Source organism: Archangium violaceum, assembly GCF_016859125.1.
In the GTDB taxonomy this organism is placed as follows: domain Bacteria; phylum Myxococcota; class Myxococcia; order Myxococcales; family Myxococcaceae; genus Archangium; species Archangium violaceum_A.
Genome location: NZ_CP069338.1, coordinates 8,590,678 through 8,648,348, shown reverse-complemented (window position 1 = coordinate 8,648,348; position 57,671 = coordinate 8,590,678). Strand labels below are relative to the sequence as shown.

At 68.6% G+C, this 57,671-nt stretch carries 43 protein-coding genes (2 of these 43 only partly in view); 21 read left to right on the top strand and 22 right to left on the bottom strand.

The features are described 5' to 3' along the window. Window positions 1-490, bottom strand: partial view of a M14 family metallopeptidase gene (locus tag JQX13_RS36755; protein ID WP_203404095.1) — the beginning only. It extends 1,559 nt beyond the left edge of the window; the window shows 490 of its 2,049 coding nt (coding positions 1-490); its start codon is at window positions 488-490; its stop codon lies off the left edge, out of view. Beyond that, window positions 487-2,352 carry an SUMF1/EgtB/PvdO family nonheme iron enzyme gene (locus JQX13_RS36750; protein ID WP_203404094.1) on the bottom strand — a complete coding sequence of 622 codons (1,866 nt, stop codon included), beginning with the start codon at window positions 2,350-2,352 and terminating at the stop codon, window positions 487-489. Before JQX13_RS36750 ends, JQX13_RS36755 begins: the two co-directional genes overlap by 4 nt. Before the next feature lie 190 nt (window positions 2,353-2,542). On the opposite strand from JQX13_RS36750, the gene JQX13_RS36745 reads away from it, so the two are divergent. Genes JQX13_RS36745 through JQX13_RS36735 form a run of 3 tightly spaced genes read left to right on the top strand, consistent with a single transcriptional unit; the run spans window position 2,543 to window position 6,249 of the window. Further along, complete coding sequence (locus tag JQX13_RS36745; protein ID WP_203404093.1) at window positions 2,543-4,678, top strand: hypothetical protein; 2,136 nt, start codon at window positions 2,543-2,545, stop codon at window positions 4,676-4,678. A gap of 50 nt (window positions 4,679-4,728) precedes the next feature. Further along, a complete protein-coding gene (locus JQX13_RS36740; RefSeq protein WP_203404092.1) occupies window positions 4,729-5,997 on the top strand; it encodes a TCR/Tet family MFS transporter in 1,269 nt (422 codons plus the stop codon). Between the two features lie 18 nt (window positions 5,998-6,015). Then, the gene (locus JQX13_RS36735) at window positions 6,016-6,249 is read left to right on the top strand and encodes a hypothetical protein (protein WP_203404091.1); all 234 of its coding nucleotides are present in this window, start codon (window positions 6,016-6,018) and stop codon (window positions 6,247-6,249) included. Between the two features lie 4 nt (window positions 6,250-6,253). Here the strand turns inward: JQX13_RS36735 and JQX13_RS36730 are convergent, their stop codons facing one another. The 9 genes from JQX13_RS36730 to JQX13_RS36690 all read right to left on the bottom strand — a co-directional run bounded on the left by JQX13_RS36730 (window position 6,254) and on the right by JQX13_RS36690 (window position 14,379). After that, window positions 6,254-7,030: an SDR family NAD(P)-dependent oxidoreductase gene (locus tag JQX13_RS36730; RefSeq protein ID WP_203404090.1), complete on the bottom strand. Its 777-nt coding sequence runs from the start codon at window positions 7,028-7,030 to the stop codon at window positions 6,254-6,256. Window positions 7,031-7,124: 94 nt separating this feature from the next. Further along, window positions 7,125-7,958 (bottom strand): 3-keto-5-aminohexanoate cleavage protein, encoded by an 834-nt coding sequence (locus JQX13_RS36725; RefSeq protein WP_203404089.1) that lies wholly within the window; start codon window positions 7,956-7,958, stop codon window positions 7,125-7,127. After that, a complete protein-coding gene (locus JQX13_RS36720; RefSeq protein WP_203412380.1) occupies window positions 7,955-8,317 on the bottom strand; it encodes a hotdog domain-containing protein in 363 nt (120 codons plus the stop codon). Before JQX13_RS36720 ends, JQX13_RS36725 begins: the two co-directional genes overlap by 4 nt. 29 nt (window positions 8,318-8,346) lie before the next feature. Beyond that, window positions 8,347-9,135, bottom strand: coding sequence for an OAM dimerization domain-containing protein (locus tag JQX13_RS36715; protein WP_203404088.1), 789 nt, complete (start codon window positions 9,133-9,135; stop codon window positions 8,347-8,349). Window positions 9,136-9,140: 5 nt separating this feature from the next. Further along, complete coding sequence (locus tag JQX13_RS36710) at window positions 9,141-9,629, bottom strand: hypothetical protein (protein WP_203404087.1); 489 nt, start codon at window positions 9,627-9,629, stop codon at window positions 9,141-9,143. Beyond that, window positions 9,629-11,179, bottom strand: a complete 1,551-nt coding sequence (locus JQX13_RS36705) for a lysine 5,6-aminomutase subunit alpha (protein WP_203404086.1) — start codon at window positions 11,177-11,179, stop codon at window positions 9,629-9,631. Before JQX13_RS36705 ends, JQX13_RS36710 begins: the two co-directional genes overlap by 1 nt. 12 nt (window positions 11,180-11,191) lie before the next feature. After that, window positions 11,192-12,223, bottom strand: coding sequence for an L-erythro-3,5-diaminohexanoate dehydrogenase (locus JQX13_RS36700; protein ID WP_203404085.1), 1,032 nt, complete (start codon window positions 12,221-12,223; stop codon window positions 11,192-11,194). 166 nt (window positions 12,224-12,389) lie between these two features. Beyond that, the gene (locus tag JQX13_RS36695; RefSeq protein ID WP_203404084.1) at window positions 12,390-13,397 is read right to left on the bottom strand and encodes an alpha/beta hydrolase; all 1,008 of its coding nucleotides are present in this window, start codon (window positions 13,395-13,397) and stop codon (window positions 12,390-12,392) included. Between the two features lie 28 nt (window positions 13,398-13,425). Then, complete coding sequence (locus JQX13_RS36690; RefSeq protein ID WP_239014074.1) at window positions 13,426-14,379, bottom strand: uracil-DNA glycosylase; 954 nt, start codon at window positions 14,377-14,379, stop codon at window positions 13,426-13,428. 306 nt (window positions 14,380-14,685) lie between these two features. On the opposite strand from JQX13_RS36690, the gene JQX13_RS36685 reads away from it, so the two are divergent. Genes JQX13_RS36685 through JQX13_RS36670 form a run of 4 tightly spaced genes read left to right on the top strand, consistent with a single transcriptional unit; the run spans window position 14,686 to window position 18,966 of the window. Then, window positions 14,686-15,750: an NAD-dependent epimerase/dehydratase family protein gene (locus JQX13_RS36685; protein ID WP_203404083.1), complete on the top strand. Its 1,065-nt coding sequence runs from the start codon at window positions 14,686-14,688 to the stop codon at window positions 15,748-15,750. Between the two features lie 18 nt (window positions 15,751-15,768). After that, on the top strand, window positions 15,769-16,842 hold the full coding sequence (locus JQX13_RS36680; protein ID WP_203404082.1) for an NAD-dependent epimerase/dehydratase family protein: 1,074 nt from the start codon (window positions 15,769-15,771) through the stop codon (window positions 16,840-16,842). Further along, window positions 16,839-17,645: a glycosyltransferase family 2 protein gene (locus JQX13_RS36675; RefSeq protein ID WP_203404081.1), complete on the top strand. Its 807-nt coding sequence runs from the start codon at window positions 16,839-16,841 to the stop codon at window positions 17,643-17,645. The genes JQX13_RS36680 and JQX13_RS36675 overlap by 4 nt, the downstream gene beginning before the upstream one ends. Then, on the top strand, window positions 17,629-18,966 hold the full coding sequence (locus JQX13_RS36670; RefSeq protein ID WP_203404080.1) for a hypothetical protein: 1,338 nt from the start codon (window positions 17,629-17,631) through the stop codon (window positions 18,964-18,966). The genes JQX13_RS36675 and JQX13_RS36670 overlap by 17 nt, the downstream gene beginning before the upstream one ends. Here JQX13_RS36670 and coaBC read toward each other — a convergent pair. The 3 genes from coaBC to JQX13_RS36655 form a co-directional block, all read right to left on the bottom strand. Beyond that, complete coding sequence (coaBC, locus tag JQX13_RS36665) at window positions 18,957-20,177, bottom strand: bifunctional phosphopantothenoylcysteine decarboxylase/phosphopantothenate--cysteine ligase CoaBC (RefSeq protein ID WP_203404079.1); 1,221 nt, start codon at window positions 20,175-20,177, stop codon at window positions 18,957-18,959. The two genes, JQX13_RS36670 and coaBC, sit on opposite strands and share 10 nt — an antisense overlap. A 45-nt stretch (window positions 20,178-20,222) precedes the next feature. Further along, window positions 20,223-20,957 (bottom strand): hypothetical protein, encoded by a 735-nt coding sequence (locus tag JQX13_RS36660; RefSeq protein ID WP_203404078.1) that lies wholly within the window; start codon window positions 20,955-20,957, stop codon window positions 20,223-20,225. Window positions 20,958-21,237: 280 nt separating this feature from the next. Next, the gene (locus JQX13_RS36655; protein ID WP_203404077.1) at window positions 21,238-22,383 is read right to left on the bottom strand and encodes an acyltransferase family protein; all 1,146 of its coding nucleotides are present in this window, start codon (window positions 22,381-22,383) and stop codon (window positions 21,238-21,240) included. A 619-nt stretch (window positions 22,384-23,002) separates the two neighbouring features. Between JQX13_RS36655 and JQX13_RS54690 the strand changes: the two genes are divergently transcribed. Continuing rightward, window positions 23,003-23,302, top strand: coding sequence for a transposase (locus JQX13_RS54690; RefSeq protein WP_239014073.1), 300 nt, complete (start codon window positions 23,003-23,005; stop codon window positions 23,300-23,302). Between the two features lie 156 nt (window positions 23,303-23,458). Beyond that, complete coding sequence (locus tag JQX13_RS36645; RefSeq protein ID WP_203412378.1) at window positions 23,459-24,352, top strand: IS1380 family transposase; 894 nt, start codon at window positions 23,459-23,461, stop codon at window positions 24,350-24,352. A 234-nt stretch (window positions 24,353-24,586) separates the two neighbouring features. Here JQX13_RS36645 and JQX13_RS36640 read toward each other — a convergent pair whose 3' ends face one another. From JQX13_RS36640 to JQX13_RS36630, 3 genes are read right to left on the bottom strand one after another with little or no spacing between them, the layout of a single operon-like run. Further along, the gene (locus JQX13_RS36640) at window positions 24,587-26,296 is read right to left on the bottom strand and encodes a sodium:solute symporter (protein WP_203404075.1); all 1,710 of its coding nucleotides are present in this window, start codon (window positions 26,294-26,296) and stop codon (window positions 24,587-24,589) included. Beyond that, window positions 26,293-26,463, bottom strand: a complete 171-nt coding sequence (locus tag JQX13_RS36635; RefSeq protein ID WP_203404074.1) for a hypothetical protein — start codon at window positions 26,461-26,463, stop codon at window positions 26,293-26,295. The genes JQX13_RS36640 and JQX13_RS36635 overlap by 4 nt, the downstream gene beginning before the upstream one ends. Further along, window positions 26,460-28,946, bottom strand: coding sequence for a PIG-L family deacetylase (locus JQX13_RS36630; RefSeq protein ID WP_203404073.1), 2,487 nt, complete (start codon window positions 28,944-28,946; stop codon window positions 26,460-26,462). The genes JQX13_RS36635 and JQX13_RS36630 overlap by 4 nt, the downstream gene beginning before the upstream one ends. A gap of 61 nt (window positions 28,947-29,007) precedes the next feature. Between JQX13_RS36630 and bshC the strand changes: the two genes are divergently transcribed. From bshC to bshA, 3 genes are read left to right on the top strand one after another with little or no spacing between them, the layout of a single operon-like run. Beyond that, on the top strand, window positions 29,008-30,681 hold the full coding sequence (gene bshC, locus JQX13_RS36625; protein ID WP_239015428.1) for a bacillithiol biosynthesis cysteine-adding enzyme BshC: 1,674 nt from the start codon (window positions 29,008-29,010) through the stop codon (window positions 30,679-30,681). Beyond that, the gene (gene bshB1 / locus JQX13_RS36620) at window positions 30,678-31,484 is read left to right on the top strand and encodes a bacillithiol biosynthesis deacetylase BshB1 (RefSeq protein ID WP_203404071.1); all 807 of its coding nucleotides are present in this window, start codon (window positions 30,678-30,680) and stop codon (window positions 31,482-31,484) included. The genes bshC and bshB1 overlap by 4 nt, the downstream gene beginning before the upstream one ends. Then, window positions 31,481-32,671 carry an N-acetyl-alpha-D-glucosaminyl L-malate synthase BshA gene (bshA, locus tag JQX13_RS36615; protein ID WP_203404070.1) on the top strand — a complete coding sequence of 397 codons (1,191 nt, stop codon included), beginning with the start codon at window positions 31,481-31,483 and terminating at the stop codon, window positions 32,669-32,671. The genes bshB1 and bshA overlap by 4 nt, the downstream gene beginning before the upstream one ends. Before the next feature lie 3 nt (window positions 32,672-32,674). Here bshA and JQX13_RS36610 read toward each other — a convergent pair whose 3' ends face one another. Continuing rightward, complete coding sequence (locus tag JQX13_RS36610) at window positions 32,675-33,535, bottom strand: DUF2911 domain-containing protein (RefSeq protein ID WP_203404069.1); 861 nt, start codon at window positions 33,533-33,535, stop codon at window positions 32,675-32,677. A 150-nt stretch (window positions 33,536-33,685) separates the two neighbouring features. Between JQX13_RS36610 and JQX13_RS36605 the strand changes: the two genes are divergently transcribed. Beyond that, window positions 33,686-34,849 (top strand): DUF6051 family protein, encoded by a 1,164-nt coding sequence (locus JQX13_RS36605; protein WP_203404068.1) that lies wholly within the window; start codon window positions 33,686-33,688, stop codon window positions 34,847-34,849. 2 nt (window positions 34,850-34,851) lie between these two features. Here the strand turns inward: JQX13_RS36605 and JQX13_RS36600 are convergent, their stop codons facing one another. From JQX13_RS36600 to JQX13_RS36585, 4 genes are all read right to left on the bottom strand, one after another. Beyond that, a complete protein-coding gene (locus tag JQX13_RS36600) occupies window positions 34,852-37,815 on the bottom strand; it encodes a carboxypeptidase regulatory-like domain-containing protein (protein WP_203404067.1) in 2,964 nt (987 codons plus the stop codon). Between the two features lie 105 nt (window positions 37,816-37,920). Next, entirely contained in the window at window positions 37,921-39,183 is a 1,263-nt protein-coding gene (locus tag JQX13_RS36595) for a Stp1/IreP family PP2C-type Ser/Thr phosphatase (RefSeq protein ID WP_203412377.1), read from the bottom strand. Window positions 39,184-39,259: 76 nt separating this feature from the next. Beyond that, a complete protein-coding gene (locus JQX13_RS36590) occupies window positions 39,260-39,775 on the bottom strand; it encodes an FHA domain-containing protein (RefSeq protein ID WP_203404066.1) in 516 nt (171 codons plus the stop codon). A gap of 47 nt (window positions 39,776-39,822) precedes the next feature. Then, window positions 39,823-40,443 (bottom strand): hypothetical protein, encoded by a 621-nt coding sequence (locus JQX13_RS36585; RefSeq protein WP_203404065.1) that lies wholly within the window; start codon window positions 40,441-40,443, stop codon window positions 39,823-39,825. A gap of 119 nt (window positions 40,444-40,562) precedes the next feature. Between JQX13_RS36585 and JQX13_RS36580 the strand changes: the two genes are divergently transcribed. From JQX13_RS36580 to JQX13_RS36545, 8 genes are all read left to right on the top strand, one after another. Beyond that, entirely contained in the window at window positions 40,563-40,775 is a 213-nt protein-coding gene (locus JQX13_RS36580) for a hypothetical protein (protein ID WP_203404064.1), read from the top strand. 441 nt (window positions 40,776-41,216) lie between these two features. Next, window positions 41,217-41,732, top strand: a complete 516-nt coding sequence (gene cysC, locus JQX13_RS36575; protein WP_239015426.1) for an adenylyl-sulfate kinase — start codon at window positions 41,217-41,219, stop codon at window positions 41,730-41,732. Between the two features lie 146 nt (window positions 41,733-41,878). Further along, window positions 41,879-42,430, top strand: a complete 552-nt coding sequence (locus tag JQX13_RS36570) for a hypothetical protein (RefSeq protein WP_203404062.1) — start codon at window positions 41,879-41,881, stop codon at window positions 42,428-42,430. After that, window positions 42,427-43,464, top strand: a complete 1,038-nt coding sequence (locus JQX13_RS36565) for a M28 family peptidase (protein WP_203404061.1) — start codon at window positions 42,427-42,429, stop codon at window positions 43,462-43,464. Before JQX13_RS36570 ends, JQX13_RS36565 begins: the two co-directional genes overlap by 4 nt. Next, window positions 43,461-44,018 carry a hypothetical protein gene (locus JQX13_RS36560; RefSeq protein ID WP_203404060.1) on the top strand — a complete coding sequence of 186 codons (558 nt, stop codon included), beginning with the start codon at window positions 43,461-43,463 and terminating at the stop codon, window positions 44,016-44,018. Before JQX13_RS36565 ends, JQX13_RS36560 begins: the two co-directional genes overlap by 4 nt. A 97-nt stretch (window positions 44,019-44,115) precedes the next feature. Then, on the top strand, window positions 44,116-49,548 hold the full coding sequence (locus JQX13_RS36555; protein WP_203404059.1) for a non-ribosomal peptide synthetase: 5,433 nt from the start codon (window positions 44,116-44,118) through the stop codon (window positions 49,546-49,548). 54 nt (window positions 49,549-49,602) lie between these two features. Then, the gene (locus JQX13_RS36550; RefSeq protein WP_203404058.1) at window positions 49,603-54,264 is read left to right on the top strand and encodes a type I polyketide synthase; all 4,662 of its coding nucleotides are present in this window, start codon (window positions 49,603-49,605) and stop codon (window positions 54,262-54,264) included. A 33-nt stretch (window positions 54,265-54,297) separates the two neighbouring features. Then, window positions 54,298-57,671, top strand: the 5' portion of a protein-coding gene (locus JQX13_RS36545; protein WP_203404057.1) for a type I polyketide synthase. Its footprint extends 2,542 nt past the window's final position; 3,374 of the gene's 5,916 nt are visible here — the first part of the coding sequence; the start codon lies at window positions 54,298-54,300; its stop codon lies off the right edge, out of view.

Here is a 57,671-nt window from a genome sequence, read left to right as displayed (position 1 = left end):
CGTCGTACACATGGGCGGCGAAGGCGGGCCCGGCGAGGAAGAGCACGATCTCGAGCTCCCCCACCTTCGCGAGCCCGCGCACCTTGGAACGCACGCCGCTGTCGTCGGGGCGCGTCCCGTCGTAGCGCACGAACCCGAGCGTCTCGCTGCGCGCATCCAGGTAGAAGCCATAACCCGTGAGCGAGAACAGGGGCTCGGTCGCGCGAACCTTCGCGCGGAACAGGATCGCCAGATCGGCGCGAGCGGAGTTCTGGATCCGCGCGCGCACGAAGGGCACCGGGGACGCGACCGCCTGCTCCTGGACGAAGAAGTTGCGGGTCGCGCGCGGCTTGCCGAGTGCGAGCGCCTCCTCCTCGATCCGCCACTCTCCGACGGACCCTTCCTCCTTCCACGCGACCGGGTGCTCTCCGCGAGGAATGGGATAGCCCTCCCCCCGCGCGCTGCCCGCGACGAGCAGGAGGGCGAGGATGAGCGCTCCCGGGAATCTCACCGCGTGGGCTCCGTATGCCCCGAGGGCATGCCGATGTAGCTCAGGAAGTCGAGGTAGCGATCCTTCTTGGGAGGAGCCCCGTCCGTGCCCGAGGCAACGATGGTGGAAGAGAGGAACGCCCCCACCTGCTGGCGATCCTCCATGAAGCTCCAGACGTTCGTGTACCCCGGGAGCGCCAGGTGCTCCTGGGCATGCAGTCCACCGTGGATGATGTAGTGCCAACGGGAGTCCGACTTGTGGAACCGGTGGGTAATCAAGGTTCGCAAGATCACGCTGCGCTCGTCGAACGGCAGTTGTCGCACGTTCTCCCGGTACTGAGGAGGCAGCAGCTTCCACTGCTCCTCGGCATTCGACGGGTAGTAGACACGGATTGGCACGCCCAGGGAGCGCGCGGCGCGAGCGATGGACGGCAGCGCCTTGTCCGTGAGCATGTTGCCCTTGAGGGCGATGATGCGCCCCTGTTCGAAGAGCAGACGAACGTAGCGGTAGTTCTCGTCGGTCTGGAGCCAACCGAACCCCTCCGTCCAGCGAGCGGGCCGCAACTGGCGCGTATAGTTGGCCCACAGCGAACGCCGCGCGCGCTCGAACACCCCCTGGATGGCGGCACGCTCTTCCTTCGGCAGCGTTGACCACTCCTCCTCGATGGCGGCACGCGTCGCCGCCGCGCGCTTGTCGCTGAAGGCCGCGACGAAGTCCTCGCGGGTCGCCGCGCGCTTCACCACGGCCCGTAGCACGTGGTGGAGCCGGACCACCGTCGGGTCGTAGTCGAAGAGCCACGCCCACTGACTCCGGGCGTGCGCGATGAACGAGTAGCCCTGATCGGCACCGAGCCCGACGTAGCCACCCCCCACGTTCTTGATGGCGTCACCGAAGAGGTATTGGAGCGCCTCGTTCGACTTGATGTAGCTCATCGGGTCGCGGCAATCGACGCGCGCCCTGCCCGTGCGTCCGCACAGGGGAATCTGGAAGATGTCGGTGTCCTCGACGACCGCGAGCGCCTTCGCACGCTCCTCCTCGCTCGGTGGAGCGGGATCCGCGGGCCGGGCCGGGGGCTCGGTGAGGAACCGGGGCGGCCAGGCGGACAGCCGGGTCGTCGACGACGCGCAGCGGAAGCTCAGCCGGTGGAGCCCGCTCGTGGGGTTCTGACCGCGCCGCCAGGAGCCGCGCAGCATGTCCTCGGGCCAGTACCACGAGCCCCCCTTGAGCACACGCTGGGTGTAACCCTTGCACGGGCGAGCCCCGTCGCACGGCCCACGCGGGTTCGCGCGAAGGCAGGCCTCTCCACACGCCTTGTCACAGCCCAGGTAGCAGGGGGTCCACCAGTCCTTCACCCACTCGTAGCCGTTCCCCGCGAGGTCGTAGATGCCATGGGGGCCGGGCGGGAAACTGCCGGGCGGCAGCGTCGTGTTTCCCGGGCAGCCCTTGTAGTTGGCCTTCTCGCACGACGGAGGCTCCTCGCCCCACGGGAAGGTCCGTCCCTCGGGTCCCCGCGCGGCCTTCTCCCACTCGGCCTCGGTGGGCAATCGCTTGCCGGCGAACGCGCAGTACTGCTGCGCCATGTCCCAGGTGATCGGAACGGCCGGAAGCTCGGGGCGTTGGAAGCGCGCGTAGTACGACGGGCGCGGCAACCGGGGGCACGCGCCCGCGCGCTCGCAGCGGCTGTAGTCGCGGACCGTGACCTCCTTCGCGTCCAGGTAGAACGTCTCGACGAACACCTCGTGCCGCGGTCGCTCGGCGGGAGTGCGCTCGTCGGCGCCCACGATGGCGTCTCCGCCCTCGATGCACACCATCCCGGGGGGCGGCGTGTTCTCACACGGCACCGCCGTCACCAGCCACAGCAGAAGCAGCTTTGCGAATCCCATCGCGGAGGATGCTACCCCGGGCCTCCTCGGGCCATGAGGAACATCGCCTGGAGTCCGCGCTGACAGGGAAGCGCTCACCCTGCGGCCTGCTTTTCAGCCGTGGTGCGAGGCGTGAATATTTCGCCCCAAAGCAATGTCGACAATCCAACAAATCCCCATTTCCCTCGTCTCCCGCCTCGCGGTGGGACTCATGTTGGTCCTCACGGGTTGCCTCGGGGCCCCCGAAGAATCGGAGTGGACGGAAATCCCGCCCGAGCAGGTGCTGGGCGACTCCCGAGAGGACGCGGGGCAGGAGCTCGCCTCGCCCATTCGTCTGCCCATCGAGGTCATCGGCCGCGAGGGATTGACGCAAACCGTGACCTTCGACCTGACCGCGCAGGACGCCCAGAAGCCGCTGCGGCTCTGGATGCAGGCCCACAACCTGAGCTACGCGGACAAGGCCAGCATCCGTTTCAACAACGGCGCCTGGGTGAACCTGAACAACACCACGGTGACGGTGGAGGGGTCTGGCAAGAATTACGGAGGCATTGGCGGAGCCTTCGCGACGCTGAAGCTGAACCTGAGCGTGCCCACCGGAGCGCTCGTCGCGGGCTCGAACCAGCTCACCTTCCGGTTCAACACCACGGACGGGCGCACCATCGGCTATCGGGTGCTGAAGCTCAACCTGCTACGGGCCGATGGGACCCGCGTTCTGCCTGACTCCTCCTTCCAGGAAGACAATCCGGCCAACTGGAAGGCACCGCTCACCGATGCCGCCTCCATCGCCGAGGGCGAGAAGCTCTGGCGCACACGGCAGCTGGTGCGCTCCTACAAGGATTCCACGCCCCTGCGCGCCCGGTGCATGGACTGCCATACCCAGGACGGGCGGGACCTGAAGTATTTCAATTACTCGAACCTCGCCATCATCGAGCGCTCGAAGTTCCACGGATTGACCGAGGCGGAAGGCAACAAGATCGCCTCATACATCCGGAGCCTGCCGGGCGTGCCGGCCCCGGGGCGGCCGTGGAACCCGCCGTACCAGCCCGGGCCGGGACTGGACTCCAAGCCCGTCGAGCAATGGTCCGCGGGAGCCGGAATCGACGCGGTCCTGGAGAAGGATCGCGACATCCTCAAATCCATCTTCCCGGCGGGAATCACGAAGGCGGCCATCGCCACGACGGGGAATCTCAGCGCCCGCGAGATGCCCATCACCCTCCAGCTGCCCGACTGGAACCACTGGCTGCCGAGCATCCACCCCAAGGACGCCTGGGGTGACGCCTTCGTCAATGACAAGCTCAACAAGGCATATGCCGGTGAGGGCACCGCGACGGGCACCAGCGCCCCCCTGCGGGAGCAGGCCGCGAAGGTACGGGCGGGGGGCTACACCCATTACAGGACCGAGCTCTACCACCCCCACACGCTCTGGAACGTGTACGTCTACGAGTTCCTCCTGCCGAGGTTCCCGAACGCCACCACCGGCCTGGATACCGCATACTCGCGGAAGATCTACTCCACCGCGCTCTGGCACATGGTGAAGACGTGGGAGCTCATGCAGGAGTTCGGTCTCGAGGGACATCACCGCCAGCTGTTCCCCGACTCGCGCGAGACACGCGCCTGGATGAAGAACTACAGCTTCGACACCTCTCCGCACCTGCTCAAGCTGCCCAGGAACAACACGGGCATCAATGACAACAGTCCGTTGATGTTCACCTATTTCTCGATGGCGTGGTACCACCTCTCCCTCGTCCTCTACAATGGCAACCATTCGGAAGGGCTGGAGCGCAGTGCCCAACGGCCGATCGACTGGGGCTACTCCTTTGGCTTCCTCAAGGACCTACAGCGAGCGGCCACCGGCTCCCCATCCGGCAATGGGTTGCTCACCCTCTGGATGGTGAAGAGCATGCAGATCTCGAACAACGCGCTCAGGCTCAACGCGGCGGGATCGGCCGGGTGGAGTCCGCGGTTCACGTCCGACCTGAGCCGCATGGTGATGCCCGATTACATGCCGGGCTGGTCCGATATCACCGCCCAGGAGCGCAAGGCCATCCTGGAGGCCCTGCTGTCCACCTGGTGGGACAAGACGCGCCAGTACTCCAGGGAGGAGTGGTTGAACGGCGGCGGCGCGAGCACGACGGAGACCCTCAACGGCTTCTATGACAGCACTCTCGGCAACCGCATCTGGTTCCTGCTCCCGCAGTTCAAATACCACGGCGTGGACCCCGCGCTGATCAACACGATCGCCGATTGGGCCCAGACCATCTGGACCCAGGCCAATTGGACCCTGGTGAAGAACGCCACCTGCGCCCCCAAGCAGACCTATGTCCGTTGCTCCACGGAGACGTACTGACCCCGGGATCTCCACGCCGGCCCCTGGAAGGTGCTAGGACGTCGGCGCCCATGACCGCTGAACCGAATGCCCCCGTGACCCCGCGCCGTGCCGCGCTGGTCTTCATCTTCGTGACCGTCCTGCTCGACATCCTGGCCATGGGGATGATCATCCCCGTCCTGCCGAGGATCGTCGTCGGATTCCTGAACGGTGACACCGCGCGGGCGGCCGAGGTCTTCGGGTTGTTCTCCACGGTCTGGGCGCTGATGCAGTTCGTCTTCTCGCCGGTGCTCGGCGCGCTCTCCGACCGGTTCGGCCGCCGGCCGGTCATCCTCCTGTCGAACTTCGGGCTGGGGCTCGACTACATCCTCATGGCGCTGGCGCCGACGCTGAACTGGCTGTTCCTGGGCCGCGTCATCTCGGGCATCACCTCGGCGAGCATCAGCACGGCCAGCGCCTACATCGCGGACGTGACGCCGCCGGAGAAGCGCGCCGCCAGCTTCGGGATGATCGGCGCCGCGTTCGGCGTGGGCTTCGTGCTGGGGCCCGCGCTCGGCGGCGTCCTGGGCGACACGGATCCACGCATGCCCTTCTGGGTGTCGGCGGCCCTGAGCCTGGCGAACGCGATGTATGGCCTGTTCGTCCTGCCGGAGTCCCTGCCCCCCGAGCGGCGCAAGGGCTTCAGCTGGAAGCGCGCCAACCCGGTGGGCGCGCTGCGCCTGTTGCGCTCCAACCCCGAGGTGCTCGGGCTCGCGAGCGTCCACTTCCTCTACAACCTCTCCCATATCGCGCTGCCCAGCGTGTTCGTCCTGTATGGGAGCTACCGCTTCGGCTGGAGCGAGCGCACCGTCGGGCTCACCATGGCGGGCGTGGGCTTCTGCTCGCTGATCGTCCAGGGCGGCCTGGTGCGGCCGCTCGTCAAGCGCCTGGGCGAGCGGCGCACGCTCCTGATGGGGCTCACGTTCGGCATGGCCGGCTTCGTCATCTACGGCCTGGCGCCGACCAGCACGCTGTTCTGGCTCGGAGTGCCGGTGATGTCGCTGTGGGGGCTCTTCGGGCCCTCGTCGCAGGGGCTGATGTCGAGCCGCATCAGCGCGTCGGAGCAGGGCCAGCTCCAGGGCGCGCTCTCGAGCCTCATGGGTATCGCGGGGATGATCGGCCCCGGGCTCTTCACGCAGACGCTCGCGTACTTCATCGGTCCGCGGCTCGACTGGAACCTGCCCGGCGCCCCCTTCCTGCTGGCCGCGGGGCTGCTGATCCTCGCCATGGGGCTGGCCGGGCGAGCCACCCGCTCGCGCCGCGAGGCCGCTCCGCTCGTCACCACCACCCCCACCGCCTGACAACCTCACGAGCCGAGCATGGATGACGTGGATGTGAATGACCCGGCCGTGAAGGAGGCGGTGCAGCAGGCCTGTGTGGAAGTGGGCCTGCCACTCGCCTATCGGTCGGCGGTGAGCCAGATGCTTCGGACGCCTTCCTCGGAGTGGCCGGCCTGCTGCGGCGAGGGCTGCTTCCCGTGTCAGCAGACGCTGGGGGATGCGGCCCTGCGCGCGCTGGAGTTGATCGGCCGGCGCCCCCGCTCCGAGGGCTGACGCCTCAGACCTCGTGCAGCACGCGGCCTTCCATGCCGCCGGCCACGGTGATGACCTCGCCCGTCACGTGGCCGGAGATGCGGTCCGACGCCAGCGTCACCACCACCCGCGCCACGTCCTCGGGGCGTCCCACCTTGCGCAGCGGCATCGTCCGCGTCACCCGGTTGATGAACGCCAGGTTGTCCAGCTTGTCCTTGTGGCGCTCCACCGCCGTCCACCCCGGGCACACCGTGTTCACCCGGCCCAGCGGCGCGATCCGTGTGATCTCGTTCTTCAGGCTCTTGAGGAACCCGCTCGCCAGCGCGCCCTTCGCCGCCGCGTAGTCCGAGTGCCCCGCCTCGCCGAACAGCCCCGCCGTGGACGCGATGAGGATGATGTTGCCCGTCCCTGTCGTCTCCACGTGGCGCAGGAAGGCGCGGCAGCTCAGGAACACGCTGTCCAGGTTCTCCGCCAGCGTCCGGCGCCACCGCTCCAGCGACATCTGCCACACGCCCTCGTCCGGCGGCGGCCACACGCCCGCGTTCGCCACCAGCACGTCCAGCCGCCCCAGCGCCTTCACCGCCGCGGGGACCAGTGCGTCCACGTCGGACTCGGACGTCAGGTCCGCCTTCAGCGCCGCTCCGCCCAGCTCCCTCGCCAGGGCCTCCGCGTTGTCGGCGCTCCGGTTGTAGTGCACCGCGACCTTCGCGCCCTCTTCCGCGAAGGCTCGGACGATCGCGCTCCCGATCCCACCCGCGCCTCCCGTGACGAGGACGCCTTTTCCTCGCAGCTCCGTATCCATGTTTCTGGGTTCCTCGTTCGCAGAGGGGGTACACGGACCTCCGCGGGGATCCGTTTACCCTCACCCCGTCCCTCTCCCAGGGGGAGAGGGGTGGTTACACAGTGTCCAGGTGCAGGAGCTTGCGGGCTTCCTGCGGCGTCGCGAGCGTCCGGCCCTTCGCCTTCACCCTCTTCGCCGCCTCCGCCACCAGCTCCCAGTTGCCCTTCGCCAACACGCCCTTGGACACGTAGATGTTGTCCTCGAGCCCCACTCGCGCGTTACCACCCCGCTCCGCCGCCAGTTCCACGAATGGCAGCTGGTGCCGCCCCACTCCCGCCACCGTCCACGTGCTCCCCTCCGGCAGCGACTTGATCATGAAGTCCAGCGCGTCCTCGCGCGCCGTCAGTGCCCCCGGTACGCCCAGCACGAAGTCGAAGTGGCCCGGCAACTCCGCCACCCCCTCCTTCGCCAGCGCCCGCGCCTCGTCGATCATGCCCACGTCGAAGCACTCGAACTCCGGCCGCAGGCCCAGTGCCTTGATCCGCCTGGCGATGTCCCGCACCAGCGGGCGCGGATTCCAGAACACCTCGTCGCCGAAGTTCACCGTGCCCGTCGTCAGCGTGGCCATGTCCGGGCGATCCTCGCCCGTCAGCCGCAGCCCGCCGCAACGCTCGTCCACGCCCATTCCCACCGCTCCGCCCGTGGACACCTGGATGAGGATGTCCGTCCGCTTGCGGATGGCCCGGATCGCCGCCCGGAACAGCTCCGTGTCCTGCGACGGCTTGCCGTCCGCCGTGCGCACGTGCAGGTGCACCATCGCCGCGCCGGCCTCCCGGCACTTCACCGCGTCCTCGGCGATCTCCTCCGCCGTGATGGGCAGGTAGGGCGTCTGCTCGCGCGTCGTCTCCGCACCCACCATCGCCGCGGTGATGACCATGGGGTTGTTCATCGCTGACCTCGCTGTTTGTCCTTCGGCACCACGCAGGTCCCGCTCGCCCGGCACACCACCACCGGCTCCGCCAACACGTCCGCCGCCGAATCGTTCACGTCCGGCCGAGGGCGGATCACCTTGCGCGCCTCGAAGCGCATCTTCCTCGAGGTATTGCCCACCTGGATGACTTCCCCCTCCGCCTCGATGAAGTCCCCGGCGTACACCGGCGCGAGGAACTCCACCGAGTCATAGGCGCGGAACAGTCCCTCGTCCCCATCCAGGCGGATGCACAGCTCGGTGGCCACGTCGCCGAACAGCCCGAGCATCCGCGCCCCGTCCACCAGATTGCCGCCGTAGTGTGCGTCGTGGCTGCTCATGCGCAGCCGGATGACCGCCTTCACGTTGCTCACTTGGGCTCCCCCTCCCAGTGCACGTTCTTCTCCTCCTTGCCTTCCTTCTGGAGGACCTGGTGCACGATGTAGTTGGCCACGTCCGAGGGCTTGGTCCCCGGGCCGAAGCCCGCGTCGAAGCCCAGCTCCAGCGCCAGCTTGTGGTCCACGCGCGGCCCCCCCAGCAGCAGGAGCGTCTTGCCATGGACTCCGGCGGCCTTGGCCGCCTCGATGAACTGGCGCGAGTTGTCCTTGTGCACGTCGCGCTGGGTCACCACCTGCGACACGAGGATGGCGTCCGCGTTGCGCGCCATGGCCTTCTTGATGAGCTCCTCGTTGGGCACCTGGCTGCCCAGGTTGTACGCCTCGAACCACGGGTAGCGCTCCAGCCCGTAGTCGCCCGCGTACCCCTTCATGTTGAGGATGGCGTCGATCCCCACCGTGTGCGTGTCCGTACCCGTGCACGCGCCGAACACCACGATGCGCCGGCCCACCTTGTCCTTGATGAGCGCGTTGAGATCGTCGAAGCCCATCTTCTTCACCACGACCTCGGGCACGTCGATCTCCGCGTAGTCGAGCGACTGCGGCGTGCGCGCGTACACGATGAAGAAGGTGTACGTGTCGGCGGCGCGCTCGGCGGCGGCCACCTTCACGTCGGTGAACCCCATCTTGCGCGTCAGCACCGCCGCGGCCTCCTTGGCCTTCTCCGACAACGGCACCGGCAGCGTGAACGACAGCTGCACCACGCCGTCATCACGACGGTCGCCATAGGGGCGGATGATCTGCTTCGTCGGCTTCGTCGCCATGGCGGCTACTTCCCCTTCCTCGCCGGGGCCTTCGCGTACGCGACGCTACCGGCCACCTTGTCCGCGAGCGTCTCGAAGCGGTCCCGCTTCTTCGCATTCATGTGGAAGACGAGCGACCAGGTGGTCTTCCCGTCACACCCCACGTACGTCACCGTTTCCACCGACTCGGCGCCATCCGGCGTCGTGTCCGAATCCACGCGCCGCGCCGCCGGAGCCTTGCCCACCTTGAGCGGCTTCCACCCCTGCGCGCTCCCCATGGCGGCGAGCACCTTGTCCAGGCACACCTTGGGCTTCATACCCGCCGTCTGCACCGCGCCCACGTCCACCAGCAGGTACGCGTCGCCGGAGGGAGCATCGAAGCGCTGGGTGCCGTCCGCCTCGGACTGCTTCCAGTCGGAGGGCACCTGGAGCGCGATCGTCTTCACCTCGTACTTCGTCAGCTCCGCCGCCGGCTCCCCGGCCGCGAGCACCATCACCAGCAACGAGCCGAGCATCACGGCGCCTCCAGCATGTCCTGGAACGGGTTGAAGTAGTCCGGCGCCTTCTCCAGCACGCCATCCAACCCCTTGCCGCCCGTCTCCGTGCGCTTCACGTCACCGAAGTGGCCCCGGCCGATGGCCGCCACCATGCCGTCCTTCTGGCACTCCTCCAGCAGCTCCATGGCCCTGCCGAACACCTCGCGCGCGCGGTTGGCGATCTTCCCGTCCTCGCGCACGGTGAACTCCTCGTCGATGCCAGCCGCCGCCCGGTAGATGTAGCTGGCCGCCTTGAGCGCCACGTACCGGTCCGCCAGCAGCGGCGTGTGCATGGCCTCCGTCATCATCCCCAGCAGCTGGATGCCCTGCCGCGTCCAGATGGCCACCAGGTCCGCCATCACGTCGTACGCGTGGCTGAAGAAGATGTCCGTCTCCTTGTGCTTGGTGGGCGGCATGTACTTCAGCGGCGCGTCGGGGAAGCACCGGCGGATGAGCATCGCCTGCGACAGTTCCAGCAGCAGCGTCTCCGGCCGGTACGGATCGATCTCGTACGAGTGCCCCAGGCCCAACTGCCAGTCCTTCAGGCCCGCGCGTTTGGCGAAGCTCTCGTTGATGAACTGGCTGGCGATGACCGTATGCGCCGCCTCGTAGGCATCCGCGGTGGTGATGTAGTTGTCCTCGCCGGTGTTGATGATGATGCCGGCCAGGGCGCAGATGCGGCGGCTGAAGTACTGGTCGATGAACGTGCGCCGCATGTTGATGTCACGGAACAGGATTCCGTACATCGCGTCGTTGAGCAGCATGTCCAGCCGCTCGTAGGCCGCGGCGAAGGCGATCTCCGCCATGCACAGGCCCGACGAGTAGTTGGTGAGCTGGATGTAGCGATTGAGCTTGCGGCCCTCGTCATCCAGGGCCTCGCGCATGATGCGGAAGTTCTCCTGGGTAGCGTACGTGCCGCCGTAGCCCTCGGTCGTGGCGCCGTGGGGCACGTAGTCCAGCAGCGACTGCGCCGTGGAGCGGATGACCGCGATGATGTCCGCGCCCGCCTGCGCCGCCGCCCGGGCCTGGTCCACGTCGTCGTAGATGTTGCCCGTGGCCACGATGACGTACTTGTGCGGCGCCGGAGAGTTGCCCAGCTCCTTGCGCAGTGCGTCGCGCTGGGCGATGCGGGACTTGAGATCGTCCATGGCCGCCCGGGCCTCGTCCTGGACGGCCTCGCGGATGTTGTGCTCCATCTCCGGGGAGAGGGGCCCCAGCTTCTCCGCCGGCAGCGCGGTCAGGCGCTCCACGGCCTCCAGCGGACTGCGGGCGCCCATCTGCAGGGCCCGGCCGTACCAATACGCCGCTCCCCTGTTCAGCACTCCGGCTGCCTTCAGCCGGTCGACCATCAGATTGGCGAGTGGAACGCCTCCGGGCCCGGCATCGGAAATGCCGAAGAAGCGCAGCACGGTGCGCTCGATGGAGACGGTGGTGTGGCGGCGGATGAGCTCGAAGATGGGCTCGGTGATGTCCTCCGCCAGCTTGCGCGCGTGAGCAATCCGCGCGTCTTCGATGAACGGACCTGGCATGTCGGCACCTTACTATACGTAACGCGTTTCGAAGAGGCGGCGCAGCGCGGGTTCGGCGCGCAGCAGTTCCAGGGTGAGCTCGGCGTGGCCCGGCACGTACCCGTTCCCCACGAGCATGGTGACGTCCTTGCCCACGCCCTCGGCTCCCAGGGCCGCCGCGGTGAAGCTCGTGGCCATGGAGAAGAAGATGACCGCTCCTCCATCCTTCACGCTCAGGATGGAGGCCATCTCCGTGTTCCCCACCGAGGCGCAATTGATCACCAGATCACACAACGCGCCATCCGTGGCCCGCGACACGGCCTCCATCACGTCCACGGCCTGCGTGGCGTCCACCTTCACCGTGATGTCGCACAGCCCCAGCCCCTTCAAGGTGGCGAGCGCCTGCTCGGAGATGTCCAGGGCCAGCAACCTGCCCTGCCCCTTCAAGTCCCGGCGCGCCTGGGCGAGGCACAGCGCACCGCTCTTGCCAGCTCCCAGCACGGCCACCGTCATGCCAGGGCGCACCCACCGGGCCACCAGGGCCGGCGCTCCGCACACATCCAGGGCCGCCAGGGCCAGCGTGTCCGGCATGTCCGTGGGCAGCTTCGCGTAGAGGCCCGTGGCGAAGAGGATGGCATGGCCGCGGATGTCCACCCGGTCGATGGACGGATGCACGGCCTTCACCTCCTCGATGACGAGCGGCGTCAGGCTGAGGCTCACCAGCGTGGCGATGCGATCTCCCGGCTGGAGCACGCCGTGCGCCGGGTGCTTCGGGCCGATCTCCTTCACCCGGCCAATGAGCATGCCGCCCGAGCCCGTTACCGGGTTCTGCATCTTGCCGCGCTCACGGACGATCTCCTGCACGCGGGCGGCGATGCGCGCCGGTTCCGCGCCCACCTCGTCCTTGATCTGCTTGAAGGAGGCGGCGTCGATGTTGAGGCTCTCCACGTCGATGAGGAGCTCGGCCTCCCGGCAGGGCAGCGCGGGGTCCAACTCGCGCGCCCGCTGGGGCAGAACGCCCTTCTCCCCGATGACGCGGGACAGTCCGTAGCGGTCGTTACTCATGGCTACCTCTCCAGGTCGCGGGTGCGCACAGCTCACACCCGCGCGAATGCACGGGTAGCCTCTACCCGGGCGAACGTTGGAGCGCCAGAGGCATCGATACCTGGATGTCCAGCCGGGAGCCGTGACGCGAGGACAACGCCCCGCGTCATCGAGCCAGACCTGGCCGCTACTCGAGCGCGAGCCTCGGGCCGATCACCGACAGGGAGCGCTCGAAGCGGTAGTTGACGCCTGTGTGGCCGTCCTCGAACTCCTCGTGAATGACCTCGACGCCACCGGCCTTGAGGTCCTCGGCGACCATGCGCGCACCCCAGCGCAGGTTGAACTCGTCGCGGCTGCCGCAGTCGATGAAGACGGTCTTCAGCTTGCGGAACGCGTCCACGAACTTGGGCACGAAGCGCACGGGATCGTGCACCAGCCAGCGGTTCCACACCTCCAGCCGCATCCGGCCCGTCTGCGCATCGAAGGGCATCTCCAGGTTGAGCGGCTCGCCCTTCTTCGGCGAATAAGCCGCCGCCATGGCCAGCATGTTGATGACCGCGAAGTCATCGCCGCGGGCCTTGGTCTCGCGCGAGCGCCGGATGAAGTCCTGGTACCACGCCTCCACCCCGCCCGCCTTGAGCAGCGCCGAGGCCGCCTTGGGGAGATCCGGCAGGTAGCAATACTCGAAGTACGCATCCGGCGACTGCGCGCTCAGGTGAGAGAAGAGCTCCGGGTGGTAGCGGCCCATCACCAGCGCGCCGTACCCGCCCGAGCTGTGCCCCAGCACCGCGCGCGCCGCCGGCCTGGGCAATGTGCGGTACGTGCGGTCCACGAGGCCCACCACGTCCTTGGCCAGGAAGTCGCGGTAGCGGCCGATGGCGTCGCTGTTCACCCACTGGCTCCCGCCCAGCGACGTCCAGCCGTCCGGGAACACGCCGATGACCGGAGGAATCGTGCCCGCCGCCACGAGCGCGTCCAGCCGCTCGGGCACGCTCACCGAGAACGCGGAGAAGTTCGTCCACGACTTGCCGCTCGCGCTGAACGCATTCAGGAAATACGCCGTCGGGTAGCGGTGATTGCCCTGGGCATAACCAGGGGGCAGGTACACCAACAGCTGCCGCCGCGCCGGGTCTCCCAATGGATTCGACTCCAGCGCCGGCGAGTGCATCTCCTGCGTCTCGAGGACTCCCTTCATCGCGTCTCCCCCTCCAGGGGTATCCCGGTCAGCCGCGCTGCCCGGGTTGCTTGCCGAAGAACTTCATCACCTGTTGCAGGTCCTCCCATGCCTTCTTCTTCTCCGCCGGTTGGCGCAGCAGATAGGCCGGGTGGAAGGTGGGCATCAGCTTGATGCCCTCGTACTCGCGCCAGTTGCCCCGCATCCGCGTGATGGGCGTGCTGTCGCGCAGCAGCGTCTGCGCCGCGAACTTGCCCAGCGCCACGATCGCCTTGGGCTGCACCGCCCTGAGCTGCGCGCGCAGGAACGGCTCGCACGCCGTCACCTCGTCCGGCTCGGGGTTGCGGTTGTTCGGCGGCCGGCACTTCACCACGTTGCAAATGTAGACGTCGTCGCGACGGTAGCCCATCGCCTCGATCATCTTCGTCAGCAACTGGCCCGCGGCTCCCACGAAGGGCACGCCCTGCACGTCCTCGTCGGCCCCGGGACCCTCGCCCACGAAGACCAGTTCGGCGCGCGGGTTGCCCGACCCGAAGACGATGTTCTTGCGCCCGCTGCACAGCTTGCAGCGGCGGCAGTCGCCCAACTCGCGGCGGATCTCATCCAGCGTCGGCCGCTCTCCGTCCACCACCCCGGGCAACGGGCCCGTATACGGGCGGACCTGGGGCGGGGCCTCGATGAGCCTCTCTGGAGGCGGAGGGGCCTCACGGCGGACGGGCGCCTGCTGCGGCGCGCGCGCGGCCAGGGGGCGCTCGGGTTCTGGAGGCGTAACACGGGGGACCATCGGGCGCGCGGCCGGTGGCACCTGGGTCGCGGCGGCTGGAGCTGCGGACTGCGCGGCCTGGGCACGCAGACGTGCCAGGCCCGCGCCTCTCAGCTCAGCGGCCAGACGTGCATCCACCTGAAGCACCCGGCCACCGTCCTCCTCCTGCCAGAGGAGGTGGCGGCGCAGGTCCTCCAGCACTTCGCTCAACTCATGCGAGGTATCGAGGGCTTCGCTCACGGTGACTAGGGGTTTATGGGTCCAGGCGCCCTGATTCAACCGCCTGCCGGGTAGGGCTTCCGTACGCTTACCTCAGGGTCGAGCACAGCGCCATGGGAGAGATCCACGGCACCTTCGGCCCTGCCCACTCGAGAGAGAGGAACTTTCCGCGCATCACTGCGGGGGACCGGAACGCCGTCTCGCCAGGCAAGCGGGTTCAGGCGCTGTCGTTTGCTTGATAACCGGGGCTCGAAGTAATAAGCCGCCCTGGGCTGAACACCCTCGGCCGGGGGGCTGTTTCAGCCGCATCCTCTAGGGGCGGAGAGCATGAAAATTCTCATCACGGGAGGGGCTGGCTTCGTCGGAGCCAGCCTTGCTTGCGCGTTCAAGCGGCAGGACCCATCGGCAGATGTCGTGGTCCTGGACAACCTCCGACGCCGCGGCGCCGAGCTGAACCTCTCCCGCTTCCGTGAGCTGGGCATCCGCTTCTTCCACGGAGACATCCGCTGCCCGGGTGATCTGGAGGACCTGCCCGGCACGTTCGACGCCTTCATCGAGGCCTCGGCCGAACCCAGCGTGCTGGCGGGCCTGGATGGCAGCCCCAGGTACGTCCTCGACACCAACCTCGTGGGCACCCTCAACTGCCTGGAGTTCGCGCGCAAGCGCTCCGGCGGGCTGATCTTCCTCTCCACCTCGCGCGTCTACTCCATCGAGCCGCTCCGGGAGATCCGCTACTCCGAGGGCCCCACCCGCTTCGAGATCTCCCCGGAGCAGGTGCATGCCGGCATCGGCCCCGCCGGCATCAGCGAGAGCTTCACCACCCTCCTGCCCCGCTCGCTCTACGGGGCGACGAAGCTCGCCTCCGAGCTGATCATCCAGGAGTACGTGCACAGCTACAAGATGCGCGCGGTCATCAACCGCTGCGGCGTCATCGCGGGTCCGGGCCAGTTCGGCAAGGTGGACCAGGGCGTCTTCACCCTCTGGGTGGCAAACCACTACTTCAAGAAGCCGCTGCGCTACACCGGATTCGGCGGGACGGGCAAGCAGGTGCGCGACCTGCTCCACCCCGAGGATCTGTTCTCGCTGCTCACCACGCAGCTCTCGCAGCTGGACCGCGTGAGCGGCCAGGTGTTCAACGTCGGTGGCGGCCGGGAGATCTCCACCTCGCTGCTCGAGCTCTCCCGGGTGTGCGAGCAGGTCACCGGCAACACCATCCCCATCGCGAGTGATCCCACCACCAACCCGGTGGACATCCCTCTGTACATCTCCGACTCCAGCCTCGCGCAGCGCACCTTCGGGTGGAAGCCGACGCGCGATGTGCGCGCCATCGTCGGAGAGATTGCCCAATGGATCGGTCAGAGCGAGGCGCTGCTCCGGCCCCTTTTCGCCTAGAGAATCGAGGAACCCAGAATGTCCGTCGCGATCGTCACCGGCTCGTCCGGCCTGATTGGCAGTGAGACCGTCCGCTTCCTGCACGAGAAGGGATTGGAGGTCGTCGGTATCGACAACAACATGCGCAAGTATTTCTTCGGCGAGGATGGCTCGACCGAATGGAATACGGCGGTGCTCAAGCAGAGCCTGAAGAACTTCCGCCATGTGACGGCGGACATCCGCGACCAGGAGGTCATCTTCAAGCTCTTCGAGGAGTACAAGGGCCGCATCTCGCTCGTGGTCCACGCCGCCGCGCAGCCGAGCCACGACTGGGCCGCGCGCGAGCCCTTCACGGATTTCTCGGTGAACGCCCAGGGCACGCTGGTGATGCTGGAGGCCACCCGCCTCCACGCCCCCGACGCGGCCTTCATCTTCACCTCGACCAACAAGGTCTACGGTGACACGCCCAACGACCTGCCGCTCGTCGAGCGCGAGACGCGCTGGGAGTGCGATCCCTCCCACGCGTACGCCCAGCACGGCATCGACGAGACGATGTCCATCGATCAGTCCAAGCACAGCGTCTTCGGAGCCAGCAAGGTGGCCGCCGACGTGATGGTGCAGGAGTACGGGCGCTACTTCGGCGTGAAGACGGGCACCTTCCGCGGCGGCTGCCTCACCGGCCCGGCCCACTCGGGCGCGGAGTTGCACGGCTTCCTGGCCTACCTCGTCAAGTGCGCGCTGACCGGCAAGCCCTACACGATCTTCGGCTACAAGGGGAAGCAGGTCCGCGACAACATCCACTCCTACGATCTGGTGAATGCCTTCTGGCACTTCTTCCAGAAGCCGCGCGCCGGCGCCGTCTACAACATCGGGGGTTCGCGCCACAGCAACTGCTCGATGCTCGAGGCGATCGACACCGTGGAGCAGCTCAGCGGCAAGCGGCTCCAGTACACGCTGTCCCCGGATGCGCGTGCCGGCGATCACATCTGGTGGGTCAGCGACGTGCGGCGCTTCCAGCAGGACTACCCCGAGTGGAAGTACCGCTACGACCAGCGCACCATCCTGAAGGAAATCGTCGAAGCCACCGCCGAGCGCGTGAAGAGGGTGTCATGAAGCTCTCCGTCGTCATCCCCGCCCACAACGAAGAGGGCTGCATCGAGTCCACCGTCCGGGCACTGGTGGAGAAGCTGACGGCGGAGCACATCGAGTACGAGGTGCTCGTCGTCAACGACAACTCGAAGGATCAGACCGAGGAGATTCTCGCCCGGCTCAGCCGTGAGCTGACGGGCGTGCGCTACGTCAACAACACGCCGCCGCACGGGTTCGGCTTCGCGGTGCGCAAGGGGCTGGAGTCCTTCAAGGGTGACGCGGTGGCGGTCTACATGGCCGATGCCTCCGATCGCCCGGAGGACCTGGTGCGCTACTGGCGCACCATGGAAGAGAAGCGCGTGGACTGTGTCTTCGGGTCACGCTTCGCGCGCGGCGCCCAGGTGGTGGACTACCCGCTGCCGAAGCTGATGCTGAACCGGATGGCGAACGCGTTCATCCAGGTGCTGTTCACCCTGAGCTACAACGACACCACCAACGCCTTCAAACTGTACCGGCGCGAGGTGATCCAGGGGCTCCAGCCGCTCCTCAGTCATCACTTCAACCTGACGGTGGAGTTGCCGCTCAAGTCCATCGTGCGAGGCTTCTCGTACGCGGTGGTGCCCAACGACTGGATCAACCGGAAGACGGGCGTCTCCAAGCTGAAGATCAAGGAGATGGGCTCGCGCTACCTCTTCATCGTCCTGTACTGCCTCATCGAGAAGTGGTTGTCGCGTGGGGACTACCGTCGCGAGAAGATGAGCCATGCGCCCATGAAGGCAACTCCTGACTCGGCCGCACGGAGCATCCCGCATGTGGACGCGGCCTAGACTGGCGATCGCCGTCTCGGTCGGGGTGTTCCTCGCGCACCTGGCCATCCTCTGGCACTACGCCGTCAACGTCCCGTACTGGGATGAGTGGGAGATGCTGCAGCCCGAGGCATTCCCCTCGGGGCAGCTGTCGCTCGATTGGATCTTCCAGCGCCACAACGAGCACCGCATCGTGACGACCAAGCTCGTCCACTGGGCCTTCTTCCGGCTTTCGGGCTGGAACCACGTCGGACTGGTCGTCTTCAATTTCCTGTTCTTCGGGTTGCTGCTGCTCACGCTGACGCGGATGGTGCGCCGGATGGTGCCGAACCTTCCGCTGGTGGCGCTGTTGGCCTTCATGCTGTTCCTGGAGACGCCCCTCAACTACGAGAATCACGTCTGGGGCTTCCAGTTCCAGTTCCACTTCTCGCTGCTGATGCTCTGCCTCGGCATCCTGATGCTCTTCGACGAGCAGCAGCGAAGCGGGCGGCTGCTCTCCGGGGCCCTGATCCTGGTGGTGGGGGCCTATTCGTTCTCAAGTGGCATCACCTCGGGCATCGCGACCATGGGGGTGTTCATGGGCTTCAAGGCCCTGCGCGCCTTCCGGGCAGAGGACGCCTCCACGAAGCGGCGGGAGCTTCTCCAACTGGGGTTGGCCAGCCTGATCGCCATCGCGGGAATCTGTGCGGCGGCCCTCGGGCAGAAGCGCCTGGACGTCCACCCGGAATTCACGCTCCCACACCAGTCCAGGTTCTGGGTGTACCTCACCAACCTGGTGGGGCTCGGTTTCGGCTTCGAGCAGCGGAGCGTTTTGGTGGGAGCGCTCTGCCTGCTCGCGGTGGTCGTGCCGTCGGTCTGGTTGCTGCTGCGCTCGCGCCTGCGACTGAGCACGATGCAGTGGATGCTGGTGGCGATGCTGGCCGCCGTGGCCGGAGCGCTGGTGACGATCACGATCGGACGCGCCGGGTTTGGTGTCAGCAGCGCCAAGTCCTCTCGCTATACGGAGATCGCCTTCCTCCTCGTTCCGCTCGCTGCGGCCGTCTGGTGGAGCGTCCTGGAACCGTGGACGAAAGCCCGGAAGGTGGCCCTGGTGGTCCTCTGGACCGGCTGCCTCATCGGCTCCGCGAATGACTTCTCGCTGAAGTACTACCAGAGCCTGCACAAGGATCGGCTGGAAGGCGTGGCGTGCGCACGCCAGTACTACGCGAACGCGGGGGACGGGAACTGCGGCCGACTCTATCCAGGGCCGCTCGCCGAACGGTTGGATCGCGCGCGCCAGCTGAAGCTGTCCTTCGTCGAGGACATCCTCGCGCAGCAACAGCTCGTGAGCGATCAGCCGTAGGGGATGTAGTCCTTGACGAAGTCCAGGATGGAGCGCGCCACCTCGCGCTTCGTCCCGGCCAGGTCACGCTGCTTCCCGTCCCGCGTCAGCACCGTCACCCGGTTCGTGTCCACCCCGAAGCCCGCTCCCGGCGCCGTCACGTCGTTCGCCACGATCGCGTCCAGCCCCTTGCGCTCCAGCTTCTCGCGCGCGTACTCCACCACCCGCTCCGTCTCCGCCGCGAACCCCACCAGCGCCGGCCGCCGCGCCCGTCCCGACACCCGGCGTGAGGCCTCGGCCAGCACGTCCGGCGTTCGCACCAGGGTCAGCTTCTCCGGGCCCTCCGACTTCTTCACCTTCTGCGCCGCACGCGTCTCCGGCCTCCAGTCGCTCACCGCCGCCGACGCGATGAAGCAGTCCACCTCCTCCACCCGCGCCAGCACCTCGCGCGCCATGTCCTCGGCGCTCACCACGTCCACCACCTCGTAGCCGCCCCGCTCCACCTCCCCCACCGGACCCAGCACCACCGTCACCCGCGCGCCCATCGCCTTCGCGGCTTGCGCCAGCGCCAGCCCCATCTTCCCCGTCGACGGGTTGGAGATGAACCGCACCGGATCCAGGTACTCCCGCGTGGGCCCCGCGGTGATGAGCACCCGCCGGCCCGCCAGCGGTCCCTCGGCGAAGAGGCGCTTCGCCGCCTCCACGATGGTCCCCACCTCCGCGAGCCGTCCCGCGCCCACGTCTCCGCAGGCGAGCAGCCCCGCCCCCGGATCCACCAGGTGGAAGCGAGGCTCCGAGCGCAGCGCCGCCACGTTCTCCTGCGTCCGCTCGTTCTCCCACATGGCCACGTTCATCGCGGGCGCGAGCAACACCGGCCCCCGGAACGCCAGCAGCGACGTCGTCACCGCGTCGTTCCCCATCCCCGCCCGGATGCGCGCCAGCAGGTCCGCCGTCACCGGCGCCACCACGTACAGCTCCGCCCAGCGCGCCAGATCCAGGTGCCCGAAGTTCCCCTCCTGCGACGGATCGAAATAATCCGTCAGCACCGGGTGCCCACTGAGCGCCTGGAAGGTGAGCGGCGTGACGAACTCCTTCGCCGCCGCCGTCATCGCCACCCGCACCTGCGCGCCGGCACGCCCCAACTCGCGCACCAGCTCGCATGCCTTGTACGCCGCGATGCCGCCGCCCACTCCGACGATCACCCGGCGCCCCTGCAGAGCCGAAGCCACCATGCAGGCTTCCTTACGCGCGAGGGGACGCGCTCGCAACCTCCCTGGTTACTTCCGCGGGCACGAGGACGGTTCGAACGGGGTATTCCCAGTGGCCGAGCCCTCGCACATGTCGGGTTTGGGCTGCTCCACGGTCAGATTCCTCGGCGCGCGCTGGCGAAGCGGCTCCGGAGCGGGCACGCCCATGCGCGGGGCGGGAGTCGAGCCTGGCTCGGTTCCACGTGGCAGCGCCACGCTGGTGTCGCTGTCGCTGAGCGTCGTAGCGGTCCCGTCGCTCGTGGAGATGGACGTGGCCACCGCCGAGCCCGGCGGCTTCTTCGCCGCCTCCCCCAACGCGTCCGTGAGCCGATCGTGGCTGGTGAGCAGGTGCTCCCGATCCTTCTCCTCGCTGGCGCGCAACACGTCGCGATCCGCGCTCACCTCGCTCAGGCGCTTCTTGAGCGTCTCGTTCTCCGTCACCACCGAGTGCGCGGCTTCGTTCATGCAGAACTGGAGCACGCTCGCTTCCGACTCGGGCTCCGGTAACGGCTCTCCCCGGTTCCACGCCGCCAGGGCCCGGTTCTTCCAGCGGTAGTCGGCCTGCACCATGCACTCCTGCGCCAGGCGCGTGAGCCGATCCTCCGACCAGGTGGGTTTCTCCCGCTCGCAGGGGCCGATCTCCTCCTTCAGCTGCCTCGGCCACCGTGTCGTCTGCCGTACCCAACAGCCATCGCGCTGCTCCAACCGCACGAATGTGCATCCGCCGGCCATCAGGGCCAGCACCACCACGCCCGCGATCCTCATGGGCTTCCCCCTTCCCTCGGCCCCCTCTACGCACGTGGGCCCCTGACCAATCTATGAACGGAGAGGCCCGGCGGCAGCAACCCCGCCCGTCCCCTCCCCCGGAACGGAGGAATGTTCACGAAACGACCGCTCGTGCTTCTCACTCCGCGGGGATGACAACAGTCACCAGGCGGTGAGACCTGTCACCAGGGGCCCTGGTGTGACGCGGTGATGTCCGGGGCTGGAACCGTGGTGGAGGCGAGTCGGCGTCGGCTACTGACGGAGACCTCGTCCCCGGACCCTACGTCGCGGCCTGCGGACCGGGTGTCACGGACTCCGCGGTGGCCTTCTGAGGATGGGCCACGCGGAAGGGCTTCTCGACCCAGTAATAGGAAGCGAGCGCCGCGGCGAAGGCCATCACGACGCACAGCGGCGCCTCCCGCAGCGGGCCCCAGTCCGGCGTGCGGGTGGTGAGGAAGGGCTGCTGCCAGAGGTAGAGCGAATAGGAGATGAGTCCCAGGAAGCGGAGGGAGCGCAGCCGCAACCACGCGTGCGTCCCACCCAGCGCGCATCCGGCGACCAGCGCGGCGGCCAGCAGTCCCTGAACCAGCAGGAACACGGGCTTCATCGCGGTCATCTCCGCGTAGACCGACCACAGCGTCAGCGCCACCAGACACACCCCGGGCGAGCACCACGCCACCAGCTTCTGGACCAGCCTCCTGCTCCGCTCCCCGCCATTCCACGCCAGCGCGAGCAGGCAGCCCAGGAGGAGCGAATCGAAGCGGAACCAGGGGCGGAGGTAGTAGATGCCCCGGTTGTAGTCGAGCACGTTCAGGGCGATCATCCCGCCCCGCACGAGGCTCACCCCGAGCACCCCCACGAGGCTGGCCACCAGCGCCTTCCTCGGCCCGGCGAGCAGGAAGAGCAACGGCCACACGGCGTAGAACTGCTCCTCCATCGACAACGACCACAGGTGCGCGTTGGTGTCTCCCCGGCCGAACACGTTGCGCAGGTGGACCAACGACGCGGCCATGCTCGACCAGGGAACGTCCGTGACCCAGCCCATCTGGATGAAGAGGGCGAGGAACAGCACGAACACCAGGAAGGCGGGCATGAGCCGGCGGATCCGGCGGACATAGAAGGCGCCGAGCCGCACCGTGCCCGTCTCCGCGTGCTCGTGGCACAGCAGATCCGTGATGAGGAAGCCGCTGAGGATGAAGAAGATCATCACCCCCATCGCGGCCAGGCTCCCACCCCAGGCGCCGCTTCGCAGGACGAACTGGGCCAGGTGTCCGATGACCACCAGCATCACGGACATGCCGCGAAGCCCATCGAGCTCGGGGTAGTAGCGGCGCCCCTGGGGCCCGGTCGACAAACCCGGCGCCTGAACGGTGCTCCCGTCCATCTCCGTGGGGACGACCTGAGCGAAGGAAGGCGAAGAGGCCATATTCCCGCCTTTTCCCATGCCGGTTCACGCACCATCAAGGCTCGTGCGGCCGGACCTACCACGAGGTGCCAGGAAGGCGCCCCGCCGTCCAGGAAGCAGCCGAGCGGACGCCGTCCTACATCGCCCGTCGAGCCCCGTCCTGGATGGCCGTGACCAAGTAGGTGAGCAAAGTTCCTTCACACAAAGGGCTTGCCCCCAGAGGGGTGTAGGCCCCGTTAGTGTCGAGAACTTCTGGCGACCGACTTAGGCGCCCGCTTCCGGTGAGCGCGCAGCCCTGCCTCTGCCCCGGGGAAGTCTCTTCATCCACGGCACGGTGGGTGGTGGGCCTCGGCGGCCGTTCCCTGGCCGGTGCGATGGTGGTGGCCAGCGCGCCCACTCGGCCAGCGCAAGGGCTATCCCAGAGCGCGTGGTGTTGAGCCCCAAGCCGTCACGGTGCGGTGCCCCAGCAGCCCACGCCCCTGCTGCCTCCCGCCTGGATGGGGCTGTCCGGGCAGGCGTGTGCTCCTAGCCCGGATTATTCACCAGGGTAGAGGAGAAGGAGGGCGGTTGCGGGCGTAACGCCCCCTGATTTAGCTTGGGTTTATCCAGAACTCAGGCCGACTCAGAAGCGCCCGCCCGTATGACGCACTGTACTCCAGCCGTCCTCCACTTCCACCCCACTCTTCCGGTTCAGCTCACGTGCGACGCGCCACACACCTCCAGCGATGGGGGAGCGCTGTTGCTGAGGCTGATGGACGAGCGTTTGGGGCTCACGCAGAAGCTGGCCGCCTGCATTCCTGACGCACGCGACCCGGCGCGGGTGGTGCACTCGCGTCTGGAGCAGGTGCGCCAGCGCGTCTACCAGATGGCCCTGGGCTACGAAGACTGCAACGACGCGCACGCCCTGCGTCGAGCACCACCACCTCGGGGGGCGAGGTGAAGGAGTCGAGGTAATGCTGCTCCAGGACGCCCAGCAGCTTGCGCACGCTGCGCCCGTCCACGGCGTTCTCCAGGCGGCAGAGCGTGGGCTGCGAGGACAGGGGCGAGCCGCTGTGCGGCATCAGGTCGCACGCCACCTGGAGGGCCGGGTCTCGACATCGACAGCACGGACGACCCCACGCACGGCCAGCAGCAGCTCTCGCTCTTCCACGGCTTCTACGACACCCACATGTACCATCCGCTGCTGGTGTTCGACGGCACCACGGGCCAGCTCGTCACCGCCATTTTGAGGCCGGGCACCGCCCATGCCGCACGAGGAGCCGCCGGAGTGCTGCGCCGGCTGATTGTCGCTCTCAAGCAGCGCTTCCCCAACGTACGGGTGGTGGTGCGCGGCGACTCGGGCTTCGCCATGCCGCGCGTCATGCGAATGCTCGAGGAGCTCAACGAGCAGCTGGGCGACATCGACTACCTGCTGGGACTGGCGCGCAATCCCGTCCTCCAGCGCAGGGGCGAGGCTGTCATGGCCGCCGCCAACGAGCAGTACGCTCAGGGCCGCCCCTACGTGCGCCACTTCGGCGCCTTCTCTTACGCCGCCGAGTCCTGGCCCCACGAGCGCCACGTGGTGATGAAGGCCGAGGTGAGCGCCAAGGGTGAAAACCCGCGCTTCGTCGTCACCTCGCTGCAAGGCTTCCCGCCCGAGCTGCTCTACGACGCCTACTGCGAGCGCGGGCAGTGCGAGAATTACATAAAGGACTTGAAGAACGCCCTGCTGGCCGACCGGCTGAGTTGCTCCAGCTTCTGGGCCAACTTCCTGCGCTTGCTGCTTCACGCGGCGGCCTACGTGTTGATGCATGCGCTGCGCACCGAGGCGGGCCGACAGGCTCCCGCCCTGGCCACGATGCAGATGGACACGCTGCGGCTGAGCCTGTTGAAGGTGGCGGCCCACGTGACACGCTCGGCGCGTCGGCTGTGGGTGCGCTTGCCGACGTCCTTCCCGCTGGCTGCCGTCTTCATGGCCCTGGCCGGCTCGCTGAGCTGGGTGCCCTCGTGAGCTGACTCGCGGTGCACACCCCGCTGCTCCTGCTTCGACCACCTGGCCGACACGGCCGAGGTGCGTCTGGTGCTGCGCGCGAGTCACTGGCATCCAACCCCACGGGTTTCACGCCCCTTTGCCAACCTGAATTCCGCTCACCTGACAGATGGGGGCAACGAGTCAGATCGTGCCCCCTGGGTCTGCGCACGGCCCCTTCGCGGCTTCTCGCCAGGCCCTGGTGAATAATCCGGGCTAGACGGACGGACTGGCTCGCGCCGGCTGGAACGCGACGGCCTGGATGGTCAGGCCCACCGCGACCACCAGCACACAGCCAATCACGTTGAACCAGAGGTAACTGATCCCCGTGAAGGCGAAGAGGGCGAGCACCGTTCCTTGAGAAGTGAGCGCGGCGAGGAAGACGGCATTGCCCCGGACGGATTTGAAGAAGAAGGCGACGAGGAAGATGCCCAGCACGGTCCCGTAGAAGAGGGACCCGAGGATGTTGACCGCCTGGATGAGGTTGTCGAGCAGCGAGGCGAAGCTCGCGAAGGCCACCGCGACGAGTCCCCAGAAGACCGTGAACAGCTTGGAGGCGACGAGCACCTGCCGGTCCGTGGCGTCGCGGCGCACGACCCGCCGGTAGAAGTCGACCGTGGTCGTCGCCCCCAGGGCGTTGAGCTCGCTCGCGATCGAGCTCATGGCCGCCGCCACGATGACGGTGATGAGCAGCCCCACGAGCCCGCTGGGCATCCAGTCCTTCACGAACGAGATGAAGATGTAGTCCGAGTCCTTGGTCTCCACTCCCGGCAGGGCTCGGGCCACCACGGCCTTGGCCTCGGTCCGGAGCTTGTCCGCCACGCCCGAGACCGCCACGAGGCGCTCTCTCGCGCTCGTCTCGGCGGCGCGGTCCCCGGACTCGCGAGCCGCCAGGTAACGGTCCGCCTCGGCGCGCTTGTCGGCCTGCACCCTCGCCCACTGATCCTCGATACGGGCGAACTCATCCGCTTGCGCCGTCGCCTGGACCCGGGCACGCAGGGGCTGGTTGAAGAGCAGGGGCGGCGCGGTGAACTGGTAGAACACGAAGACCAGGAGCCCGACGAAGAGGATCAGGAACTGCATCGGGATCTTCAGGACGCCGTTGAACAACAGCCCGAGCCGGCTCTCGGAGATGGAGCGGCCCGTCAGGTAGCGGCCCACCTGGGACTGGTCGGTTCCGAAATACGACAGTGACAGGAACAACCCCCCGGTGATGCCGGACCAGAAGTTGTAGCGATCCTGGAAGTCGAAATCGAAGCTGACCGCGTTCATGCGGCCCAGGGCCCCCGCGAGATCCACGGCCCGCCCGAAGGACACGTGCTCGGGCAACCGCCATACGATGACGATGGCGGCCACGACCATGCCCCCGAGCATCACCACCATCTGCTGCTTCTGCGTCTGGCTGACCGCCTTGGAGCCACCCGTCACCGTGTAGAGGATGACGAGCGCCCCAATGGCCACGATGGTCGGCTCGAGTGGCCAGCCCAGAATGGCGGAGAGGATGATGGCGGGCGCGTAGATGGTGATGCCAGCGGCCAGGCCGCGCTGGATCAGGAAGAGCGACGCGCCGAGAAGGCGTGTCTTCAGATCGAAGCGCGACTCCAGGTACTCGTAGGCGGTGTAGACGTTGAGCCGGTAGTAGATGGGAACGAAGATGGCGCTGACGATCACCATCGCGAGGGGCAGTCCGAAGTAGAACTGCACGAAGCGCAGCCCGTCTTCGTAGGCCTGACCGGGAACGGACAGGAAGGTGATGGCGCTCGCCTGCGTGGCCATGACCGACAGGCCGATGGTGGGCCAGCGCAGCTCATGACCCCCGCGCAGGTAGCCCTCGGCGGTGCTTCGCTCGTTGCGGGACTTCCAGAGCCCCCACCCCACGATGAACGCCGTCGTCCCGAGAACGACCAACCAATCGAGCAATGTCACGAGTAGGCCCGGGTAAGCGCCCAGAACAGGGCGATGAGCAGGGCGGAGGTGCCCAGCACGAAGAGGTAGATGTTGCGCCAGGAGCCGAGGAGCGGCGGCGCGTCGTCGAGCTCGGGCCGGGGCTTGGAGGCTCCGGCCGCATCAGGAGGCTTCGAAGCGGTGTTCATTGGACGAGGAGATTCGCGAACAGTCGGTAGGCGCCAGGCACGCCCGCGGGGAGCTGACGGAAGAAGGCGAGACCCGTGTAGATGAACGTCCCCTTCCCATGCCGGGCGATGAGGAGCCCACCCCGGAGCGGTCCCTCGCCGGGATCATTCATGGCGAACACGGGCTGGTAGCGATCGTCCCACTTCGAGGCGAAGTAGAGGCCACGCTCCTGGACCCAGCCCTCGAAGTCCGCGGCCACGAGCGGGTTGGGGTTCTTCAGGACGGAGTGGTTGGCCTTCACGGGCGTCATCGCCGCGGTCTCGTCCGTCACGCGCTGCCGGCCAATCTCCAGCGGATAGGGCCCGATGGAGGCGGTGAGCGGCCCCACGAAGCTGTTGGTGTTGTACTGGACGAGCAACCGTCCCCCCTGCTCCACGTACTTCATGAGCCGCTCGTGGTGGTGGGCGAGACGCGGGTTGGCATTGAAGGCACGCACTCCGACCACGATGGCCTCGAAGCGGGAGAGCTGCTCTGAGGCCAGCCGCTCCTCGGGGAGGAGCGTCACCTCGTACCCGACGGCGGCCAGGCTCTCCGCCACCCGATCTCCCGGCCCGGGGATATAGCCAATCCGCCGCACCTTCGTGGCGAGCGTGAAGGGCACCAGGGTGGCCTCGGACGGCTGGCGCACGGTCAGCGGCGGGACATGGTCATGCGTCACGGTGCGGACGCGCCACGACTCGGAGCGGCCGCCGCTGTCGACGACGACCCGCAGGCGGCCCCGCTCACCCGCTCCCCTGGCGGGGGTGACCTGGAAACGAACGGTGCGCTCCTCGCCACGCGCGGCGAGTTGGAACGACACCTCACCGGGCTCGGCACGCCAGCCCTGTGGGAGCTCGAGCCGGACCTTTCCGGAGGCATCCGCCCGGCCCGCGGCCAGCACCACGGAGACGCTCTGCGTCGCGCCATTGGGGAACATGATGACGTCCCGGTCGAGCGTCGCCGTGACAGCTGGCGCGATCTCGAAGGCACGATAGAGCTCGCCCCGCACCGGATCCGTCCACGCGTAGACCACCGGCCGCGTCACCGTGAAGCGCTTGCCACCAATCTCGTAGACGAAGCCCACCGTCAGGGCGGGCTCGCCCTCGGGCCGGCCGGTGAGCGCGCGGTCCGACTCCTCCAGCGCGTAGAGACCTCCGGCGATGGGCTTGCGGAGCCAGTAGGGCGTCGAAATGCGCGCGTCCTCGGGGAGCGGCACCGGCCTGGAGAGCTTGAACGGCTTGTCATCGGCCAGGTCGGCGCCAGACCCCACGGTCTCGCCTCCCGGGAGCGTCACGCCCACCAGTCGGAGCGCGGCGGGCGAACGGTTCAGCGCCACCAGGTTCAACGTCACCTGACCACCCGGCACGGCCGTCGGCTCCGCCGCGCGTGCCTCGAGGAACAAGCCCGCGCACGCCGCCACGAGCGCCTCGGTCTCGCGCAGCTTGATGGCCTTCCACGGGTTGTCCCCTGGCAGGGCCGAGATCGCCTCATGGACGCGCAGGAGCGCCGGGATGCTCAGGTGGGGCGCTCGTGGATCGAACCCACGTGAGGCCTCGTCGATGGCCTGGAGGACCTTCTCCGTGCCACTCCACCGGCGCCAGGTGAGGTCGAGCCCCTCGAACAGATCGGACTTCGGGCGCGTCCCCGCGAGGGGCGTGAAGTACTCCAGCAATGTCCCGCGCTCGGCCGCCACCCCGAAGCCCTGGCTCTTGTGCTGGCTGCGGCTCTCCGCGGCGACCTCGCCCCACGACCGCCCGAGGAGCGGGTCGTAGCCGCCGACGTCGACCTTCACGTAGGCGGACATGTCGGCATCCGGCTTGAGGTTCCAGGACGCGACGTTGTTGAGCAGCCGATCGGCCTTCCACGGCTTCAGCTCCCCGAGCTGCTCGGGAAAGCGTTTCGGATCCGCCGCGGCCTCGAAGGCCTCCGCGGCCAGGAGGGCCGAGGCGGTGTGGTGGCCGTGATTCGGCGGCTGGGTGGTGAATCGCGTCACGATCACCTCCGGCCGGAAGCGCCGGATGGCGAGCACGACATCGGCCAGGACCTCGTCGTGTCCCCAGATGCGCAAGGTCTCCTCGGCGCTCTTCGAGTAACCGAAGTCCCTGGCCCGGGTGAACATCTGCTCCGCGCCGTCGATGCGCCGCGCCGCGAGCAATTCGTGGGTGCGGATGAGCCCGAGCAGCTCATCCTGCTCGGTCCCGATGAGGTTCTGTCCGCCATCCCCGCGCGTCATCGAAAGGTAACCCGCGCGCAGACCGCGCTCCCCCGCCAACCAGGCCAGGAAGCGCGTGTTCTCGTCGTCGGGGTGGGCCGCCACGTAGAGCACACTCCCCGTCACACCGAGGCGCCGGAGACCCGCCGCGATCTCTCCCGCATGGGGTTGCCGGGGAGGTTGTGCGAGTGCCGTCGACCAGAATCCCAGGCTCATGGCCAGTGCCGTTCCGAGAATGAAGAGATTCCGCATCCAGGTGGATCCTATACGAGGGGAACGAGGAACGCGGCAGCGGTGTTGCCAACGAATTCTTATCGTTCGCCGTCGCTCCCACGCGGCGGACTTGTTATCACGCCAGGCCGTGGCTTCCTCGTTCTCCGAATCCTGGCTTCGCGCGGATCCGCGCGCTCTCGAGTTCCTCCCCGATCGCTTCCGGCACCCGGCCGCACGCGCCGCAGCCGTGGCCGCCGCGGCAGCTCGTTCGCTCTCCCCTGCCCTTCACGAAGCACTCGTGGCCCGCAACGCGCGCCTCGCGCCGAGCCCCGCGCGTGAACGCAACCTGGAGCTGCTCGCCCGTCCCGGCACCGTCGCCGTGGTGACCGGGCAGCAGGTGGGGCTCTTCCTCGGGCCGCTCTTCACGGTCTACAAGGCCGCCTCCGCTATCGCCGTGGCCCGCCAGCTCACGCACGAGACGGGCACCCCCTGCGTTCCCGTCTTCTGGTTGCAGACCGAAGATCACGATCTGCCCGAGATCGATCACTGCTTCATTCCGAGGACGGCCGGAGAGCCACTGCGCGTGAGCCTCGAGTTCCAGGACGCGGCCACCTCGCGTGTTCCCGTCGCCCACCGGCGCCTGGGTGAGAACGTCACCCGTGCGCTCGACGCGGTGCGCAACGAACTGAAGGGTCATCCGCAGGCGGCCGAGCACCTGGAGCTGCTCGAGCGCGCCTACCGTCCCGATGCGACCCTGGCGGAGGCCTTCGCCGAGGTCCTCTCCGCCCTCTTCGCGGACGAGGGGCTCGTGTTCCTCGATCCGCGCGACCCGCGTCTCGCCCCCCTGGCCGCACCGCTCCACCGCCGAGCCATCGAAGAGGCCGAGGCCATCGCCGGGAGGCTCTCCGAGCGGGGCACCGCCCTCGCCAACGCGGGGTTCTCCGAGCAGGTCCACATCCGCCCTGGAGCGCCGCTCGATTTCTTCTCACCCGAGGGAATCGAGGGCGCGCGCTACCGCATGGATCCCTCCGCCCCGGGTTCCTGGAGCCTCGTGGGACACCCGGAAGGCGCCTCCGTGACGACGGCCGAGCTCCTCACCTGGCTCGACCGGGAGCCGCTCCGCTTCACGACCTCCGCCCTGCTGCGCCCGCTCCTCCAGGACACCTGGCTCCCCACGGCGGCCTATATCGGCGGGCCCGGAGAGATCGCCTACTTCGCGCAGCTCGCGCCACTGTACGAGCACATGGGCATACCCATGCCGCTCACCGTGCCACGCGCCCGGTTCCGTGTGCTCGATGACCGCACACGCGCCCTGCTCGACAAGCTCGGCCTCTCACCGGATGACACCCTGATGCCACGGGACGAGCTGCTGACCCGACTGGCCGCGCGCAACGCCGGTGACGGTTTCGAGTCCCCCGAGGACGTCGAGGCCCGCCTCCTGGCTGCCTTCAGCTCCGAGCTCACCCGCCTCGGCGAGCGCATGGCCGCCCTGGATCCGGGCTTCGCCCAGGCCATCTCCCGCACCGACGAGACCGTTCGTGGCGCCGTCTCCCGTCTGGTGGCCAAGTACGGCCGTGCCGTCGCCCAGCGCGATCAGGTGACCCTCGAACGGGTGGACCGCCTCCGGGCCTATCTGGTCCCGGATGGAGCGCCACAGGAGCGCATCTACGGGCTGCCATACTACGCGTGCCGCTTCGGCTCCCGAGCCTTCACGAAACTCGTGCTCGACACCTGTGTGCCCTTCTCGGGGAAGCTCGAGGATCTGCGGCCATGAGCACGACCGATACGGGCTACGGACTCGAGGTCCTCGCCTTCGGCCCCCACCCCGATGACGTCGAGCTCTTCTGCGGCGGTCTCCTGGCGCACATGGCGGGCCAGGGCCACCGCACCGGAATCGTCGACCTGACGCGCGGAGAGAAGAGCTCGCGAGGGACTCCCGAGACGCGCGCCGCTGAAACCGAGGCGGCCTCCCGTGCACTGGGACTCACGCTGCGCGAGAACCTCGAGCTGCCCGATGGATGGATCGCCCCCTGGGCCGGTTTCGAGGCGCCCGAGGCCGACCGCGCACGGCTCGCGCCCGTCGCACGTGTGGTCGAGGTCCTCCGCCGCCTGCGTCCCGAGCTCGTCCTCGTCCCCTGGCAGCACGAGCGCCATCCGGACCATGAGGCCACCAGCGCATTGGTGACGCGTGCGCTGTTCTTCGCGTCGATCCGCAAGTTCGAGACCGAGCCCCCCAGCGCCTCCTTCACGCCGAGGCAGGTCCTCTACTACCCGATGCGCCACCTGGCCGAGCCGAGCTTCGTCGTCGACGTGACGGCGGCCTTCGAGCGCAAGATGGCGGCCATCCGCTGTTATGCGAGCCAGGTGGAGCCCCGGGTGGACGGTCCGCAGACGCTGGTCGGCTCACCCCTGTCGCTCTCCTCGCTCGAGGCCCGTGACCGCTTCTACGGCGCCCGGATCGGCGTGGCGCATGGCGAGCCGTATATCCTCCGAGAGACCCTGGGCCTGGCCGATCCCCTGGAGCATTTCCGCAGGAATACGTTTGCTCGGCCGCTGTTCTTCCCCGAGCCCCGATGACCGACCGCCTGAATCTGGCCATCACCTGCTTCCCCACCATTGGCGGTAGCGGAATGGTCGCGGCAGAGATCGGTCTGGCGATGGCGGAGCGCGGTCACCGCGTCCACTTCATCGCACGTGACCTGCCAGTGCGTCTCCAGGGCATGACGCGAGAGATCCTCTTCCACCAGGTCACGGAGAGCGATTACCCGGCACTCGCGCAATCGGGGACCTACCCCCTGGCGCTCGCGTCCAAGATGATCGAGGTCGCGAACCAGGAGCGCCTGGACATCCTGCACGTGCACTACGCGGTGCCCCATGCCACGGCCGCCTGGATGGCGGGAGAGGTGCTGGGCGCCAGGGCGCCGCGCATCGTGACGACGCTCCATGGGACCGACAGCACGCTCGTCGGCATCGACCCCAGCTACCTGCCCATCACGCGCTTCTCCATCCTGCGCAGCGACGCGGTGACCACCCCCTCGGCGTTCCTCCAGCGCGCCACCTGGGAGGGGTTCGGCATCTCCCCGGAGAGCTGTCCCATCGAGGTCATCTTCAACTTCGTCGACACGGAGCGGTACGCGCCGGTCCGGGACAGGGAATGTCTCCGCGCGCTCTTCCCCGGCCTGCCAGAGGACGAGCCCGTGCTCATCCACGTCTCGAACTTCCGGCCGGTGAAGCGCATTGGCGACGTGGTGAGCGTCTTCGCCGCGGTGCACCACACGCGCCCGTGCCGGCTGGTGATGATTGGCGATGGCCCCGAACGGCCCGCCGCCGAGCGGAGGAGCCGGGAGCTCGGCCTCGAGGCTCGCGTGGCCTTCCTGGGCGGGCTGGAGAACTTCACCGGGCTCCTCGCCGCGTCCGATGTGTTCCTCCTCCCGAGCGAGCAGGAGAGCTTCGGTCTCGCGGCGCTCGAGGCCCTGAGCTGTGGCGTCCCGGTGGTCGCGAGCAACGCCGGGGGCATCCCGGAGCAGATCCTTCACGGAAAGGTGGGCTATCTCGCCCCCGTGGGGGACGTGGAATCCATGGCGGGCCATGTCCTCACCCTCGTGAACGAGCCGGAGCGCTGGCGGCTCTTCTCGCGCCGCGCCCGGCAACACGTCCTCGATCACTTCCAACTGGCGCCGGCCATCGAGCGCTACGAGGCCCTCTACCGCCGGCTCACGCAGCGAGCCTCCCACCCCCGGAAGGCGGGAGGCTGCCACCTCTGACGCCTACTTCTTGTTCTTCCAGTCCACGAGCGCCTTGGCGATCGTGTCCTTGTAGAAGGAGAAGAAGGGCGGGTTGGGGTTCTTCTGGCCCAGGTCCAGAGCCATCTGCGCGGACTTGCGGGCGTCCGCGTACTTGCCACTGCGCGCCAGGACGTCGGCCTTGATCCAGTGGGTGTACCAGTTGGACTGGATGGCGATCGCGTTCTCCGCGTACTTCAGCGCCGTGCCGTAGTCCTTCGTGTTCTCGGCCATGTAGCGCGCCGCGTTCGCCAGCGAGTTCCAGGCGTTGTTCACCGCGGTCTGGATGTTGGCCTGCGCGTACGCCGCCGTGTCCATCCGGATCGGCACCGAGACACGCAGCTTCTCCCACTCCATGTCGAGCGAGGTCTGATCATCGGTCGTGTTGGAGAAGAGGAACGTCAGCCGCTCGCGGTTCGGGATCTCGGTGACCGTCGCGGGGACGCGGACGACATCGTCCTTGGCGTCATAGGTCTTTCCACCCCCGAAGAGGCCCAGCTCCTTGTTCAGCGCGACCGTCCAGCCACTCTGCGTGGGGAAGGTGACGATCGCATAGGTTCCCGCCGGAACCGGCTTTCCACCGAAGGTCACATCACGGCTGAAGGTGATCTTCGTGGACGCGTTGGCGCCGGTCCGCCACGGCTTCTCCCAGGGGACCAGCTCGCCCCAGATCTTGCGTCCCTTCACCGCGGGGCTGGAGTAGTCGACCGAGATCTCGGTCAGACCCACCTTCTGCATCACCTTCGCCGCCGGGCTCGCGGGAGGCAGTTCCAGTTGCGCCGAAGCGGGAACCGCACAGAGCACCACGAGGGCCGCGAACACACACCCGAGAAACTTCTTCATCATCTCCTGCGTCCTTCCTCTTCCTGAGAGGGTGAGATCAGCTGGCTCTCTCTATAGATCAGTTTTCCGCCGTGGCGTCGTGACACGGCCATGATCAATATGGCGACACGCTGCGTCAGCGAGAGATGGCACCATCCCTTCGGGAGAGCGTTCATGAACTACGTCGACACGTATCGCAGGCTCGCCGAGGCATTCCAGGAAGGGAGGGCCACGGGATGCATGGACACCGGACTCGTCCTGCACCAGCGCCGGTTCCACTCCGAGGAAATGGAGGAGCCCACGCCCCCGCCATCGGAGGACGCTCCCGAACCGGAGTCCCTGAAGGGATTGCTCGACCGTGACGCGGGTGTCGAGGAGAACCTCGACTTCCCGTACCGCATCCTCACGCCGCCCGGATGCGAGCGAAGCACCCGGGGCGTGCTCCTCCTCCACGGACTCAACGAGCGCCGCTGGGAGAAGTACCTGCCGTGGGCAAAGGCGCTCGTGGAGGGACTCGGAGTCCCCGTCATCCTCTTCCCCGTCGCCTTCCACATGGACAGATCCCCGGCGCTCTGGGCCGACCCGAGGCCCATGCGGCAGCTCAGCCGCGAGCGCATGCGCCGCATCCCGGAGCTCGAGGCCTCCAGCTTCGCGAACGCCGCCTTGAGCACCCGCCTTCACGCCCGGCCGGACCGCTTCCTGTGGTCCGGTCTGCGGACCCTTCGTGATCTCTCGCGCTTCTCCGACAGCATCCGCCGAGGCGATGAGCCCCTCCTCGCCCCAGGAGCCCGGCTCGATTTCTTCGCGTACTCCATCGGCGCGTTCCTGGCGGAGATCCTCCTCATGGCCGATGACGGCGGACGGTTCACCGAGTCCCGGCTCGTGACCTTCTGCGGCGGATGCCTCCTGGCGGAGACGGCGCCCCTGGCCCGGGAGATCCTCGACAGCGCGGCGGCCCGCTCGCTGCATCGGCTCTTCGCGGAGCTCGAGTCGGAGAAGCAGCGACGGCCCGAGCTGGGAAGGCTGCTCTCGGACAACGCCGAGGGCCGGGCATTCGAGTCCATGGTGATCTCCGACCGCCATCGTTCCGAGCGCGAGGCCGCCCTCCGGAGGATCGGCCCCCGCGTGAACGCGATCTCCCTGCGCGGGGATCGGGTGATGCCGGCGCTGGCCGTGGCCGAGACCCTCGCGGGTTCCGGTGCACGGGTGGAGATCCTCGATCCACCGTACGCCTATGATCATGCGAATCCGTTCCCGGTCCAGAGCACCGCCGAGACGGAGGTGGAGCGCGGGTTCGAGGTCGTGTTCGAGCGCGCGGTGAGCTGGTTGGGAGCGTGATCCTACGGGGTGAGCACCACGTCTCCCGAGGTCGGCAGGTCCACCGTGCGCACCACCGGCCCGTCTTCTGTGTCCGTGTGGAAGTTCGACCACACCAGCGTGTAGCGCCCGGGAGGGAAGCCCTGCAGCGTGATCCGCTCACCGCGGGGCTGGTAGAGCAGCTGTCCGTAGCGCGCCCGTATCAGCTCCTTCGGCGGGTTGCCCACGGCCCCCATGTCTCCAGCGATCACCCACAGCGCCTTGCCCCGCTCGGACTTGAGCTGCACCGTCAGCGAGGCCGTCCCGGGCGCCGGCCCGATATCCAACCGCTTCTCCCCACCCTCCACCTGCACCAGCAGCGCCGGCTCACCGGAGAACTCGCGCGCCACGCCCAGGGCGAAGCGATAGTGGCCGGGGGCCACGTCCACGCTGTATCGCCCGTCAGGCCCCGTGACGATGCTGATGGGCTCACCCCGGTCCGCGTGGACGCCCTCCAACTGGAAGCCCGCCGCTGGAGTGCCATCGGGCCGGTACACCGTCCCGGACAGCCGCGTGGCCGGCTTCAGCACCAGCTCCACCGTCCGCGGTCCCTCGCGTGAGGCCGACGCCGACGCGCTCAACCGCCCCTTGCGCGCCGTCACGGAGAACTTCGCCACGAAGGGTGGGCTCGGCAGCGTGAAGCGCCCGTCCGGCCCCGTCATCACCGAGTCCTCGCACGCGTCACACCCCACCACCGCGTCCGCCACCGGTCCGCCGCCCTCGTCCCTCACCAGCCCCGTCACCGACGGCGCCCGCACCAGCACCAGGTCGCCCAGGTCGTTCGGCTGTGCGGGCTTGTCCACCATCAGGGGCTCGAAGCCCGCGGCCTCCACCGACACGATGACGCGATCGCCCGCCGTGGGCAGCGCCACCTCGAAGCGCCCATCCTGGCTCGTCACGTCGTGCTCGTCCAACCGGAAGCGCCGCACCGGCTCGCCGTCCTCGGCCACCACCCGGCCGCGGAACGTCCCGCGCGCCTCCATCACCACCCGCACCGGCTCACCACCCGGAGTGCCCTGCACGCGCTCGCGCTGGTCGTACCCCGAGTGCCGCGCCTCCACCAGGAAGGGACGCCCGGGCTTCAGCGCTCGCACCTCGAAGCGGCCCTGCGCGTCCGTCGTCACCGGCTCGGCCATGCGCGGCAGCACCGACACCGAGGCCCCCTCCACCGGCATGCCCCGCGTGTCCACCACCTCGCCCTGAATCCCCTCCCCCGGCTCCAGCGTCACCGTCACCCGCTGCGTCTGTCCGTCCTCCACCACCACCTTCTGCCGCTCCGAGGGCAGGTAGTCCGGATGCGTGGCGACCATGGAGTACGTCCCCGGGGGCAGCCCTCGCATGGGCACCATGCCGTCCGGGCCCGAGGAGCTGTCGCTGCGGAAGATGCCCTCGTTGTCCACCCACAGCAGCACGTCCGCGCCCTCCAGCCGGCGCCCCTCCCCCATCACCGTCACCTCCAGCGACGCCCGGGGCTCCAGCTCCAGCCGCACCCCTTCCGCCGGAGCCGTCACCTTCACCTGCCCACCACCCCACTCGGAGTGATGCGCATGCAGCTCGTACAGGCCCGGTGTGGGCACCGCCGCCGAGAAGTGGCCCTCCGCGTCCGCCAGCACCGCGTCACCCGTGGGCTGCACCAGCACCGACACGTTCGGCGCGGGCCGGCCGTACTGATCCAACACCTGCCCGGTGATGAGCGTGGCACGCTCCAGCTCCAGCTCCAGGGACGTCTCGCCCGGCTTCACCCGCGCCGGCAGCTGCGCGTCCCGGAAGCCCTTCGCACGCCCCTCCAACACGTAGTCCCCGACCGCTAGCGGACCAAACTGCACCAGCTCGCCCGTGGAAGGCTTCTGCGTCTGGATGGGCCTGCCCCGGGCGGTGCGCACCACCAGCTCCGGCGAGGGCACCGGCTGACCGGCCTCGTCCACCACCGTGACGAGCAGCGTGCCCGCCTCCTCCAGCTCGAGCGTCACCTGCGTGAGGCGCTCGCTCAGCGTGAGGGTGCGCGGCGCGGCTCCCAGCCTTCCGGCCTCGGCCGACACCACCAGCTCGTCCGGGTAGAGATCCTCGAAGCGCGCCACACCGCCCTCGGCGCGTACCTCCCGCGCGAGGTGGTCCGCCTTCAGCCGCACCGTGGCCGTCACGGGCTCTCCGCGATGGGTGACGCGCACCTCGAGCGTCCGCGAGGGCTCCAGCCTCAACCGCACCGGCTGCGGGCCCGCCTCCACCAGCGGCTCCACCGCGGGAAGGAAGCCGCTCGCGGTGGCCAGGACATAGAAGGGACCCTCCCCCAACCCGGACAGGGTGAAGGAGCCATCCGGCCCCGCCACCGCCTCGGACGGCAGGGGCACCTTGCGAGACACCGCGTACACGTGCGCGCCCGGGAGCCCCCGGCCCGCCTCGTCCACCACCTGCCCGCCGATGCTCCGCAGCGGGGGCAGGTACAAATCCACCGGCTCCCCGGGGGCCGCGCGCTCGCGCATGGCCGCGCCGAAGCCCGAGGCCCGGGCCCACACGGAGAAGGACACCCCGGCCAGGTGCTCGAACCGGAAGCGCCCCTGCGCGTCCGTGCGCACGGTGGCCTTGGGTTGGAGGAAGCCGCGCGCCTGCTCGAAGAAGGCCAGCGCGTGCAGGCCGCTCTCCCGGGCCGGACAGGCCAGCAGCGCCTCTCCGCACTCGTCACAGCGAACCGAGGTGAGCGTCTTCTGCGCGCTCGCGGACAGGAAGACCTCCGCCCCCACCACGGGCGCCCCTCGGGAGTCCAGCACCCTCCCGGTGAGCGTCAGGCCCTCGGAGGCGCCGGAGGAGAACACCTCCACCGACTCGAACTCGGGGAGCACACGCGCCACGGGCGCGACCGGGGTGGGCGGTGGCTCATCCCGAGGCCACAACACCGCCACCGCCACGACGACCAGGGCGGTTGCCGCCCCTATAACGAACCATTTGCGCATCGGACGGCGCGGGACGTTACCCCCGCGACCGGCCTACCAACCGATATTCTCGGCCGTTCATTCCGGCCGAGTCATCCGCCTGACGTCTTCCCCACCGCCCGCTGCTCACTCCTCGGCGAACGGCTGGATGGCCTGCGCCACCGCCAGCTCCTGCCGGGCCTCGCTCAGCTCCGAGTTGGTGGCCCGCAGCCGGTCCGACAGCACCTGGACGAAGCTCCAGAGCATCTTCACCGCCAGGATGGACTCGCGCTTCATCAGGCCCATCAGATCCGAGCGGGAGATGACCATGGTCCGCGTGGGCTCGACCGCCCGCACGGTGGCCGAACGGGGGGCGTTGTCGATGAGCCCCATCTCGCCGAAGTGCCCGCCGGGCCGCAGCTCGGCGATCTCCACCCCACTCTTCTCGATGACCACCCGGCCGCGGATGACCACGAAGAGCTCCTCGCCCGGCTGACCCTCCACGACGATCTCCCGGCCCGCGGGGAAGGTGCGCGTGGTGGCGATGGACAGCACCGCCGTCTGCTCCTTGTAGGTGAGGTGGCGGAAGAGCGGGATCTTTCGCAGGGCCTCCATGCGGCTCTGCGCCTCGGAGGTCTCCGCCTCCAGCGTGCCCTCGCCGGACACCTTCACCACCACCGCGGTGATGTTGTCCTTGCCGCCGCGCTCGTTGGCCAGGTCCACGAACCGCTTGGGCAGCTCCGCGGGCTGCGAGCCCTGTACCAGCGGCAGCACCTCGTCGTCGTCCAGGTAGCCGTGGAGGCCGTCCGAGCACAGCAGGAACAGGTCACCCGGGAACAGGTCGACGATCAGGGTGTCGACCTGCACGGACTCCTGGATGCCCACCGCGCGGGTGATCACATTGCGGTACTGCGAGGTGGCGGCCTGCTCCTTGGTGATGGTCCCGGCCTTGAGCTGGGCGGCCACCAGGGTGTGATCCTCGGTGAGCCGGTGACACTGGCCGTGGCGCACCAGATAGATGCGCGAGTCACCCACATGGCCGATGACGCCCTTGTTGCCGCTCACGGCGAGGCACACGAAGGTGGTGCCCATGCCACGCTTGCTGGGGTCGGCCAGGGCCATGCGGAAGATGTCCGCGCAGGCGCGCTGGATGGCCACCTCCATCAGGGCCTGGGCCGCGTTGCGGGCGTCCTGGCTCGTGTTGGTGCTCAGGTCCTTGAGCAGATGCCGGTTGGACACCATGTGCTGGCGAACGACCTCGGTGGCGCGATTGCTCGCCACTTCGCCGGCCGCATGGCCTCCCATGCCATCGGCCACGATGAACAGGCCGAGCGAGGCGTCCACGAGCATCGAATCTTCATTGTGCTGCCGCTTCCGGCCCACGTCGGTCAGGCCGAACGCCTCTGTCATCAATGGCACCGCGAACGCTCCCTGTTCACTGAGGGGTGAATCACACGTTACGAAGCCCGTGGAAGGGCTGACAAGCTCACGGCCCGTACCGCCTGGCGAGCACCTTGGTGAAACCGCTCGCCAGATAGAAGGTCACCTCCACCTGGCCGAAGCGCAGACGGGTGCCGTCCGTGATCGGAGACGGGCGCCGGGGCGTCAACCGCACCCCACCCACGAACGAACCGTTCTTCGAGCCCGCATCCGTGAGGATGAAGCGACCACCGGTCTCGCGCTGGAACCAGGCGTGGAAGCGCGACACGGTGCCATCGTCCAGCACCACGTCGTTGTTGCCCGTGCGCCCCACGGTGATGCCTCGGCCGAACGCGTTTTCCTGATTCTTGATGATGGGGAAAACGATGGGCTCCCCCACTCCCAGCATCGGGGTGGACACGCTGGTCAGGGTGCGGAAGTGGTGGTGCTCCTCGTCCTCATCCAGAGGCGGCATCGCCGCGGACGCGGGCGAGAACACGAGCAGCGCTGGCGGCAGCGTGCGCTCGTAGTCCGCCCGCTCTCGCTGAAAGCGGCCGATATGGAGGCTCAGAAGCTCGACCATTTCGTTACGCACTTCACCCCACCTGGGGGGTCAGGGTCCAGAGGCCCCTAGCGCCAGTCCGCATACAGGCCGAGTTGCAGGCCGCCCACATAGGAGCGGGCCAGGCTCGTCCGCCTGTAGTTGTAGGGATCACCATAACCTACTGTTACTCCCAAGGCCATGGGTCCCACGCGGTAGCCGATCCGCGCGCGCCCATCCAGCAGGCCGACGAAGTAGGACTCCTCGGCCTTGGAGCCGCCCCGGAAGCGCGCCGCGTACCAGGCCGGGCCGGTGCCGAGCTGGAAGCCCCACTCGAGGCCGGACGGGCGCCGGGCCGTGTACCCCACGGCCAACACCAGCGAGTACAGCTGGAGCGAGGTCATGGGGACGGTGGCGTCCTCGACGACGGAGTCCGGCTTGATCGCGGCGAAGGAGGCGGTGGGCTCGATGAGCAGCCCGAGCGTGTCCCTGCGGCCCTGGAAGAACACCAGTTGCCACTGCAGACGCACTTCGGGTGCGACCGCGCCATTGCGGATGAAGGTGCCCAGGAGGGCCCCCCGGGGCAGCCAGGCGGGTGTCTTCGAGTCCGACAGCAGGGCCGGCCGGGTGGCGGTCCTCGTGGGCTGGGCCATCACGGCCGAGGAGAGACACAGAGTGAACACGATCCAGGGCAGGAAGCGACGATTCATGACGCTTCCTTACCTCGCTTCCGGCCGGCTCATGTCAAGCGCTTGTCAACGAAGTCTCCCGTTGGCTATGACACACCACTCCCTCCCAGGATGTGAGGGCTCAAGGAGTCATCTCCCACATGCCCAGTGCGTCAGTACGTACAGGCAACACCAAGAAGCGTCCCGCTGGGACCGACACCCTGGTCCGGAAGGCGGAAGCAGCCGCCACGGGCCTGTTGGACCAGAGCGAGCGCGTGCTGGTCGTCTACGACGAGGGAGGGGCGACCCTCTACTACGAGTCGGACGACGCGGAGGATGGTATAGGCCGCCGTAAACTGCCTCGCGCCTCCTGAAGTCGGAGCCCCGGCCCCCCGGGGCTCCTGGAAGAGTCGTCACCCGCCGATGAGCGCCGCCCCCAGGGAACGGCGCCCGGCACCTCCCTCCTCGAAGCCGTGGAGCTGGCGCAACGCCGCACCCGCCGAGGACTCCCCCACTCCCCCGAGCCGGGCTCCCTCCCGCCAGCCTCCGCCAGGAGCGCCGCGCAGGCCACACGCTTCACTCCGAGTCAATAGAATAACGTCAAAGTAATATCCCATTTACAACATTTTCCGGCTTTTTCGTACAAGCGTGGACATTCGTGTCCCGCCCGGGAGATGCTGCGGCCGGATCAAAATAATGAAGTGTGTGCCGGAGGTCACAGGGGGCCATCCGTGAGTCAGCAGCACTCAGACGCGAAGTTTTCTCCCGGGGTGGACCCGGTACAACGAAGCGGCTTCATCCTCTGGTTCACCGGCATGTCCGGTGCGGGCAAGAGCACGCTCTCCACGGCGGTCCGCCGCCAACTGGAGCCCTTCCAGGAGGTGGAGGTGCTCGACGGGGATGAGATCCGCACATTCCTCTCCAAGGGCCTGGGCTTCACCCGGCCCGATCGCGAGGAGAACATCCGGCGCATCGGCTACGTGGCGCGGCTGCTCGCCAAACACCACGTGGCGGTCATCTCCGCGGCCATCTCCCCCTACCGCGACTCACGCGACACGGTGCGGCGGCTGGCCATGGAAGCGGGGATCCCTTTCATCGAGGTGTACGCGAAGGCGAGCCTGGACGCGCTCGTCCACCGTGACGTGAAAGGTCTCTACAAGAAGGCCCTGGCGGGAGAGATCCCCCACTTCACGGGCATCTCGGATCCCTACGAGCCCCCCGAGTCGCCCGAGGTGACGGTCCACACGGATTCAGAGACGGTGGAGCAGAGCGTGGAGCGCATCCTCGCGACGCTGCGCCAACACGGACTGCTGGGCACGGCCTCCGGGTAACGGCCACCTCCAAAGACAATTCATTTTCACTACCAACCATGTCGTTGTGCGAGGCCGGCCGTTTGATTCAGGCTGCCGGGCTCGCGGCAAAGAGACAGTTCCCCCCCCACTCATCCATGCACGTACTCCCCTTCAGATGTCTCATCGTGGGCACGTTGCTTTTCGCCTCGGCGGCAGTGGCCGAGCCCGAACAAAGCGTGGCCCAGGGTATCTCGGTCGGAGTCTCCAACTTCCGCTACTTCGGGCTGCTGCGCCCCTTCGAGCAGGCCACGACGATGGAGGCCGCGTACCAGCGGGCGCTGGGCACCCAGGGCCTCGGACAGAACCTGTTCGTCGGAGGCGGGCTGCGTTTCGCCATGCCCGCCGAGAAGACGAACTTCCCGCTCGAGGTCTTCGCCCGGGGAGAGATCCGGACGCGGCTGAGCTTCTGGGAGCCCGCCGCGGGGCTCGAGCTGGGATTCAGCAGGGTCGCGCTGCCCTGGCGGAGCCTGCGAATCCCCTTCGCCAATGAAATCCTGGAGGCGGAGGACGGGCGCAACGGTCCCTTGTACTTCGCCATCCATGCCGCGCCCCTGCGGTTCCACTTCGGCCGCTTCGTGGTGGGAACCCTGGAGGTGCAATGGGGCCCATCGGGCCCTCCCTTCGGAACGGTGCAACGACTCCATCTGGGTCTGGCCCGTGTGGAGATGCAGCTATGAGCCTGTCGATTCGATCGTCCCTCCTCCTGCTCGCCGCGGGCTTCGGCCTGGCTGGCGGCACCGCGTGCACCCCGACCCAGGTCCTGGAAGGCGCGGATCTGACCGCCCTGAAGGCGCTGACCGACGAGGTCGAGCCCCAGTTCGTCTGGGAGAACCTCGTCTCGCTGACGCAGGCGCACGCCACGGACCAGTCCGTCGACTGCGTCTCCCTCTTCCCGGAGGGAGTCCGCAAGTACTACCCCGAGCTGTGCAACCTCTCGAATACCCGCTCCGGACTGTGGGTGCGCGACCAGTTCCGGTCGATCCCCCTCGAGGTCCACGACGACGTGTCGCTCGGCGAGAACGACATCCGCACCACCAACATCATCGCGGAGATCAAGGGCGTTTCGAAGCCCGACGAGGTCATCCTGGTCGGCGCCCACTTCGATGCCTTCTGGCAGGGCGCCGATGACAACAGCAGCGGCGTCGCGGCCATGATGGAGATGGCCCGCGTGCTGTCGAAGTACAAGTTCGAGCGCACCATCCGCTTCGTGGGCTTCGACTTCGAGGAGTACGGCATCACCGGCAGCCACCGCTACCTCAAGGAAGGCAAGGGCGAGAAGGTCGTCACCGCCCTCATCATGGACTGCATCGGCTACTACTCGGAGAAGCCGGGCTCCCAGCAGTCGCTGCCAGGCCTGCCCTCGCCCACCACGGGTGACTTCCTGGCCATCATCGCCAACGACGAGTCCAGCCACGAGGCCGCGGAGGTCTACAAGCTCAACAACGAGCTGCAGCTCATGAGCACCGTCCCGCTCATCTCGCCCGGCAACGGCACCTTCACCATGGGCCAGGCCCTGACGCTCAGCGATCACCTGGCGTTCTGGTTCAACCACCAGAAGGCCGTGTTCCTCACGGACACCGCCAACTTCCGCAACCCGCACTACCACAAGGACACCGACACCCCGGACAAGCTGGATCCGGTGCGTCTGGGCCAGGCCACCCGCGTGGCCACCGCCGCGGTCGCCTACTGGGCGGAGGGACCCAAGCCGTGAAGACCGCACTCCACACGTTCATCAAGGGCGGCGCGCTCGCGCTGGGACTCGGGCTTCTGGCGAGCGCCGGTGACGCGAGGGCCCAGGAGTCCTCGTCCACCCGGCACCGGCTCTCCATCTACGCCACGGCGGGCGCCCAGGTGTACCTGTCCGATACCCGGACGATCGGCGGCGTGGGAGGGGGCATCGGCGTTCGGGACACCCTGAACGACCGGTTCATCCTCCAGGCGGACCTCAGCTACCTGTCCCTGCTGGGGAACACGGCCTCGTTCCGAGTGGGAGCCGGCGTGCAGCGCAGCGGGTCCTATGCCCCCGCGGCCCTGCTCACCGTGTCGACCCTGTTCGGCGAGCGCCTGAGCTTCCTGACGCCCGAGCACCCCACCCGCATCAGCGGACCCGGAGTGACCGTCGGTATCACGGCCGCGCCCGTGCGTTTCGATCTGCAGTCGGTCCAGGTTTCCGTGCTCCAGCTCGGCGTGGGCGTCGGTTCGGATCTCCCCGGTCTGGGCCTCAGCTACTCGGTCGGCCTGCTGGAAGTCGGAGCCGCCTTCTAACATCGCCGCTGCATAGACAGTCCGAATCCGTCCCCACGCGCCGCCGGTGAATCCGGCGGCGCGATGGCCCCCCCCATCGCGGAAGACGAGGAGCCCCATGACCACCGGTACGATCTCCGGTCCCTCCACTGTCCCGGACGTGCGCTGTGACACGCTCGTCGAGCTGCTCCGGGCACGTGCCCTGAGCGAGCCCGATACCCGTGGCTACACGTTCCTGATCGACGGAGAGAGCGAGGAGGCCCACCTCACGTACGCGGAGTTGGATCTCAAGGCACGTGCCATCGCCGCAACGCTGCAGCGCATGGAGGCCCGGGGTCAGCGCGCCCTGCTGCTCTACCCGCCGGGGCTGGATTACATCGCGGGCTTCTTCGGCTGCCTCTACGCCGGTGTCACCGCCGTTCCCATCTACCCGCCGGATCCGATGCGGCTGGGCCGCACCCTGCCCCGCCTGCTCGCCATCAGCAACGACGCGCAGGCCACGGTGGCGCTCACCACGGACTTCATCCTCGGCATGGCCGAGATGCTCTTCGAGCAGGCTCCGGAGCTGAAGTCGCTGCAATGGATGGCCACGGACACGCTGGACGCCGCCGCCGCCGAGGGGTGGAAGGACCCGGACGCGACCTCCGACACGCTGTCCTTCCTCCAGTACACCTCGGGCTCCACCAGCACGCCCAAGGGCGTGATGCTCACGCACGCCAACCTGCTGCACAACCTGTCCCTCATCCACGCGTGCTTCGGGCACTCGCGCAAGAGCCAGGGTGTCATCTGGCTGCCGCCCTACCACGACATGGGCCTCATCGGCGGCATCCTCCAGCCGCTCTACGGCGGGTTCCCCGTGGTGCTCCTGTCGCCCGTGGACTTCCTGAAGAAGCCCATCCGCTGGCTGCAGGCCATCTCCAAGTACAAGGCCACCACCAGCGGCGGACCGAACTTCGCCTACGATCTGTGCACGCGGAAGGTCACCCCCGAGGAGCTCGCCGAGCTGGACCTCAGCCGCTGGGACCTGGCCTTCAACGGCGCCGAGCCGATCCGCCCCGAGACCCTGAAGCGCTTCACGGAGACCTTCGGACCCCGAGGCTTCCAGGAGAAGGCCTTCTATCCCTGCTACGGACTCGCCGAGGCCACGCTCATCGTCACCGGTGGCCACAAGGCCGAGCCGCCCATCCAGCGCACGCTCGACACCGTGGCGCTCCAGAAGAGCAAGGCGGAGCTCGTCCCGACCTCGCACGTGACCGCGCAGACCCAGGTGGGCTCCGGCCGCTGCCTGACGGACCAGAAGCTCCTCATCGTCCACCCCGAGACGGGCGTCCCGTGCGCCGCTGGCGAGGTGGGGGAGATCTGGGTGTCCGGCCCCAGCGTGGCCCAGGGTTACTGGGGCCAGCCGGAGGCCACGGCCCGCGCGTTCCACGGTGTGCCCCAGGGTGCCAAGGACGGCCCGCGCTTCCTGCGCACCGGTGACCTGGGCTTCCTCCTCGACGGCGAGCTCTTCGTCACCGCGCGCCTCAAGGATCTCATCATCATCCGTGGCCGCAACCACTACCCCCAGGACCTCGAGCTGACGGTGGAGAAGACCCACCCCGCGCTGCGGCCCGGCTGCGGCGCCGCGTTCGCCATCGAGGTGCAGGGCGAGGAGCGCCTGGTGGTGACCCATGAGATCGACCGCCGGGCCGTCGAGTCCGGAAGCGTCGACCTGGAGGCGCTCGCGCAGACCATCCGTCAGGCGATCGCGGACCAGCACGAGGTGCAGGCCCATGCCGTGGTGCTGTTGCAGGCCGGCAGCATCCCCAAGACGTCGAGCGGGAAGATCCAGCGCCACGCCACCAAGAAGGACTTCCTCTCCGACGGCCTGGAGATCGTCCACAAGAGCATCCTGGACACGCCGCCCGCCCCGAAGGAGCAGGCCACTCCCAAGCGCGAGCCGAGCTTCATCCAGAAGGCGCTCGCCGCCGTGCAGGATCCCCAGGCACGCCACTCCCTGGTGCTGCTGCACCTGCAGGAGCAGGCCTCCCGCGTGCTGCGCGTCCCCTCCAGCCAGATCGATCCGAACAAGACGCTCTACGCGTTCGGCATGGACTCGCTGATGGCGGTGGACCTCAAGAGCACCGTCGAGTCGAGCCTCGGCATCGAGGTGCCGCTCACCGACGTCATGCAGGGGCCCTCCCTCTCGAAGCTCGCCGGGCTCGTCCTCGGGTACATGGCCGCGCCCGCCGCCACGCCCGCACAGCAGGAGCCGAAGCCCCGCGCCGGGGGTGACGCGCCCCTGTCCGGCGGACAGCAGGCCCTGTGGTTCCTGCACCAGCTCGCCCCCAGCAGCTCCGCGTACCACGTGCCCGTCGCCGTGCGCATCCGCTCCGCGCTGGACGTGCCCGCGCTGCGCCGCTGCTTCGAGATGCTCGTCGCGCGCCACCCCGCGCTGCGCACCACGTTCGCCATGACCCCCTCGGGTCCCGTCCAGCACGTGCACGAGCACATGGCGCTCGACTTCGAGGCCGTGGATGCCGCGGCCCTGGCCGAAGCGGAGCTCGACGCGCGCCTGAACGACGAGGCGAAGAAGCCCTTCGACCTGGAGCACGGTCCGCTGCTGCGCGTGCGCGTCTTCACCCGCTCGCCCCAGGAGCACGCGCTGATCATGACGATGCACCACATCGTCACCGACTTCTGGTCGATCGCCGTGCTCGCCGAGGAGCTCGACACGCTCTACCCCGCCGAGTGCGCGGGCCGGAAGGTGGAGCTGCCGCCGCTGGAGGCGACCTCCGCCGATGCCGCTCGCGAACAGGCCGCCATGCTGGCCGGTCCTCGGGGCCAGGCGCTCGAGGCGTACTGGCGGGAGCAGCTCGCCGGTGAGCTGCCCGTGCTCCACCTGCCCACGGACCACCCGCGCCCGCCCGTCCAGACGTTCGTCGGCCGCATCCACACCACCCGGCTGGACGCGAAGCTGGTCGACCAGCTCAAGGCACTCGCCCAGGCCCAGGGCACCACGCTGGCCATGGTGCTCCAGGCCGCCTTCCAGGTGCTGCTGCACCGCTACACCGGTCAGCAGGACTTCACCCTCGGCGTCGTGAGCGCTGGCCGCGGCAGGGCCGACCTCGCCCGTGTCGCGGGTTACTTCGTCAACCCGCTCGTCCTGCGCACCCGGCCCGCTCCGAACCAGACCTTCGAGGCGTTCCTCGCCAGGACCCGTCAGACGACGCTCGAGGCCTTCGAGCACCAGGACTACCCCTTCAACACCCTCGTCGAGCGGCTCCAGCCGGTGCGCGACCCCAGCCGTTCGCCGCTCTTCCAGGTGATGTTCGCCTACCAGCGCGCCTACAAGCTCGACGAGCGCGGGCTCACGCCCTTCGCCCTCGACATCCCGGGCGCCAGGGCCGAGCTGGCTGGCCTGCGGCTCGAGTCCCTCTCGCTGGAGCACCACGTCGCCCAGTTCGACCTGACGCTCACCCTGGGCGAGGCCGACGGCGGCATGGTCGCCTCGTTCGAGTACAACACCGACCTCTTCGAGGCCGACTCCATCGTCCGCATGGCCGGGCACCTGCGCACGCTGCTCACCGGCATCGTCACCGACCCGCGCACGCTGCTCTCCCGGCTTCCCCTCCTCACCGAGGCCGAGCGCCAGCAGCTCCTCGTGGAATGGCACGGTACGCACGTCCCCCTCACGGAGGACATGAACGTGCCGGCGCTGTTCTCGGCCCAGGCCGAGCGCACCCCCGACGCCCCCGCCGTGCTCTTCAAGGACGAGCGGCTCACCTACCGCGAGCTGAAGCAGCGCGCGGGACGGCTCGCCTCGTGGCTGCGCTCGGAGGGCGTGGGCCCCGGCTCCATCGTTGGCCTCTGCCTGGAGCGCTCGCTGGAGACGATCGTCTCCGTGCTCGCCGTCCTCCAGACCGGCGCCGCCTACGTGCCGCTCGACCCGGCCTACCCCGCCGAGCGTCTGGCCTACATCCTGGCCGACGCACAGGTCCCCGTCCTCCTCACCCAGTCCTGGCTGCGCCCCCAGCTGGGACAGCTCTCCGCCAGGGACGGCGCGGTGCGGCTCCTCTGCCTCGATACCGACATGGACTGGAGCCAGGGCACCGAGGAGGCCCCGGTCCGCATCCAGCCGCACGACCTGGCCTGCGTCATCTACACCTCCGGCTCCACCGGACAGCCCAAGGGCGTCATGCTGGAGCACGTCGGCATCACCAACCTGGTCCGCTCGTTCATCGACTCGTACCAGCCCGGCGCGAATGATCGGATCCTCCCGCTCACCTCGCTCTCCTCCGCCAGCTTCGTGGGGGAGATCCTCCCGCTGCTGTGCGCCGGTGGCACGCTGGTGCTGCCCACCGAGGATGAGATCCTCGACCTGGAGAAGCTGTTCGGGCTGATCTCCCGGAATGCCATCTCCATCGTCAGCACCGTGCCGGCCGTGCTCGCCGGGCTCAACGCGCGCAGGGACGAGCTCCCCCCGCTGCGGCTCGTCCTCAGCGGCGGCGAGGCCCTGGTGGCGAGCGACATGGAGCGCCTGCTCGACACCACCCGGGTGGTGAACGGCTACGGCCTCACCGAGACCACCATCTGCTCGACGTACCACCCCATCCACGCCGAGGACCCGCGGGCCCACACCTGGGTCCCCATCGGCCGGCCCGTCATCAACACCTCCGTGTACGTGCTCGATGCCCAACGCAACCTGCTGCCCGTGGGCTGCCGGGGCGAGCTGTACATCGGAGGCCTCGGTCTGGCGCGGGGCTACTGGCGCCGCCCGGAGCTGTCCTCGGAGCGCTTCGTCCCCAACCCGTTCCGGCCCGGCGAGCGGCTGTACCGCACCGGCGACATGGCCCGCTGGCTGCCCGACGGCGTGCTCGAGTACCTGCACCGCGTCGATGACCAGGTGAAGATCCGCGGCTTCCGCATCGAGCTGGGCGAGGTCGAGGCCGCCCTCAAGCAGCACCCCCACGTGCGCGACGCGTTCGTCATGGCGCGCGAGGACTCGCCGGGTGACAGGCGCCTGGTGGCGTACGTGGTGCTCACCGACTCCGCGCAGACGAACAGCGAGCTCCATGCGTGGCTGTCCGAGCGGCTGCCACCCTACATGCTGCCGTCCGTGTTCCTGCCGCTGCCGGCGCTGCCGCTCTCGCCCAATGGCAAGGTGGACACCCGGACCCTCCCCGTCCCCGAGGGCGAGCGCCCCTCCCTGGCCGCCGCCTACGTCGCGCCCCAGAGCTCGCTCGAGCGCGACATCGCCACGGTCTGGCAGGAGATCCTCAAGGTCGATCGCGTGGGCCTCCACGACAACTTCTTCGAGCTCGGCGGCAACTCCATGCTCATCGCCCGGGTGCACCGCCGCCTGCGCGAGGAGCTGAAGACCGAGCTCGCCCTCGTGGACATGTTCAAGTACTCGACCGTCAGCTCACTGGCGCAGTTCCTGAGCCGCGAGACGGACGACTCCTCCGCCAACGTGCAGAAGCTCAAGGACGAGGCCGACAAGCGCAAGGCCGCCATGGGCAAGCGCCAGCAGCTCGCCCAGGCCCGTCTGCGCAAGCCCGGCGGCAAATAGCCCCCTGGCTTCCCCTCCTTCTTCCCCCCCTTTGACGAACACGGTACACGCCCCATGAGCACTGAGAACACTCCCGAGTTGGAAGGGATCGCGATCGTCGGCCTCGCCGCCCACCTCCCCGGCTCGCGGACGATCGCCGAGTTCTGGAAGAACCTGCGCGATGGCGTCGAGTCCATCTCGTTCTTCACCGACGAGGAGCTGATCGAGAGCGGGATCGATCCGACGCTCGTGCGCGCGCCCAACTACATCAAGGCGTGCGGCATCCTCGGGGACACCGACCAGTTCGACGCGGCGTTCTTCGGCCTCAACCCGCGCGAGGCCGCATTGATGGATCCGCAGCACCGCGTCTTCCTGCAGTGCGCCTGGGAGGCGATGGAGACCGCGGGCTACAGCCCGGAGCGGCAGCCGGGCCGGACGGGTGTGTTCGGCGGCATGAGCATGAACACGTACCTGCTCACCAACGTGTACCCGCACCTGTCGCACGTGGCATCCGTCGAGAGCCTCCAGGCGTCCATCGGCAACGACAAGGACGCGCTCACCACGGAGGTCGCCTACCGGCTCAACCTCAAGGGGCCGGCGGTCACCATCCAGTCATCCTCGTCCACGTCGCTCACCGCCATCCACTACGCATGCCAGAGCCTGCTCAACTACGAGTGCGACATGGCCCTGGCCGGCGGCGTCTCCATCCACTTCCCGGAGAAGCAGGGCTACCTGTACTACGAGGGCGGAACCACCTCGCCCGACGGCCACTGCCGCCCCTTCGACGCCAAGGCCCAGGGCTTCGTCTCCGGACACGGCGCGGGCGTGGTGGCGCTGCGACGCCTGGCCGATGCCGTCGCCGCTGGTGACACCATCTACGCCGTCGTGAAGGCCACGGCGGTGAACAACGACGGCTCGCAGAAGGTGAGCTACATGGCCCCCAGCGTCGAGGGCCAGGCCGAGGTCGTCTCCCTGGCGCAGGCGCTCGCGGGCGTCGAGCCGGACTCCATCGGCTACGTGGAGTGTCACGGCACCGCCACCCTCATGGGCGACCCCATCGAGATCTCCGCGCTCACGCAGGCGTTCCGCGCCGGTACGGACAAGAAGGGGTTCTGCGCGATCGGCTCGGTGAAGAGCAACATCGGCCACCTGGACTCGGCCGCGGGCGCGGTGGGCGTCATCAAGGCCGCGCTGGCGCTCCACCACAAGCAGCTTCCCCCCACCCTCCACTTCGAGTCGCCCAACCCCGCGATCGACTTCGCCAACAGCCCCTTCTACGTGAACACGAAGCTGTCCGAGTGGCCCGAGGGAGAGACCCCGCGCCGCGCGGGCGTCACGTCGCTGGGCATGGGCGGCACCAACGCGCACGCCATCCTCGAGGAGGCACCCGTCCTCCCCGCCACCGACAAGCCGCGCCGTCCCGCCCACGTGGTGACGCTCTCCGCGCGCTCGGAGGCTTCGCTCGAGGCCGCCACGGACCGGCTCGTCTCCCATCTGCGTGAGAACCCGGAACTGGACCTGGCCGACGTGGCCTACACGCTCCAACTGGGCCGCAAGCGCTTCGCCCGCCGCCGCATGGTGGTGGGCCACACGCTCGCGGATGTCACCGAGGCGCTCGCCTCGAGGGATCCGGCTCGCGTCTTCAGCGGCGGCCAGGAGACCGAGGGCCGCCCGGTCATGTTCATGTTCTCCGGCCAGGGCGCGCAGTACGTCGACATGGGCCGGCACCTCTACGAGTCCGAGCCCCTCTTCCGCTCCGAGGTCGACGCCTGCGCGAAGAAGCTGGAGAAGCACCTCGGCTTCGACCTGCGCACCGTCCTGTACCCGCCCGAGGCCCAGCGCGAGGCCGCCACCGAGCGCCTCAAGCAGACTTCTCTCACCCAGCCCGCGCTCTTCGTCGTCGAGTACGCGCTCGCGAAGCTGTGGATGTCCTGGGGCGTGAAGCCGCGGGCGATGATCGGCCACAGCATCGGCGAGTACGTGGCCGCCTGCCTCGCGGGCGTGTTCTCGCTCGATGACGCGCTGGCGCTCGTGGCCGCTCGCGGCCGGCTGATGCAGCAGATGCCCGCGGGCTCCATGCTCGCCGTGCCCATGACCGAGGCCCAGGTGATGCCGCTGCTCGGCGAGCAGCTCTCGCTCGCGGCCGTCAACAGCCCCGAGACCTGTGTCGTCGCCGGCCCCACCGCCGCCATCGACGCGCTCGTGGAGAAGCTCACCGCCCAGGGCGTCACCACCACCCGCCTGCACACCTCGCACGCGTTCCACTCGTCCATGATGGACCCCATCCTGGACATGTTCCGCGAGCAGGTCCGGCGCGTCGCCCGGCAGGTGCCACAGATGCCCTACCTGTCCAACGTGACGGGGAAGTGGATCACCGCCGAGGAGGCCACCAGCCCCGACTACTGGGCGAAGCACCTGCGTCAGGCGGTGCGGTTCGCCGACGGACTTGGTGAGCTGCTGAAGGAGGCCGACGCCATCCTGCTCGAGGTGGGCCCCGGCCAGACGCTCGTGACGCTCGCCCGGCAGCACCCGGCCAAGGGCGCCCAGCACGTGTTCATCAACTCCCTGCGCCACCCACGCGAGCAGAAGGCCGATCTGGACTTCCTGCTCGGTGCGCTCGGACGCCTGTGGCTCGCCGGTGTCGAGCCGGACTGGGATGCCTTCCACGGTGACGAGAAGCGCCGCCGCGTCGCCCTGCCCACGGCTCCCTTCGAGCGCCAGCGGCACTGGGTGGATCCGCCCGCGAACACCGGCCACGAGAAGAAGGCCCAGGGCACGTCCGCGGACAAGAAGCAGGACGTGTCCCAGTGGTTCTACCTGCCCTCGTGGCAGCGCGCCCTTCCGCCCTCCGCCGCGTGGCGCGAGGAGAAGGCGTGCTGGTGGCTGTTCGTCCCCGAGTCGCATGGCAATGCGCTGGGTGCCCACCTGGCGCGGCGCCTCGCGGAGGCCGGTCAGCAGGTCGTCACCATCACCCCGGGAACCCACCTCGCGCAGCTCGGCGAGCACCACTGGTCCATCAACCCCCACGTGTCGGTGGACTTCGCGTCCCTGTTCCAGCAGCTCACGGCCCAGGGACTCGGGCCCGACCGCATCCTCCACCTCTGGAGCGCCGTCCCCGAGACCACCTTCGGCGCGCGTGGGGCCTCGTTCGAGCCGGCGCAGGACCACGGCTTCGACAGCCTGCTGTTCCTCGCCCAGGAGCTCGGCCGCCAGGAGGCGAAGCCCGTGTCGCTCGCCGTGGTCACCCACCGGATGCAGGCGCTCGGCGATGAGAGCCCCAGTCCCGAGAAGGCCACCGTGCTCGGCCCCGTCCGTGTCATCCCCCAGGAGTACCCGCACCTCTCCTGCCGGTCCGTGGACGTGAGCCTGCCCGCCCCCGGAAGCTGGCAGGAGGCCCAGCTCGTCGAGCAGCTCCTCGCCGAGTGCGCCGATGGCTCGCGGGAGCAGAACGTCATCGCGTACCGCGGCCAGCAGCGCCACGTGCAGGTATTCGAGTCCGTCGCCGTGCGCACCCCGAGCCAGGTGCCCCTGCGTGACAAGGGCGTCTACGTCATCCTCGGTGGCTTCGGCACCATCGGCTACAGCCACGCCGAGGCGCTCGCGAAGCGCGTGCAGGCACGGCTCGTGCTCGTCGGCCGCTCCTCCCTGCCCGAGCGCTCCGTGTGGGACGCGTGGCTCGCGACGCGTGACGCGCAGGATCCCATTGGCCAGAGGATCCGCAAGGCGCGAGCGCTCGAGGATCTGGGCGCCGAGGTGCTCGTGGCCAGCGCGGACGTGGCCGACAAGGCGCAGCTCCAGGCCGTCATCGACCAGACCCTCTCGCGCTTCGGCGCGCTGCACGGCGTGGTGTTCTCCGCCGGCACGGTGGACACGTCACTCTTCCGCTCGCTCGCGGATGTGACCCCCACGGACGCGCGATTCCTCTTCCAGAGCCGGGTGCTCGGGCTGTACGCGCTCGAGGAGGTGCTGCGCGGCCGGCAGCTCGACTTCTGCATGCTGGCCTCGTCGCTCGCGGCGGTGCTCGGGGGCGTGGGACGCGCCTCGTACTCCGCCGCCATGAGCTTCATGGATGCGTTCGCCCTTCGTCAGACACAGGAGTCCCCCACCCCGTGGCTGAGCGTGGGCTGGGACGCCTGGGCCTTCGACCTGGGCAACAACCCGTTCGGTTCGCTGTCCATCTCCGCCAAGGAGGGAGCCGAAGCCTTCGTGAACCTGCTGTCGCTGGGCCGGGTGGCCCAGGTCGCCGTCTCCACCAGCAACCTGCACGCCCGCATCGAGCGCGCGGCCCGGCCCGAGCCCCAGAAGAAGGCCGAGGAGGCCAAGGCCGAACACGTGGTGCCCGACGCGCAGGCGCAGCAGGCGGCCCCGCGCCCCACCCTGCAGAACGCCTACGTGGCCCCGCGCGACGAGCTGGAGGAGTCCGTCGCGAAGCTGTGGGAATCCATGCTGGGCATCACCCAGGTCGGTATCCACGACAACTTCTTCGAGCTGGGTGGCAACTCGCTCGTCGGCATCAAGCTGATCGCCCGGGTGCGCGAGCAGTTCGGCGTCCCGGTCCCCGCCGTCACCCTGTACGAGGGCCCGACGGTGGAGGCACTGGCGAAGCTGCTCAAGGCCGCCTCCTCGACTGGAGCCGAGGAGGCGCGGTCCGAGGACTCCGAGTCCGAGAGCCGCAGCCGGGGCGAGCGCCGCCGGGCCCGCAGGCAGCGCCGCGGCGACAGCGCCACCGAGGAATAGAACCGAGACCCCTCGTCCAGAGGACACAAGCCCATGTCGACCGAGACCATCATCGACGAGCAGGACATCGCCATCATTGGCATGACCGGACGCTTCCCCGGCGCGCGGGATCTCGATGCGTTCTGGAAGAACCTGTGCAACGGCACGGAGTCCATCCGCCCGCTGAGTGACGCCGACCTGGAGAAGCTCGGCGTGGATCCGGCCCTGCGCAAGGACCCGAACTACGTCAAGGCGAGCGCCGCGCTCGAGGGCATGGAGCTGTTCGACGCGGGGTTCTTTGGCTTCACGCCTCGCGAGGCCGAGCTGATGGACCCGCAGCACCGCGTCTTCCTGGAGTGCTCCTGGGAGGCCCTCGAGCACGCGGGCTACGCGCCGGACCGGTACGAAGGGGCCATCGGCGTGTTCGCGGGCGCCTCCACGAACACGTACCTCATCTACAACCTGGTCCCCAACGCCGACCAGCTCGGCGCGTTGGATCAGGTGCAGATCGACGTGGGCAACGGCGGGGACTTCCTCAGCACCCGCGTCGCCTACAAGCTCGACCTGCGTGGCCCCAGCTACTCCATCCTCAGTGCCTGCTCGACGTCGCTGGTCGCCACCCACGTGGCCTGCCAGAGCCTCCTGAACCAGGAGTGCGACATGGCGCTGGCCGGCGGCGTCTCCATCCACGTCAAGCACCCGGAGGGCTACCCCTACGTGCCGGGCGGCATCGTGTCCCCCGATGGCCACTGCCGCGCCTTCGACGCCAAGGCGGAAGGAACCGTGTTCGGCAGCGGCGTGGGCGTGGTGGTGCTCAAGCGCCTCAAGGACGCCCTCGAGGATGGTGACTTCATCCACGCCATCATCAAGGGCTCGGCCATCAACAACGATGGCGCCCACAAGGTCGGCTACACCGCTCCCAGCGTCGAGGGCCAGGCCGCCGTCATCGACGAGGCGCTCGGCGCCGCGGGCGTGGAGCCGGAGACCATCAGCTACATCGAGGCCCATGGCACCGGCACCCAGATGGGTGACCCGATCGAGATGCGCGCCCTCACCAAGGCGTTCCGCTACAAGCCCGGCACCGCGCGCGCGGCGAAGATGCGGGTCGCGGTGGGCTCGCTCAAGAGCAACATCGGCCACCTGGCCAACGCCGCGGGCGTCTCCAGCCTCATCAAGGCCGTGCTCGCGCTCGAGCACCGGAAGCTGCCGCCCAGCCTGCACTTCGAGAAGCCGAGCCCGGAGATCGACTTCGCCAACAGTCCCTTCTACGTGAACACCACGCTGGCCGACTGGAAGGCGCCCGCGGATGCTCCTCGCCGCGCGGGGGTGAGCTCGTTCGGTGTCGGCGGGACGAACGCCCATGTCGTCCTCCAGGAGGCGCCCGCCCCGGCGCCCACCACCGCGTCGCGGCCCGTGCAGCTGCTCGTGCTCTCCGCCAAGACCGAGTCGGCCCTCGAGGCGGCCACGGACAAACTCGCCCGGCATCTCCAGGCGAACCCCGGAATCAATCTGGCCGACGTGGCCTACACGCTCCAGGTGGGACGGCAGGACATGGCCTTCCGCCGCGTGGTCGTGTGCCGCGATCGCGAGGAGGCCGTGCGAGCCCTCGAGACGCGTGACGCCCAGCGCGTCTGGACCGGTTCGCCCACCGCCCAGGACCGGCCGGTGGCGTTCCTGTTCCCGGGCCAGGGCTCGCAGTACGTGGACATGGCCCGCGAGCTGTACGCCTCCGAGCCCGTCTTCCGCGCGCACCTGGACTCCTGCGCCACGCTGCTCAAGCCGCACCTCGGGGTGGACCTGCGCCAGCTGCTCTACCCGGAGCCGTCCTACGCCGAGAAGGCCGCCCTGGCGCTCACCCGGACCAGCGTCGCCCAGCCCGCGATCTTCTCCATCGAGTACGCCCTGGCGCAGCTGTGGATCTCCTGGGGCGTGAAGCCCAGGGCGATGCTCGGGCATAGCATTGGTGAGTACGTGGCCGCGTGCGTCGCCGACGTCTTCGAGCTGCGCGATGCGCTCGTGCTGGTCGCCACCCGCGGGCAGATGATGCAGGAGCTGCCCACCGGCTCCATGCTGAGCGTGATGCTCTCCGAGGAGGAGCTGCGCCCGCACCTGGGCGCGGAGCTCTCCGTGGCCGCCGTCAACGCGCCGAACTTCACCGTCGTCGCCGGGCCCACGCCCGCCATCGAGGCGCTCCAGGAGAAGCTGAAGGCGCGCGGCGTGAACGTGCAGCCGCTGCACACGTCCCATGCGTTCCACTCGGCGATGATGGACCCGCTCGTGGCGCCGTTCACCGAGCGCGTGCGCCTGGTGAAGCTGAACCCGCCGAAGATTCCCTTCATCTCCAACGTCACCGGTACGTGGATCGAGCCCTCCCAGGCCACCGATCCCGCCTACTGGGCCTCGCACCTGCGCCAGGCCGTGCGCTTCGCCGATGGGATGAAGACGCTCGCGCAGAAGCCGCAGCAGGTGCTGCTCGAGGTCGGTCCCGGCAACACGCTCGCCACCCTCACCCGGCAGCAGTCCGGGCAGGCCGAGCGCATCGTCCTGTCCTCCACCCGGCACCCGCGGGAGCAGGCCTCGGACGAGGTCGTGCTGCTCGGCACGTTGGGCCGGCTGTGGCTGAACGGTGTCTCCCCCGACTGGTCCGGGTTCTACGCCCGCGAGCGGCGGCGCCGGCTTCCCCTGCCCACCTACCCGTTCGAGCGCCAGCGCTACTGGATCGACGCCCGTCCTGGTGGCGCGGCCCAGCGTCCGGCGGCCTCCGCCGAGAAGAAGCGCGATGTCGCCGACTGGTTCTACGTGCCCTCGTGGAAGCGCACGCCGGCGCCGCGCGTGGCTCAGGCGCAGGGGTCGAAGGCTTCCGGCCGGGGCTGGCTGCTCTTCGCGGATTCGAGCGGAGTGGCGGACGCGCTCGCGCCGAAGCTGGCCCAGGCGGGTCAGCCCGTCATCCGCGTCGTCCCCGGTGACGCGTTCGGCCGCGACGCCAACGGCACCTATACGCTCAATCCCCAGAAGCGTGAGGACTACGCCGCCCTGCTCCAGGCGCTCCAGAAACAGGGCCACTCCTTCGACGGCGTGGTGCACCTGTGGGGTGTGACGTCCGGGCCCGTGTCGCTCGAGCGGGCGCTGGAGACCGGCTTCTACAGTCAGCTCTTCCTCGCGCAGGCCCTGGGCACGCAGGGGCGCGCGGAGCCGCTCGCGTGGTGGGTCGCATCGAACGGCGCCTGCAAGGTGGAGAGCGCGGACGAGCCCTCGCCCGAGAAGGCGACGCTCCTCGGTCCGTGCCGGGTCGTTCCCCAGGAGTACCCGCACATCACCTGCCACTTCGTGGACGTGGCGCTCGGCGGAAGCGGCGGTGCGGATACCATGGCGGGCCAGCTCCTCGCGGAAATCCAGGCTGGCTCGTCCGAGGCGGTCATCGCCTGGCG

What these genes read in the sequence shown, in the direction of transcription:
- JQX13_RS36750 (WP_203404094.1), bottom strand. Translation starts at nt 2,352, where the DNA reads ATGGGATTCGCAAAGCTGCTTCTGCTGTGGCTGGTGACGGCGGTGCCG.
- JQX13_RS36745 (WP_203404093.1), top strand. Translation starts at nt 2,543, where the DNA reads ATGTTGGTCCTCACGGGTTGCCTCGGGGCCCCCGAAGAATCGGAGTGG.
- JQX13_RS36740 (WP_203404092.1), top strand. Translation starts at nt 4,729, where the DNA reads ATGACCGCTGAACCGAATGCCCCCGTGACCCCGCGCCGTGCCGCGCTG.
- JQX13_RS36735 (WP_203404091.1), top strand. Translation starts at nt 6,016, where the DNA reads ATGGATGACGTGGATGTGAATGACCCGGCCGTGAAGGAGGCGGTGCAG.
- JQX13_RS36730 (WP_203404090.1), bottom strand. Translation starts at nt 7,030, where the DNA reads ATGGATACGGAGCTGCGAGGAAAAGGCGTCCTCGTCACGGGAGGCGCG.
- JQX13_RS36725 (WP_203404089.1), bottom strand. Translation starts at nt 7,958, where the DNA reads ATGAACAACCCCATGGTCATCACCGCGGCGATGGTGGGTGCGGAGACG.
- JQX13_RS36720 (WP_203412380.1), bottom strand. Translation starts at nt 8,317, where the DNA reads ATGAGCAGCCACGACGCACACTACGGCGGCAATCTGGTGGACGGGGCG.
- JQX13_RS36715 (WP_203404088.1), bottom strand. Translation starts at nt 9,135, where the DNA reads ATGGCGACGAAGCCGACGAAGCAGATCATCCGCCCCTATGGCGACCGT.
- JQX13_RS36710 (WP_203404087.1), bottom strand. Translation starts at nt 9,629, where the DNA reads ATGCTCGGCTCGTTGCTGGTGATGGTGCTCGCGGCCGGGGAGCCGGCG.
- JQX13_RS36705 (WP_203404086.1), bottom strand. Translation starts at nt 11,179, where the DNA reads ATGCCAGGTCCGTTCATCGAAGACGCGCGGATTGCTCACGCGCGCAAG.
- JQX13_RS36700 (WP_203404085.1), bottom strand. Translation starts at nt 12,223, where the DNA reads ATGAGTAACGACCGCTACGGACTGTCCCGCGTCATCGGGGAGAAGGGC.
- JQX13_RS36695 (WP_203404084.1), bottom strand. Translation starts at nt 13,397, where the DNA reads ATGAAGGGAGTCCTCGAGACGCAGGAGATGCACTCGCCGGCGCTGGAG.
- JQX13_RS36685 (WP_203404083.1), top strand. Translation starts at nt 14,686, where the DNA reads ATGAAAATTCTCATCACGGGAGGGGCTGGCTTCGTCGGAGCCAGCCTT.
- JQX13_RS36680 (WP_203404082.1), top strand. Translation starts at nt 15,769, where the DNA reads ATGTCCGTCGCGATCGTCACCGGCTCGTCCGGCCTGATTGGCAGTGAG.
- JQX13_RS36675 (WP_203404081.1), top strand. Translation starts at nt 16,839, where the DNA reads ATGAAGCTCTCCGTCGTCATCCCCGCCCACAACGAAGAGGGCTGCATC.
- JQX13_RS36670 (WP_203404080.1), top strand. Translation starts at nt 17,629, where the DNA reads ATGTGGACGCGGCCTAGACTGGCGATCGCCGTCTCGGTCGGGGTGTTC.
- coaBC (WP_203404079.1), bottom strand. Translation starts at nt 20,177, where the DNA reads ATGGTGGCTTCGGCTCTGCAGGGGCGCCGGGTGATCGTCGGAGTGGGC.
- JQX13_RS36660 (WP_203404078.1), bottom strand. Translation starts at nt 20,957, where the DNA reads ATGAGGATCGCGGGCGTGGTGGTGCTGGCCCTGATGGCCGGCGGATGC.
- JQX13_RS36655 (WP_203404077.1), bottom strand. Translation starts at nt 22,383, where the DNA reads ATGGCCTCTTCGCCTTCCTTCGCTCAGGTCGTCCCCACGGAGATGGAC.
- JQX13_RS54690 (WP_239014073.1), top strand. Translation starts at nt 23,003, where the DNA reads ATGACGCACTGTACTCCAGCCGTCCTCCACTTCCACCCCACTCTTCCG.
- JQX13_RS36635 (WP_203404074.1), bottom strand. Translation starts at nt 26,463, where the DNA reads ATGAACACCGCTTCGAAGCCTCCTGATGCGGCCGGAGCCTCCAAGCCC.
- JQX13_RS36630 (WP_203404073.1), bottom strand. Translation starts at nt 28,946, where the DNA reads ATGCGGAATCTCTTCATTCTCGGAACGGCACTGGCCATGAGCCTGGGA.
- bshB1 (WP_203404071.1), top strand. Translation starts at nt 30,678, where the DNA reads ATGAGCACGACCGATACGGGCTACGGACTCGAGGTCCTCGCCTTCGGC.
- bshA (WP_203404070.1), top strand. Translation starts at nt 31,481, where the DNA reads ATGACCGACCGCCTGAATCTGGCCATCACCTGCTTCCCCACCATTGGC.
- JQX13_RS36610 (WP_203404069.1), bottom strand. Translation starts at nt 33,535, where the DNA reads ATGATGAAGAAGTTTCTCGGGTGTGTGTTCGCGGCCCTCGTGGTGCTC.
- JQX13_RS36605 (WP_203404068.1), top strand. Translation starts at nt 33,686, where the DNA reads ATGAACTACGTCGACACGTATCGCAGGCTCGCCGAGGCATTCCAGGAA.
- JQX13_RS36600 (WP_203404067.1), bottom strand. Translation starts at nt 37,815, where the DNA reads ATGCGCAAATGGTTCGTTATAGGGGCGGCAACCGCCCTGGTCGTCGTG.
- JQX13_RS36595 (WP_203412377.1), bottom strand. Translation starts at nt 39,183, where the DNA reads ATGACAGAGGCGTTCGGCCTGACCGACGTGGGCCGGAAGCGGCAGCAC.
- JQX13_RS36590 (WP_203404066.1), bottom strand. Translation starts at nt 39,775, where the DNA reads ATGGTCGAGCTTCTGAGCCTCCATATCGGCCGCTTTCAGCGAGAGCGG.
- JQX13_RS36585 (WP_203404065.1), bottom strand. Translation starts at nt 40,443, where the DNA reads ATGAATCGTCGCTTCCTGCCCTGGATCGTGTTCACTCTGTGTCTCTCC.
- JQX13_RS36580 (WP_203404064.1), top strand. Translation starts at nt 40,563, where the DNA reads ATGCCCAGTGCGTCAGTACGTACAGGCAACACCAAGAAGCGTCCCGCT.
- cysC (WP_239015426.1), top strand. Translation starts at nt 41,217, where the DNA reads ATGTCCGGTGCGGGCAAGAGCACGCTCTCCACGGCGGTCCGCCGCCAA.
- JQX13_RS36565 (WP_203404061.1), top strand. Translation starts at nt 42,427, where the DNA reads ATGAGCCTGTCGATTCGATCGTCCCTCCTCCTGCTCGCCGCGGGCTTC.
- JQX13_RS36555 (WP_203404059.1), top strand. Translation starts at nt 44,116, where the DNA reads ATGACCACCGGTACGATCTCCGGTCCCTCCACTGTCCCGGACGTGCGC.
- JQX13_RS36550 (WP_203404058.1), top strand. Translation starts at nt 49,603, where the DNA reads ATGAGCACTGAGAACACTCCCGAGTTGGAAGGGATCGCGATCGTCGGC.